We start from the raw sequence: 44,805 nt of genomic DNA on the forward strand, positions 1-44,805 counted from the left end.
AACGGGAACAGATTGCCCGACCAGACCGGTCCAGTGCCGTCAACAAACTTCGTCAGGGCAGGCATCTTCAACTCTGGCGCGACGACGAGAATTCCGATCGCGAGACCAAGGATCGTGCCGATCTTCAGGAACGTCGAGAGGTAATCACGCGGCGCCAAAAGCAGCCAAATCGGCAACACGGAAGCCACGAAGCCATAGCCGATCAAAATCCACGTGAGCTGCGTGCCGTTGAACGTGAACCATGCGGCAAGCGTCGGCGAATCGTGCACATGCTGACCGAAGACGATCGACGCCATCAGCAACACGAAGCCGATGATCGACACCTCGCCGATGCAGCCCGGCCGGATGTAGCGCGTATAGACACCCATGAACAGCGCGATAGGAATCGTCGCGGCAACCGTGAACGTGCCCCACGGCGAATTGGTCAGCGCCTTCACGACGATCAGAGCGAGCACCGCGAGAATGATCACCATGATGAGGAACGCGCCGAACAGCGCGATCACGCCGGGCACGGTGCCGAGCTCCATCTTGACGAGGTCGCCGAGCGAACGGCCGTCGCGGCGCGATGAGATGAAGAGCACGATGAAGTCCTGCACGGCGCCCGCGAACACGACGCCCGCGAGAATCCACAGCATGCCGGGCGTATAGCCCATCTGCGCGGCCAGCACGGGGCCGACGAGCGGTCCGGCCCCGGCAATCGCGGCGAAGTGATGGCCGAACAGCACGTACTTGTTCGTCGGTACGTAGTCGAGGCCGTCGTTGTGCTTGACGGCGGGCGTCATGCGCAGGCCGTCAAGTTGCAGAACCTTGCTCGCGATGAAGCGGCTGTAGAAGCGATACGCGATCAAATAGACGCACACCGCGGCGATCACGACCCACAGCGCGCTGACCCGCTCGCCGTGCGCCAGCGCGATGGTGCCGAACGCAAACGCGCCCAATAGCGCGACCGCGATCCAGATTAAAAATTGGGAAGCCCGATTCATGGCGTCTCCTAAATTATTATGAGAAACCGGCGTGAGCACCGGTATTGCGAAAAACACACGCTGGGCAAGCGCGATGCACGGCGCATAGGCCGCGTCATGGCCGTGTAGTATTCGCTTTCGATGTAGGCGTCACAAGCGGACAACTACGTAAGCACACTACGTATAACTACGTAGGCACCACGTTCGCGAGTTCACGAATCGAAGCCAGCCATGAATCTCAAGACGAAGATCTTCCTGCTCGCGATCGTGCCCTTCCTGGTCGCGATCGCCGGCATCGAGTTCGGCGTGCGCCAGCAGGCCACTGCGCTGGCGCAGACGCAGCACGCGACGATGCAGACCGCCTACATGTCGAGCAAGGAGGTCGAGCTCAAGCACTACGTCGATCTCGCGACGAGCGCGATCGCGCCGCTCTACAACGCGAGCGGCGAAAACGCGCGCGACGACGTGTTGCGCCGTCAGCAAGCCCTCGCCGTGCTCGAGAAAATGGACTTCGGCCAGGACGGCTACTTCTTCGTCTACGACATGCACGGCAACTCGCTGATGCATCCGCGCGAGCCGAACCTCGTCGGTCATAACTGGTGGTCGCTGCGCGATCCCGAAGGGTCGTTGACGATTCAGCAGTTGATCGCCGCGGCGTCGCGCGGTGGCGGCTATGTGCGCTACGTCTGGCACCGGCCGTCGACCAACCGTCTCGAAGCGAAGCTCGGCTACGTCGTGCCGCTGCCGCGCTGGGGCTGGATGATCGGCACGGGCATCTATCTCGACGACGTGAACACGACGCTCGCCCACATCGACGAGCGCGCCTCCGCGAACATCGAGCACACGATGATGTGGATCGGGGCAATCGCGCTCGCGGGCTTCGGTGTGATTGCGCTGTGCGCGCTCGTCGTCAATGTCAGCGAGTCGCGCAGCGCCGATGCGAAGCTGAAGCAGCTCGCGCAGCAGGTCGTCGAATCGCAGGAGAACGAACGAGCGCGGTTGTCACGCGAGCTGCACGACGGCATCAGCCAGATGATGGTGTCGATCAAGCTGCTGCTCGAATCGGCGCTCGCGCGATTCGAGCGCGCGTCGGCCCCCGGCGCGCGCGTACCCGCCGCCGAAGCCGCGCTGACGACGGGCCTCGCCCGCCTCTCCGACACGCTTCGCGAAGTGCGCCGCATCTCGCACGCGCTGCGCCCCGCCATGCTCGACGACCTCGGCCTCGCCGCGGCGCTTGAACAATTGACGCGCGAACTCGGCGAGGAAACCGGCATCGAGATCGGCTTCACGCAGGTCACGCACACGAACGCCAGCGCATTGCCCGACGCGGTCAATACCGCGCTCTTTCGCATCGCACAGGAGGCGCTCAACAACATCGTGCGCCATGCGCAGGCCACGCGCGCGGCGCTGTCGCTCGACGTGTCGGCGCGCGCGGTCACGCTGTCGATCTCGGACAACGGCGGCGGCTTCGACGTCGAGCGCGCCCAAGCCGACGCGCGCGGCGGCATCGGGCTGCGCAACATGCGCGAGCGGCTCGACACGCTGTCGGGCACGCTGTCGCTGGTATCGCAGATCGGGCATACGGTCGTCACGGCGCGCGTGCCGCTACCTTATAAGGCAAATGAGCGAGTGCATACGCGAGTCCACGAGCCAACGCCGGAGCGCGCATCGGCGAACGCGTCCGCAACATCGAACGAGGGTCCCCGCTCATGAACGAAGCGACATCGCGCGCCGCCGCGAAAATCATTCTGGTCGACGACCATCCGCTCGTGCGCGACGGTCTGCGCCTGCGCCTCGAAGGCGTACCGAACCTCGACGTCGCCGGCGAAGCGGGCAATGCCGACGAAGCGCTCGCGCTGGCCGAAACGGTCGCGCCGGACCTCGTGCTGATGGACGTCGGCATGAACGGAATGAACGGCATCACGCTGGCCGGCATCTTTCATGAGCGATTTCCGGCGATCCGGGTGCTGATGCTGTCGATGCACGACAACATCGAATACGTGATGCAGGCCGTGCGTGCCGGCGCGAGCGGCTACGTGCTGAAGGATTCGCCCGCCACCGAGATCGTCCATGCGATCGGCGCGGTGCTCAACGGCCAGACGTTCTTCAGCGCGGGGCTTGCCGCGCGGATGATTCAGGCAAGCGCGATGCAAACGCCGCTAGAAACGCTGACGCCGCGCGAACGCGACATTCTCGATCTGCTTGCCGAAGGGCTATCGAGCAAGCAGATCGCGCAATTGAACGGGCTGTCGGTGCGCACGGTCGAGACCCATCGGCTCAACCTGAAGCGCAAACTCGATATCGAGGGGCAGGCGGAATTGATCAAGTTCGCGGTCGAGCATCGGCGGCGGAAGCAATGAAGCGCTAAATCAGGTCGACAAACAAAAAAGGACGCCGGTCAGGCGTCCTTTCTCGCTCATGCTCGCAATCGCGCGTGCGTCAACCCGCACTACGCGCGTTGTGCTCCGTCAGGAACTTGATGAGGCCATCGACGCCGCCCTTCGAAATCTGGTCGGCGAACTGACGCTGATAGACCTGGATCAGCCAGGCGCCCATCATATTGATGTCGTAGATCTTCCAGCCGTCGGCCGTTTTTTCCATCCGGTAGTCGATCCCCTGATCGTCGCCGTTGGTGAGCACGTGCGTCTGCACCACCGTATCCTTGGCGCCCGCCGGCGTCGGCGACGGCACGAACTTGAACGTCACGTTCTGATCGCGCAGTTGCGACAGCGACGCGGCATAAGTCCGCACGAGCAGGAGCTGAAATTGCTCGAACAACTGCTTCTGCTGATCGGGCGTCGCCTTGCTCCAGGCATCCTGGCCGACTGCGATACGGGTCGTTTTCAAGAAGTCGGTGTACGGTACGAAGCGCGTCTGGACGAGGCCGGTAATTTTTGCCATGTCGCCGCTCTTCGCTTGCGGGTCGGCCTTCATCGCGGTGACGGTGCCTTCGACGGCCGTCTTCGCGACGGAATCGGGACTTGCCTGGGCGAAAGCCGTGCCGGACACGAATGCGGCTGCGAGAAAAGCAATCAGATAACGTTTCATACGCTCGTCGGATCAGTGAAGAAGTGAGCGGCCGCGGCTATGAAGCCTGCGGGCGTCGGGCCAGTATACCGGCTTTACCCAATTGCTTTCCCGCGACCTCGCGCGCCAGGGCACGCGCGGGCGTGCATCGGCAAGGGCGAGCGAACGGCGGCGCAAAGGGCCGCATCCTGCGCCCAACTGCGGCGCGCCGGTATACTTCTCCCCTTGCCCAATGCAATCCCCTTTGACAGGGCCATCTCGCCTACATGCTGAAGTCATCCGTCGTCCGCCTCGTCGCCTGGTCCGTACGCTATCCGGTCTGGGTCCTCGTCATCTCGCTGCTGCTCGCCGTAGTGAGTAGTCACTACGTCGTCAACCATTTCAAGATCAACACCGACGTCAGCCGGCTGATCGAAACCGACGAGACCTGGACCGCGCTCGGCGACGCCACCGATAAAGCCTTCCCGCAGCGCGGACAAACGATCCTAGTCGTCGTCGAGGCCGCCGCGCCGGAATTCGCCGACGCCGCCGCGAACGAGCTGACCGCCGCACTGCGCAAGCAGCCAAACGAATTCGCCGCGGTCTCGCAGCCGTCGGGTGGTCCGTTCTTCGAGCGTAACGGGCTCTTGTTCCTGTCGCCGAAGGAAATCACGGATACCACCTCGCAGCTCGTCAAAGCCAAGCCGCTCATCAACACGCTCGCGAAAGACCCGAGCCTCACCGGCCTCGCCGATACGTTGACCACCACCCTACTGCTGCCGCTGCAGCTCGGCCAGGTCAATCTCGGCGACATGGGAAATCTGCTGAACAAGAGCGCGACGACGCTCGATGGCGTGCTCGCCGGCAAGTTCTCGGTGCTGTCGTGGCGCGGCCTCGTCGACAAGGACCAGGCCAAGCAGCCGGCCTACGCGTTCATCACCGTGCAGCCCGTGGTGGATTACGGCGCGCTCGAGGCCGGCGCGCGCGGCTCGGAAGCGGTCCGCACGACCGCCACGGTGTTGAACCTGTCGGGCCGCTATGGCGCGCAGGTCCGCCTGACCGGCGAACAGCCGCTCGCCGACGAGGAGTTCGCCTCCGTCGAGCAAGGTGCGCTCGTCAACGGGATCGCGACGTTCGTCGTCGTGCTGATGATCCTCTGGCTCGCGCTGCGCTCGGGCAAGCTGATCGTCGCGGTGTTCATCACGCTGTTCGTCGGGCTCGCGATCACGGCCGCGCTCGGGCTCTTGATGGTCGACGCGCTCAATATGATCTCGGTCGCGTTCATGGTGCTGTTCGTGGGGCTTGGGGTCGACTTCGGCATCCAGTTCGGCGTCAAGTACCGCGAGGCGCGCTTTAACGACAACGACCTGAACCGCTCGCTCATCAAGACCGCCCACGAAGTCGGCATCCCGCTCACGCTTGCCGCCACGGCGGTCGCGGCGAGCTTCTTCTCGTTTCTGCCGACGGCCTATCGCGGCGTGTCGGAGCTGGGCCTGATCGCGGGTGTCGGCATGTTCGTGGCGTACTTCACGAACATGACGCTCCTGCCTGCGCTCATCAAGCTGCTCAAGCCGGCCGGCGAAAAAGGCTCGCCGGGCTTTCCGCGTCTCGCGCCCGTCGACGATTACCTCGACCGCAACCGCAAGCCCGTGCTGATCGGCACGCTGGTGGTCATCGTCGGCGCGTTGCCGCTGCTCTTGCATCTGCACTTCGACTTCAACCCGCTGCATTTGAAGGACCCGCATAGCGAATCGATGGCGACGCTGCTCGCGCTCAAGGATTCGCCGGAAGCGGGCGTCAACGACGTCACCGTGCTCGCGCCGTCGCTGGCCGCCGCCGACAAGACGGCCGCGCGGCTTTCGAAGCTGCCCGAAGTCGGCCGGATCACGACGCTTTCGACCTTCATCCCGAGCGACCAGCCGCAGAAGCTCGATCTCATCGACACCGCCGCCGAAGAGCTGACGCCCGCGCTCACGCAGCCCGGCGCGCCCGCGGCGAACGACACGCTGCGCGTCGCCGCCCTCAAGCGCGCGGCGAACCAGCTTTCGCTCGCCGCCGACGACCACCCCGGCCCCGGCGCCGCCGAGGCCAAGCACTTGTCGGAGACGCTGACGAAGCTCGCCGCCGCCGACTCGGCCACGCGCGACCGCGCTGAAACCGCGATTGCCGAGCCGCTGCGCTTCGCGCTGCGGCAGCTCCAGCTGCTGCTCGAGCCCGAGCAGATCACGCGCGCCAACCTGCCGCCCGATCTCGTGCGCGACTGGGTATCGCCGGACGGCCGCGCGCTCGTCAATATCTCGCCGAAGGTGCCCGCGGGCGTCGATCCGAACGACGACACGATGCTGCGTCACTTCGCCAATGCGGTGAAGAAAGCCGAGCCGTCGGCTATCGGCGGCCCGATCTCGATCCTGCATTCGGCCAATACGATCATCGAAGCGTTCGCGCAAGCGGCCCTGTGGGCGGTGCTGTCGATCACGCTCTTGCTGTGGCTCACGCTGCGACGCTTCGGCGACGTGCTGCGCACGCTGATTCCGCTGCTGGTTTCGGCGGTCGTCACGCTCGAACTGTGCGTTGTCTTTCACATGCCACTCAACTTCGCGAATATCATCGCGTTACCGCTCATGCTCGGCGTCGGCGTCGCGTTCAAGATCTACTTCGTGATGGCTTGGCGCGCCGGGCAAACCAGCCTGCTGCAATCGAGCCTCACGCATGCAGTGATGTTGAGCGCCGCGACCACCGCGACCGCGTTCGGCAGCCTGTGGCTCTCGCATCACCCTGGCACGGCGAGCATGGGCCGGCTGCTTGCGCTGTCGCTGTCTTGCACGCTGATCGGCGCAGTGGTATTCCAGCCCGTATTGATGGGCAAACCGCGTGTTAAGCGCGCACCGAAGAAAAAGACACTAGGCACTCGATGAACAAGCTGCGAAACACTTCGCTGGCGCTCGCCGCCGCGGGCGCGCTCTCCGGTTGCGCCACCGGCCCGAACGCCACGCCGGGCGACCCGCTGGAGCCGATGAACCGGGTCATCTTCAAGGCCAACGACGCGGTCGACCGGACGATCGCCCAGCCGGTCGCAAGGGGCTATCTGAAAGTCACGCCGCAGCCGCTCCGCACCGCCATCAGCAACTTCTTTTCGAACCTCGGCGATGTCGGCAACTTCGCGAACAACCTGCTGCAACTGAAGATCACCGACGCCACCGAAGATCTGATGCGCATAACGTTCAACACCGTGTTCGGGCTCGGCGGGCTAATCGACTGGGCGACGCCCGCGGGACTGCCGAAGCATCATCAGGACTTCGGCCTGACGCTTGGCCACTGGGGCGTGCCGTCCGGCCCGTATCTGGTGCTGCCGCTGTTCGGACCTAGCTCGTTCCGCGATGGCGTCGGGCGCGCCGCCGACGTCTACGTCAATCCGTTGAGTTTCAGCTCGCTTGATGCGGAGGAACGCGTTCCGCTCTACGTGCTGCAATTCGTGAGCGCGCGCGCCGATCTGCTCGGCGCGTCAAACCTGCTCGAAGCGGCAGCGCTCGACAAATACTCGTTCGTCCGCGACGCCTATGTTCAGCAGCGCAAAGCGCTGCTGAACCAGGGTGGGACTAAACCGCCCGCGCTGCCTGACTATGGCGACGAAGGTGCGGCTGAGGCGCCTGCGGCGGCATCCGCAACGGGGGCAAACGCACCGGCCGCTCCGGCCGGTGGTGGCAATGCCCCGGCGAGCGCGCCGAGCGGTCAATAAGTAGCAGCCAATCCAACCAGCGCGTCAGGCAAGCGGCCCCAGAAAAAGGGCCGCGTTGCGGCCCGGCTGGCGAGCGCCTCAGTGCGCCGCTTCGACATGAACTTCGTCACGTCGCACGAGTTGTCGAGCTAGCGGATCGCGTAAATGGCGGTTTCTTCGCGGGCACGCTCGCTGCTTGCTGGAGCAGGCGCGCCGTTGCATGACTTACGCGGGCCGCAGCGCCCCGGCCTCGCCGAGCGCATGCCGCGCCTGGACGAGCGTCGTGCGCGCGGCGCGCGCATCGGCGGCGAGCCGGATCAATGCGCCGAGCTGGGATGGCTGGCGGGCCAGTTCGCGCAGAATCGGCCCGATCGCCGTCGTGCCGTCGTCACGCAAACCGGCCGTTGCCGCGCGCGGCAACGTGCGCCATGCAGGATCGACGATCGCGCGGCACACGATGAACGGCAACCCGCGTGCGGCGGCGATGGCGCCCGCAATATGTGATTCCATGTCGACCGCGAGCGCGCCTGTCGAGCGATGGAGGCGTTCCTTGTCCTGCGCGCTCACGACCGGCGCGGTCACGCCGGCCATCGTGCCGCGCTGCACGCGATTGTGGAGCGGGGTACCCGCGAGCGCATCCGCGCAGCGCGCCGCCCACGCGGCATCCGTCGGGATGCGGCCCAAGGGGCCGTCGACGGCATCCGCGATGATGAGCGTTCCCGGCTCCAGACCCGGTGCCAAGCCGCCCGCCGTCCCGAAGCTGACGATGCCGGCGCAGCCGCGCGCGACCGCTTCGGACAACGCCCGCTCGAGCCAATCGGCGCGCGCCGCGTACACCGCTTCGACCCCGTCACCGCGCGCGATGCGCGCTTCGAACGCCATGCCGGTCACCGCGATGATGGGCAGCGCCGCCATCGGTTGGGCAATGCCGCCTTCGACCGCAGCCGCCGAATCGCGCCGCACCGTCACATCCCGACCGTGACGCGCGTGCTCGCGTCGCGCTTCAGATTCCGGTAGCGGGCCAGCGCCCACAGCGGGAAGAATTTGCGATAGCCGTGGTAGCGCAGATAGAAGACGCGCGGGAAGCCCGTCGCCGTGAAGCGGGTTTCGTCCCAGAGGCCATGCTCCAGCTGCGTGTTCGTCAGATACGCAATGCCGCGCTCGACAGCGGGATGATTGACCTCCCCCGCCGCCATCAGCCCGATGAGCGCCCAGGCCGTCTGCGACGACGTGCTCGACGCCTTCTCGTAGGCGCGATAGTTGAGCTTGTAGCTCGTGCCGTCCTCGCCCCAGCCGCCGTCCTCGTTCTGAATCGAGATCAGCCACTGTGCGGCGCGCTTGATGCGCGGGTCGTCATGCGGCATGCCTGCCGCATTCAACGCGCACAGCGTCGTCCAGGTGCCGTAGATGTAGTTCATCCCCCAGCGGCCGTACCAGCTGCCGTCAGCTTCCTGCTCCTTGAGCAGATAGTCGTACGCGCGGCGTGCGGGCTCGCTCGTGCCCGGCATTTCGCCCATCTGCGCCAGCATCGAGAGACAACGCGCCGACACGTCGGCGGTCGGCGGATCGAGCAGCGCGCCGTGATCGGAGAACGGGATGTTGTTCAGGTAGTACTGCGTGTTTTCCGGCTCGAACGCGCCCCAGCCGCCGTCGCTGCTCTGCATGCCGACCACCCACTCGCGCGCCCGCGAAATCGCTTCGCGGTCGACGTTCGATTGGGTGAGCGTCGCGGCGCGATCCATCGCCATCACGACCACGGCGGTATCGTCGACGTCCGGATAGTGCGGGTTCGCGTACTGGAACGCCCAGCCGCCGGGCCGCACGTTCGGACGGCGCGAGATCCAGTCGCCGCGCACGTTCAGGATCTGCAGCGGGCGCAGCCATTGCAGGCCCTGCAGCGCCGCTTGCTCGGCGCGCGGCTCCTCGGTTTCGAGCAGCGCATGCGCGGCGAGGGACGTATCCCACACCGGCGACAAACACGGCTGGCAATACGCCTCTTCCTCGCCGATCACGAGCAGTTTCTCGACCGACTGACGCGCAATCGCGCGATTCGGATGGTCGGGCGGATAGCCGAGCACGTCGTACATCATCACGGAATTGGCCATCGCCGGGAAAATCGCCCCGAGCCCATCCTCACCGTTCAGGCGCTCGTCGACGAACGCGACCGCCGCATCGATCGCCTTTTGGCGCGTGTGCCGCGGAAAGAGGCCATCGACCGTGCGCAGGATCGCGTCGACACCGCGGAAGAACACGAACCAGCCCTGGCTCTGGTGCTCCGCGCGCGGCAGGAGACCGGTGGAAACCGGCGCGCCCTTGAAGATCTCGTCGATACGGACGCCGCGCGGATTCTTCGCCTTCGGCCGCTTCGCATTCAGCACCAGCAGCGGCACGATCACAGTGCGCGCCCAGTACGACACCTTCGACAGATGGAATGGGAACCACATCGGCAGCAGCATGATCTCGACCGGCATCATGGGCACCGCATGCCACGGAATCACGCCGAACAGCGCGAGCAGGATGCGCGTGAACACGTTCACGGCCTCCGCGCCGCCGTTCGCGAGAATCGCCTGGCGCGCGCGCTGCATGTGCTCGGCGTCTTCGGAGTCGCCGGCCATCTTCAGTGCGAAATACGCTTTCACGGTGGCGCTGATGTCGAGCTTGCCGTCGGTGAAGAGCGGCCAGCCGCCGTCGGCGAGCTGGATGCGGCGCAGATAGCGCGCGATCTTCTGCTCGAGCTCGACGTTCGGCGTCTCGCCTAGGTAATGCACGAGCAGGATGTACTCCGCGGGAATTGTCGCGTCGGCTTCGAGTTCGTAGACCCAGTGGCCGTCGGGACGCTGCGCGGCGAGCAGCGCGTCGACGGCGCGCGTGACGGCGGCGTCGAGCACGGGGTTCGCTTGTGCGCGGGCAGCGGCGGCGCCGGCTTGCTGCGCGGGGGAAGGCGCGGCTTCAGTCACGGCGGCGTCAGTGGCGGCGTCGTTGGCGGGTAAGGTGGTCAAATCGTTCATCGGCGGTCCATCGGTTGATTGAGGAGCGTATCGGCAGCCTTCTGGCCCGAACGGATCGCCCCTTCGATCGTCGCGGGCAGGCCAGTGGCCGTCCAGTCGCCCGCGAGTACAAGATTATTCCAGCGCGTTCGCGTCGCCGGCCGCAGCATTTCCTGCGACGGCAGCGCGGCAAACGTCGCGCGTTTTTCGATCACGATCTGCCAGGCCGGCATCGGATCGGCGGGGAGGTTCGCGGCTTTCGCGACCTCGGCCCAAATCGTTTTCGCCAGCGCTTCGCGCGGCGTGTCGAGCAGGCGGTCGGCGCCGCTCACCGTGACGGACAAGCGTCCGTCGAACGCAAAAATCCACTCGGCCGTGCCGTTCACGAGGCCCGTGAGCGGCGGCATGCCGTGCGGCGGCTCGACCGCGAAATGCGCATTGACGACCGAGCTAAACGCCGTTGGTGCGCGCACGCCCGGCACGAGCGCTTGCGCGACATCCGAGGAGACCGCCAGCACAACCGACTCGCCCGCCTCCAGCGCGATGCTCGTACCGTCGGCGAAGTTCAGCGCGGCAACGCGGGCATGCGCGGAAAATCCGTTGACCGTCGCGCCTTCGCCGGTTGATTTGTCAGATGAGCCATTCGCGGCCCCTTCCTTCACACCATTGGCGAACACGATCTCGGCCAGACGCGAGCCGAGCTTGATGGCCGCGCCGCCATGCTGGAGCAAACGCAGCGCCGGATCGACAAACGCACTGCCGAGCCCGTTTCTCGCGACGAGCGGCCGGCATGCCTGGCCGCCTGCCGCGAGCGTCTCGCGCGCGAGCGTGGCCGCGAGTTCGGCCGAGCCCAGGCGCGGCTCGACGTTCAGCGCCGCCAGAAAGAGCGGCCGCAGCCAACGGTCCCACAGCATGCCGTCGCAGCGCATCGTCTGCGCCATCGTGCGGCCCGGCTTCGCGAAGAAGAGCGGCGCGAGCGACAGGTAGTCGGCCGGATGCGTATCGGGCACGCGTGCGGCGGCGTCGAAGATCCACAGCGGCAGACGTCCCGGGGTCAGGCGCACGGTCCAGCGGCGGCCGCTCGCGAGATCCATGAACGGGAATTCGGGCTGCGCCGGGCCGACGAGTTCGTCGGCGGCGCCGATCGCGCGCATATAGCCGAGTGTCGCGTGGTTACCCGACAGCACGAAGTGATTGCCGTTGTCGATCGTCGTGCCGAGCGTGCCGTCGTAATACGACCGGCAGCGCCCGCCGGCGTGCTCCGCCGCTTCGTGCAGCACGACTTGCGCGCCGCGCCGCTGCAATTGAACCGCGGCGGCGAGGCCAGCCAGCCCCGCGCCGATCACGTGCACCCGCCTCGCCATCAGAACAAGGCGTAGCGCGCGACGATCCAGAGCAGCCGGCCTTTCGGCTTTGCGATCGGCGTGCGCGGCAGGTCGAAGCCGCGTTCGAGCGTGCGCTCGAGCAGCACGCGATAGACGCCCGACATGATGCGCGGCGCGCGCACTTCGCGGCGCGGCGAGGCGTCCATGATCGCGTCGGCTTTCGCAAAATGGCCAAGCGCCCGCTCGGCGAGTGTCGCGCAAACGCGCGGCAGCGACGGATCGTCGGCGATCGCCAGCGGGTTCGTCGCGACGATGCCTTCGCGCGCGAGCAATTCGCGCGGCAGGTAGCAGCGGTTGATCCCCGCGTCTTCATCGATGTCGCGCAGGATGTTCGTCAGTTGCAGCGCGCGGCCGAGGTGATGCGACAGCTCGATGCCGGGTTGCTCAGACATCCCGAATATCCTCACCGATAGCCGCCCCGCCGCGCTCGCGACGCGGTCGCAGTAGAGATCGAGCGTCGCTTCGTCGGGCGCGCAGATGTCTTCGGCCGCGTCCATCGCCATGCCGTCGATCATCGCGTGAAAATCTTCGCGCTGCAGATTGAACGTGCGGATATGGCGCGTCAGCGTAGCGAGCGACGCGCGCGGCATGCCGGCGTAGCACGCGTCGATGTCCTCGCGCCAGCGCGCGAGACCGGCGCTGCGTTCGGCGCGCGGCGCGTTGCTGTCGGCGATATCGTCGACGGCGCGGCAGAATGCGTAGACCTGAAACATCGCGTCGCGCTGCGCGGCCGGCAGAATGCGCATCGCGAGATAGAACGAGCTGCTCGACGTGACGGCAGCGGCGTCGGTTTCTGGATCGTCCACGACGAGATTGGAAACGGCCAAGACGAACTCCGCTGTGGCGCCCGGTTGGGCGATGGATGACTGAATGCCAGGCGGTGTGCCCCTGAACGCCACGCTTGGGACGTGCGCGGCGAGCCGGCATGGGTGCCGGAATCGGCCAAAAGTATAACAATCTTTGACCCGGACCGCTGACGCGGCCGGGCCAGATGGGCTTGCGCGCCGTTCCCCTCAGGCAAAAACGACGTCGTGCTGGACTTCGAGCGCGATCAGATTAAGTTCCCGAACGAGCCGCCAAACGTGCCGAGCTTCGATCTGCGAGGCCATGAAGCTGAGCACTTGCCCGTCGGCTTCGGCCGTGAACTGGAATTCAGAGGGCCCGCTGCCGAACCACGCACCCGGCACATGACGTGACTCGGCCCACGAAATCTGCGGAAAAAACGTTCCGAGGCGGCGTTTGATGTCTTCGCACGAGCCGATCGGCTCAGGCGTGTCGCCGATGTCGTCGAGAGAATAGGGGCCAGGCTTCGGCGGCTTCAGATAAAACAAATAGTCGCGGTTCATGGGGGACCTCCGTAGCAAAGGTCCGACAAAATTATCGGCGCGTACGTCTTATGAATATCGGACAAGTACTAAAAATCGGACGATGGCCGGATAGTCCGCCACGATAGACGCGGCCTGGCGCATTGCGCCTTCATTGAGCCCTGACTTACGGGATGGCGATGCCCCGTCGGCAACGATGGGTCAGGTGAACGCCACCGACCGGTTGCGCCCCTGCCGTTTCGCGCTATAGAGCGCAGCGTCGGCATCGTTGATCAGAACCTCATACGCACTCACGCCGGCGCGCGCGGCCGCCCCGCCGACGCTCGCCGTCACCGGCACGCTCACGCCTTCCGCCTCGACCGGCGTATCGCCGATCGTCTTGCGGATCTTCTCGGCGACGACCATCGCCTCCTCGAGCGTCGTGCACGGCAGCAGCAACGCGAATTCCTCGCCGCCGAAGCGGCCGAACGTATCCTGCGCGCGGACCGCGTCGCCGACCCGCTGCGCCATCACGCGCAGGACCGTGTCGCCGACCACGTGACCGAATTCGTCATTGATCTTCTTGAAGTGATCGAGATCGAACAGCAGCACCGAAAAATCGCCGCCATAGCGCTGCCAGCGCAGATATTCGTCACGCAGGCGGGCCTCGAAGAAACGCCGGTTGGCGATGCCGGTGAGGCCGTCGCGATTGGCGTATTCCTGCAGCTTGACGACCGCCTCTTCGCGTTCGCGCTGCATCACGCTGACGTGGGTCACGTCTGAAATCGTCACGCAGACGGCCACCACGTCGCGCCCGCGCATGAGCGGCATGAACGTGCAATCTTGCTGCATGAAGTCGACGCCACCCGTGATCGGCCGGTCGTGCTCGAACTTGAACAGATACGGCCGCTGCTCCCACGAGCTGAACGCGAAACTGCCGAGCTGGAACACGCTTTCGAGCTTGCGCGTGAACCAGACCCGCGGCAGCTCCGGAAAATTGTCGAAGATCGATTTGCCGACCACATCGGCGGCCGGCCGCCCGCTGTGGTCCTGCATGAACCGGTTCCACATCAGCACGTTGAAATCGCGATCGACGACGAAGATGCCGAATCCGACTCGCTCGATCACGAGGTCGGAAAGAGAGAGCTCGGTAGGGACATTCATAAGCTTGAAAGCAGTGCGTCAAGCGCATCGTTGACGCGGCGAATCGAGTCTTCGGTCATCAGCATGACGAGATGCGCCCGGAAGCTCTGGTCCTCGAGCGCGAAGTTCACTTCGAGCAAGAGCGCCACCTTCCAGGCGAGCACGTCGGCCTGGAACACGTCGTCGAGCGAGATTTTTTCGCCGAGCAGGCCCGGCGCGGAGAAAATCGGCGTGCGGTCGAGCTGGTCGAGAATGCTCGATACGCACGCGCCCGTGAGCACGTTGGCGACGTCGAACATCAGCTCTTTCTGGCTGACCGTTTCATACGAAGATTCGATGTAGGGATCGTTGACGAACGAGCACAGCTGCCCGACGCCGCTGCTGCGGCAGATCACGAGCGCCTCGCCCTTGATATCGGAGCGAAAGCCTTGGCGCACGGCCGTCACGGTTTCGTCGATACCCGTCATTTCGCGCAGCGCCTGTGCCGCGTCGCTCACCTCGACCACGCGCATGCGCGGCACCGACAGCTCGATGAACGTATCGAGCAGGCGGGCAAGACGAGTCGCCGCCTGGCCCATCGCCAGGTTGGCGATCTCCTGCAACGCGTCGCGCTGTTCTTCGGTGAAGACGTTCTCAGGCATACAACCCGTACTCCTTGAGGATCGGCACGAGGGCCTCGGGGGTCACGGGCTTGGCGACGAACGCCGCGGCGCCGAGGGCGCGTACGCGTTCCTGAGCCAGCGGCTGGATGTCGGCCGAGACAACGATCACGAACGTGTTCAGGTCCTCGTGCTGGAGCGCTTCGAGCACCTGGTAGCCCGTCATGTCGGGCATCGTCAGGTCGAGAAACATCACCGAGGCCTTGCCGGCTCGATACAGCGCGAGTGCTTCTCGGCCGTTCGACGCATATTCGATGTCGACATCCCAGTCGGCCGGCAAGGATTTCGTAAGAACCTTGCGGGCAAGCAGGGAATCGTCGGCGATCACAATCGGCAAAGGCATGGCAGCGTGACAGGTAAACGGAGTTTTCTATGTCGCGTTAACGGCGGCTCGTGTCTTTTCTTTAGCGGAGCGAGGACGTCAACAGGCTGCGACGCAATAGGCGGCGCGCGTGCGGATTGGCCGGGCCCGGTCCTGGGGCGAGGAAACGCGTGCGCAGTGCGCGAAGTTCGCGCATCTGGTGGCGCCCGGACTTCGCGGGCGTCTGTGTCGTAGATGTGAAGCGCGATTTTGGGAGGAAACCGTTCGAAAAGCAACTCGCCAAATTTCCGGCGATCAAACAAAAATAATATCGCTTTCACGCTTTCGCGGAACACTTCATACATATTCATCAGAAAAATGCGTGAAGTATTCTTTTGTGTACGTTTGCGCTTCCGAATTCGTCGCTGATTGCGCGCACGGCCCGGCCACGCTGGAGGAAAGGCTCGATTGGCGGGCGCCGTGCGCTCTCGGGACTGGCCGTGGCGGCCGATCCAACTCGTTTATGATGACACGCACAGCCTTCCTATCGTTCATACGATTCCGACGATGACGTCCCACCGGCCCGACGAGCCGCGCACGAGCCAAGCCGTTCCGAATTGGCAAGAGGAGTCGCCGTATCCGGCCGTCCCCGAACCCGATTTCGCCGTGCGGCGCTTCACGCTGATCGCGCTTCTGATCGCCGCGATCGTGCTGCCGTGCGTGTATGTGGCCGCGTCGGCCTATGCCAATTTCCGCGCGCGCGTCGCCGAAGCGACCGACATCACGCTGCGCACCGCGCGCATCGGCGAGGAGCACGCGCTCAAGGTGTTCGACCTCAACGAGACGCTCGACGCGCGCATCGACGACCTCGTGCGCGGGCTCGACAACGAGCAAGTGCGCAATCAGGAAGCCACGATCCACGAGAAGCTCAAGACGATCGGCGGCGGCTATCCGCAGGTCGCTTCGGTGTCGATCTTCGGCCCCGACGGCATGCTGCTCGCCAACAGCCGCTATTACCCGGCGCCGCACGCGTCGATCGCCGATCGCGACGATTTCACCGGCATCCGCGACGGCAAGGTGATCGAGAACGTGTCGAAGGTGATGATCGGGCGCGTCGGCGCGGGCGAGACCGTGTTCAACACGGGCATCGCGCGGCGCAACGAGGACGGGTCGTTCGCCGGGCTGGTGTCGGTCGCGCTGCGCGAGTCGTATTTCGGCGCGTTCTATCGCGAGCTGTTGGGCAATGAAGGCGAAGCGGTGACGATGATGCTCACGCGTGAGGACGGCGCCGTGCTCGCGTCGTATCCACCGCTACCGGTCAAGCAGTGGTCGCTGGCTGCGCCCCGCTCGGCGCTCGCGGCGGCGCTCGCTTCGGGTAACCGCGACGGCGTCCTGCATACGCGCGCGAACGGCAAGAATGGCGGCGCCGAGATCATCGCTTATCGGCGCGTCGGCTCGTATCCCGTCTTTGTGTCGTGTGCGTATCGCGAATCCGCGATCTGGGCCGATTGGTATCGCCATCTGACGGTGCTCGTGGTGTCGGTGTTTACGCCTTCGATCGTGCTGTGGCTCGTAATCGGCCTGTCGCTCAGGCGCCTTGCCGCCGAAGAACAAGCGTGGGCGCGCTGGCAAGCCGAGGCGTCGATGCGCCGCTCGATCGAATCCGCCTACCGGCAATCGCGCAAGATGGAAGCGCTCGGTAACCTGGTCGGCAGCGTCGCCCACGATTTCAACAACCTGCTGATGATCGTCTCGGCGAATGTGCAGATTGCGCGCCGGCGCGGCGTCAAGGCGATCGACACGGAGCTGTCGGCGATCGAGCGCGCCCTGAAGGGCGGCCAGTCGCTCACGCGGCAACTGCTCGGCGTCGCGCGCAAACAGCCGTTGCGCTCCGAGACGATCGAATTCGTGCGCTGGATGGCGGCGAGCCGCGAGCTGTTGCGTGCGTCACTCGGCGCGAAGGTCGAGCTCGTGATCGACGTCAGCACCAACGTGTGGCCGATGCTCGTCGACGTCGCGGAGCTCGAGCTTGCGCTCATCAACATCGCTGTCAACGCGCGCGACGCGATGCCCAGCGGCGGACGCTTCACGGTGCGCGCGAACAACGTCAGCCTGCGTCACGGCGACGGCTTTCCGCTGACGGGCGACTTCGTCGAAATTTCGCTCGACGACACCGGCTCCGGCATGGCGCGCGACGTGCTCGCGCACGCGTTCGAGCCGCTCTTCACGACCAAGCCGAAGGGCATGGGCACCGGCCTCGGGCTGCCGCAAGTGTTCGCGTTCTGCGAGCGCTCCGGCGGGCTTGCCACGATCGATAGCGCGATCGGCGCGGGCACTTCAGTGCGGCTCTATCTGCCGCGCGGCAGCGCCGTGGCGACGGCAGCGCCCGCCGCCGAACCGCGCCGCGAAGAACCCGCCACCACGGGCGGCCTGCGCATTCTGCTCGTCGAGGACAACGACGAAGTCGCGGCCGGCACCGAAGCGCTTCTCGAGATGATGGGCCACACGGTCACCTACGTATTCAACGCGGACGCCGCCTTGCAGCTCGTCGAAGATCCCGCCGCGCCGGTCGATCTCGTCATTTCGGATATCCACATGCCGGGCGCGATGAACGGCATCGATCTCGCGGAAGCGATCGAGGCGCTTGCCTCGCCACTGCCCGTGATCCTCGTGACCGGCTACGCCGAGGAGCTCGAACGGGCACGGAATGTGAAGGCGCGCGTGCTGTCAAAACCTTTTGATATCGCGCTGCTCGAAAAAATACTGCAAACGATCCGGCACGAACGCGAGCAACGCGTGCAGCCCGCCGGCAAGCCGGGCTGAAAGCGGTCCGACGTTGGAGCGAGCGGCACGGCGCTTGCTGCCCGATCATTGGGGCCTGTTCATCCTGATTGCGGGCTCCGAAAAATCGAGCTGCACTGTGCATGGGACACAGGAGAACGTCATGCAACACACCGTCATCGCGTTGTTCGACACCTACCCCGAAGCCGAAGCCGCACGCGACGCGCTCGTCCGAGCGGGCTTTGACCGCAACGGCATTGCGTTGCAGGCCCGCTGCGAGCCGACCTATGCCAGCGACGCCACCTCGGCCGCCGAAACCACCCCGCCTGCCGACGCAGGCGTGATCGCGAACATCGAGCGCTTTTTCGAAGCGCTGTTCGTGAGCGATCCGCGCCCGCACGAAGTCGCGCAGTACGCCGAAGCCGTGCGCCGCGGCGCCGTGATGCTGAGCGCCGACGCAAGCACCGACGCCTACGCCGAACTCGCGCGCTCGATGCTCGAGCGAAGCGGCGCGATCGATATCGAAGAGCGTTCGGCGACCTGGCACGCGCCGGACGATACCGCCGCCCCCGCCTGGCGCGCCCCCGACGACGAGGCCGCCCGTGCCCACTCGCCGCTCGAGGAGCTCGGCATTCGCCGAGCCCCGGCGCGGCCGCGAGGCGTCGTGCGCAGCTACCAGCGCGGCACGGCCAGCGCGCCTGACACGGAAAGCGCTATCGCCGACCGTCCCGCGACCGAAGCCTCGGTGACGGCCACGGCGGCCGGCTCCGCGCCGGGCATGGGCGCGGTCTTTTCCTCCGGGCGCAGCGAATCGTCGAGCCCGGGCCCAACGCCGAGCGCGGCGTCAAGCGCGGGCGCGATGGCCGAAGGTGCGGCGCATATGCCGGCAGGCGCCGCCGCTCCCATTCCCGACGAATTCCTGCAGTACGAAGACGATTTCCGCAGCGACTACGAGACCAAGTACGCAAGCGACGGCTCGCGCTATGAGGATTACGAACGCGCGTACCGGCACGGCGCCACGCTCGGCCGCGACGCCCGTTATGCCGAACACCAGTCTTGGGAGGACGCCGAGACTCAAGTCCAACGCGATTGGGAAGAGGCGCACCCGCACAGCGCCTGGCGGCGCTTCAAGGCGGCGGTACGTCATGGATGGGAGCGCGTCACGCATCACGATCACCGTGCGTGACGCGCCAGCGGTTACTTCGTGACGTGCCGCTTCACCCAGCTCTCATAGCGGTGGACAAATTTGTGCAGGAAATTGCGGGTGTGGTCGTTGGCGACGTTGCCGTCGGCATCGATCACCCCGTCGGCGTGCTTGATGAACATTTCAGGCTGACCGAGCGTCGCTACGTCGAGATAGGCGAGCACGTTGCGCAGATGCTGCTGTGACAGCGCGGTCCCCGTGGCGCCCGGCGACGTTCCCAGCACCGCCCCCGGCTTGCCGCCCCACGAATTCGAGCCCCACGGACGCGAGCCCCAATCGAGCGCGTTCTTCAGCACGCCGGGAATCGAACGGTTGTACTCGGGCGTCACGAAAAGAAGCCCGTCCGCCGCTTCAATTCGCTGTTTGAAATGCAGCGCGGCCTCGGGAAAATCGGCGTCGTAGTCTTGCGAATAGAGAGGCAGCGAGCCGATGTCGAGGAATTCGAACGCGAAGTCCGCGCTCGCGAGCTTGACGATCGCATGCGAGAGCGCCTTGTTGAACGAGTCGCGACGCAGGCTGCCGACGGTAACCGCAATCTTGTAAGCCATTCCTGTTTCCTCACTGGTGGTGGTTGGACGAAACGCGCAAACGATACAAGCCTTTTCAATGATGCAGGCTAATTACTAGATACAGGCTTGTTTTTCATGCAATCCAGCTCACGGCCTGCCTGCGGTGGGTTTCCGCCACATTTTCCACAAAGTTCTCCACAGAAACTGTGGATAACTTGCCGGCGATTGAGGCCAGTTACTTGCGGTTACATCCATGACGCTTCCGTGGCCGATTCGTGACGGCACCGCCTTGGGGAATTGCGAACTTCGGCGGCGCGTCGCGCCATTGTGCGCCGCTCGAAGATAGGCCATCTCGTTTGCATCCGCGGTGCTCCTTCGGGACGTATTGAAGCGTGCAAGAGTCGAATGTCCTGGCGGTGGTTTGTTCGAGCACGCTGGAATCCGAAAAAAATTTTCGACGGCGTGTCATAACCGGTCGCAAGCGCCGACTCAAGCTTCGGAAGCCAATCTCACGGCTCCGTTACCAACCCAAGGAGAGTCACGATGAACAAGCAACTGATCGCCGCCGCCGCCTTCACCGCCGTGCTTGGCGCAACGCTCGCAAGCCCCGTCTTCGCAGCCGACAAGGAAAAGTGCTACGGCGTCGCCAAGGCCGGCCAGAACGATTGCAAGGGCAATAACCACTCCTGCGCCGGTCAAGGCACCAAGGACATGGACAAGGGCGAGTTCAAGGCGGTCCCCGCCGGCACGTGCGAGCAGATGGGCGGCTCGCTGAAGCCCGGCATGTAAGCGGCACGAGGCGCAATCAAGCTTGCCGAAACTGGCAAGATGGGCGGCCGCGCGGCGCACGCGGCCGTCGCCACCTTCACCAGCACGAGTCAGCACAAGGACAGGAAATCCACCATGAATCCGCAGCCCCAGCTTGGCGCAGGTCTCGGCCTGCGCGGACCGCACGTCGCCGGCGTGCTCGCGGCATGGCCGTCGGTCGGATGGTGGGAAGTCCATAGCGAAAATTACTTCGGCGGCGGCGAGCCGGTGGCCGCGCTCGAACGCGTGCGCGAGCGGTATGAAGTCAGCCTGCATGGCGTCGGCATGGGGCTCGGAAGTCATCGCGCACCCGATGCGCAACATTTGCAGCGTTTGAAGTCGCTGGTCGCGCGCATCGAGCCCGCGCTCGTCTCCGAACACCTCTGCTGGAATCGCGGCGCGGGACGGTTCTTCAACGACCTGCTGCCGGTGCCGCGGGTCGACGGCGCCGTGCCGCTGATCGCCGCGCACATCGATAGCGTGCAGGAGGCCCTGGGGCGGCGCATTTTGATCGAGAACGTGTCGGCGTATGTCGCGTTCGAGGGCGAGACGTGCAGCGAGGCCGAGATGCTCGCCGAACTCGTCGCGCGCACCGGCTGCGGCGTGCTGCTCGACGTCAACAATCTCTACGTGAATGCGCTCAACCTGAAAGCCGATCCGCTCGCGGAGATCGCGCGGCTGCCTATCGGCTGCGTCGGTGAAATTCATGTCGCCGGGTTCGAGTGGCTCGACGACGTCGCGATCGATACGCACGGGGCGAGCGTCTGCGATGACGTGTGGACGCTGCTCGACGCCGCGCTCGCGCGCTTTGGGCCGACTCCGGTGTTGCTCGAACGCGATACGCACTTGCCGTCGCTAGACGCGCTCGTCGGCGAGTACCGGCAGCTCGAAGCACGCGTCGCGAAGGCGTGCGGGCGGGCGATGGCTCAATCGCCGACGCTCGTGCAGGAGGCGCGCTGATGTCGAACTACAGCGACCTTCTCGACAGCTTCGCCGCCGCGCTCTCGGACGACGCGCGCGCACCCGCCGGCCTGACTGACGCGACGCGCGCGAACATCGGCGTCTATCGCAACAACGTGCGGCTCAACCGCATCGCCGCGCTCGCCGACGCGTTCACGCACGTCGTCACGCTCGTGGGCAGCGATTACTTCCACGCGCTCGCACGGGCTTATGTCATCGCGACGCCGGCCGCATCGGCCAATCTGCACGACGACGGCGCCGGCCTGCCCGCTTTCATCCGCGGCTTCGCACCCGCCGCGGACCTGCCCTATCTCGGCGACGTCGCCGATGTCGACTGGCTGATGCTGCGCGCCTACTACGCCGACGACAGCACGCCGCTCGATCGCGCCTCGCTCGCCGGGCTGGGACCAGAACGGTTTGCCGCCGCGTCGCTGCGGCTTGACGCGTCGGTCGGAGTCGCGCGCTCGGCGAAGTGGCCAATCGCCGACATTGTCGCGATGCATGAAGGCGGCCCGCCGGCCTCGCTCGATGCGGGCGGGCAAGCCGTCCTCGTCTGGCGCGAAAACTTCGCCGTGCACTGGCGCGCGATCGATGGCGATGAAGCCCAAGTCGTCGCCGAATTGTTGAACGGCAACAGCATCGAAAGCGCCCTGTCGCTCGCATCCGGCGATCCGAGTTCGTTGCTCGCGCATCTATTCAGTCATGGGCTCGTCCATGCCATCAAGGAACCCGAAAATGGAAACCACTAATCTCGCCGGCCGCTTGTACGCGCGCTTCGAAGCCGTTGCCATCGCTTTGCAGCCGCTCGCCGCGCTGGCCGTGCGGCTCTATTTGTTCCGTGTATTCTTCTGGTCCGGATCGCTCAAGCTGCGGGACTGGGGCAGCACCCTGTATCTCTTCACAAGCGAATATCATGTGCCGGTGTTGCCGCCGGCCGTCGCCGCCGTGATGGGCGCGGGCGGCGAGCTGATCTTTCCGATCCTGCTGTTGCTCGGATGGCGCGGACGATTCGCTGCGGCGGGCCTGTTCGTCGTCAACCTGGTGGCGGTGATCTCCTACCCTGGGCTCGAACCTGTGATGATCAAAGACCATGTGCTGTGGGCCGTGCTGATCGCTTATCTGTTCTTCCACGGCACTGGACGCTGGTCGCTCGACACGCTGCTCAATCGTCCCAAGCCCGTGAAGCTGCGAGAGGGACGCGCTTGACGCGCGAAGCGGCTAGCGCCGCGCACGACGATCCGCGCTATCTGGCGCAATTGCGCCGCGACTTGCTGCGCTTTGCGCGCTTGCAACTGCGCGATGCCGCCGCGGCGGAAGATGCGGTGCAGGAGGCGCTCGCCGCCGCGTGGACGCAAGCCGACCGGTTTGCGGGGCAATCGGAGCACAAGACATGGGTGTTCGGCATCCTGCGTCACAAGCTCATCGATACGCTGCGTGCGCGGCAGCGGACCGTCAATATTTCGGCGCTTGAATCGGAATTGGAGTGCGAGTCATTCCTCGACAAGGAGCTCTTCAAGGACAACGGCCATTGGACGCCGCATGCGAAACCGCGTCCGTGGGCGACGCCGGAAACGGAATTGCAGCGGCAGCAGTTCTGGCGCTTGTTCGAAGCGTGTCTCGAACTCCTGCCGGAGCAAATCGGCCGCGTGTTCATGATGCGCGAATTCCTCGAGCTCGAAACCGACGACATCTGTGCCGAACTCGAACTCACCGCGAATCATTGCAGCGTGTTGATCTATCGCGCGCGGCTCAGGCTGCGCACGTGTCTGTCCGAGAAGGGGTTGTGCCAGGAGGACGCCAATGGGCAAGTGTAAGGACGTGACGCGTCTGCTGTCGGATGCGCTCGACCGGCGTCTCACAGCGGGGGAATGGCTGGCCATCGGCGTCCATTTGCCGGCTTGCAGCGGATGCCGCAATTTTCGCAAGCAGATTGCGCTGTTGCGCAGCGCATCGCAGGAAGTCAGTGGCGGAGAGCGGGTGACGCCCGACGACGAGCCGCAGGATTGATGCTTCGTCGGGCGACGGAGTTTTCGCGCTCTCGATCGTTGCGATCGTCTCGACCAGCGTGAGCCCCTAAGTCAACACGCTCCACAAAACAAGCGTCAACGCTAGACCCACCACCGAAACGATCGTCTGCAATATCGACCAGACCATTACCGTTTGCTTCAGCTTCAAGCCGAAGTACTCGCGGACCATCCAGAAACCCGCGTCGTTCACGTGGCAGAAGAATACCGACCCCGCGCCGATCGAAAGCGCCAGCAGCGAGTTGTGCATCGCGCTCAAGCCGGTGACGACCGGCGCGACGATGCCGGCGGTCGTCGTCGTGGCGACGGTGGCGGAACCGGTAGCCTGACGCAGCGCGACAGCGATGAGCCACGCGAGCAGGATCAGCGGCATGTGGGCGCTCACCGCGATCTTGCCGATCGTCGTGCTGATCCCGGCGACGACGAGCGCTTGCTTGAGACCGCCGCCCGCACCGATGGTCAACAACAGCACAGCGATCGGCGGCAGGCTCTTGCGCAAAATGCTGCCGACGCGCGTGCGCGGCATCCCGCGCGCCCAGCCGAGCGCCACGACGGCAAACATCACGGTGAGCCCGAGCGCGACGAGCGGCTCACCGAGAAAATTGAGCGCCTCGTAGGCGATCGACTTCGGCGCGAGCATCAGTTTGGCGATCGTGCGGCCGAGCATCAGGACGACCGGCATCAGGATGGTAACGAGCGAAATCGCGAAGCCGGGCGGCTCGCCTTGCGGAATATCCGGCGTAAAGAGCTTGCCCATTTCCTCGGGCTCGGCGACGTCCATGCGCTTCGAAAGCCACATCCCGTAGATGGGGCCCGCGAGCACGGCGGCAGGCAACGCGACGATCAGGCCGAGTCCCATGGTGATGCCGAGATCCGCGTGCAACGCGCTGACGGCGATCAGTGGACCCGGGTGCGGCGGCAGCAGCGCATGTAGCGTCGTCATGCCGGCAAGCGCCGGGATCGCGATGCGCAAGATCGGCTGATTCGAGCGGCGCGCCATCACGAAGATGATCGGCACCATCATGACAAGACCGACTTCGAAGAAGAGCGGCAAGCCGATGATGATCGCGACGAGCGTCATCATCCATGGCAGCGAGCGTGGCGTCGAATGCTTGAGGATCGTCGACACGAGCCGGTCGGCCGCGCCGGATTCGGCCATCAGCGCGCCTAGCATCGCACCCAGCGCGATGATGATGCCCACGTCGCCGAGGATCGCGCCCGCTCCTTTGCTGAATGCGCTTGTGATTGAGTCGAGCGGCAACCCAGCGGTCAAACCGGCCGCAAACGTGCCTACGAGAATCGACAAGAAGGGCGCCAGCTTCAGCGCGCTGATGAAAACAATGATGATGGCCAGGCCCAGCGCGCAGGCAAGTATCAGCACGGTGTCGTGGGAGGCCCACGGCGCTAACGAAGTTGTCGGTGGCATGCGTTCTTAGTTATGGGTTTGACGCTTCGCGCGCGTTGCGCTGGCGTAGGGTGGGTGAACTACCCGGCGGGAGCGCAGTGCCGGGCTCGGACTTGCTAACTAACTGACCGGCTGGCTGGTTTGCGACGGTCTTGGGCGTGATCGGTCGCGGTTCTGGAGCGCGCGGACATCGCGCATCCTGCCTCAATCGAACAGCGTCTGGACGGCCTCCGGCGGACGCCCGATCACCGCCTTTCCGTTGCGTACGACGATCGGACGCTGCAACAGGATCGGATGGGCGGCAATTGCTTCGTATAACTGATCATCCGTCAAGTTCTGATTCGCCAGACCAAGTTCTTTGAATGGGGCTTCGGTGTCGCGAAGCATGTCGCGCACCGAACCGCCCAGCATCCGGTGCAATTCCTTGAGTTGCGCGACGGTTAGCGGATGTTTCAAATACTCGACGATATCGACAGATTCGCCGGATACGTTAAAGGTGTTGGCAACGAGATCGCATGCGCCTCTCGACTTGGAACAGCGGGGATTGTGATAGATCGTGATCATGAAGTGGGGGCGTCGAAGCGTGGTTTTGACAAGCGGTTAATTGTAGCGGGTCAGAACTTGGAGTGAGGTTGAGGACGGGATAGAGGAGCGGCGCTGGACGGGGGACGCGGTGTTACGGAAACGCCGCTGATAGGAGATGTGACGAGTGCAGTGAGGAGGGTTGGCTTCAGGACAGCTCGAGCAGTGTTTGCGGTTGAGCGTTAGTCGGCCAGGACACGGGTGGATTGCTAAAGACAATTGACGCGATATCTGTTCCGCTGAATAGAGGCGATTTACGTCTGGACTGGCTTTATGGATACGACGAAGAATAGCGCGGGAATATGGCGGGCGAAACTGGCGACTCAGTCCGTCAAATTATCGCGAATAGAGACATACAACGGATTTAGCCCAGAACCAAAGGGGCGAACCGACCGAAACACGATGGGGCCATTCGAAGACTGGGCTTTCACGCATGCAAGCGATTGGTCTTCACGAGTTGCCGGCAATGCCCTGACTCGACGATCAGCAAAGTGTCGATGAGATGCATTTGGGGCATTCACCCAACTGGTCCGTCTTGAGGTGAGGACATCATCGAGCGCCCGTCAAGAAGATGATCGATTGTCGGCAGCACCTCCGCAAAGCGGGCGCTCAATCCTTTGACGAAGCACGCCCATTCCGCTTCATGTTGTTCGAAACGCCAAGACGCCGCGTCTTGGCGACCCCTGCAAGGGGTTTATGCGCATAAATTGACGCGGCACATCGTACGAGGCGCGAGAGAGCGTGGCCACAACCGCTGGCATCCCTAGGCCTCACTGACGATTTGAATCGCCGCCCGCAAGGGAGACGCGATTAGAGCCTAGTAGCGCCAGTAGCAGATAGCAGATGCCCCACGCGCGCACTCCGTAACTAACGAACCCGCTTTCAACGCAGCGCGATTCCTGCTGCTGACGGACAACGCCATCGAATCGATCGACCGAGGACGCCGTTCTCCACACATGCAAGCCAGTAACCCGCCGTCGCTCCCGCTCGCTTTATGCGCATAAACATCCCCCAAATGGCCTATTCGTCGTGTCGACACGACGAATAGATTGAAATGAAAATATTTCCCGGTAAAATTCACCAACCACGATAAGGGAGCAAAAAAATTGGCAGCGGAAATCGTCGCGGTAACTCAACAAAAGGGTGGGGTCGGTAAAAGCACTATTGCAATGCATCTCGGAGCGGCTTTCCACGAAAAGGGCAAGCGCGTACTCGTCGTAGATGCCGACGGTCAAAACACATTGATCCATTGGGCGAGCGCTTCTTCGGAAGGCGATTCGGGCATCCCGTTCCCGGTCGTGAATCTCTCAGAAGCCGGTGGCCAGATCCACCGCGAGATCAAGAAGTTCATCAATGACTACGACATCATCGTCGTGGACTGCCCGCCGTCCATCACAGAGAAGGTCTCCGGAGTCGTACTGCTTGCGGCGTCGATCGCTGTCATTCCCACTTCGTCATCGCCGGCCGACTATTGGTCGAGCGTCGGACTCGTCAAACTGATCCAGCAAGCCCAGGTGATGAACGAGGACTTGCGCGCCGTATTCCTGCTAAACAAGACCGAAGAGAAGCGGATGTTGACGCGCGAACTCAAGCGCGCGCTCGAGGAACTCGGTTTCCCCCTGCTCAAAACGCAAATCCCGACGCGCGAAGCCTATAAGCAGGCAATGGCGCTCGGGCAGACGGTTCTCCAAATGAGCGACCGTGGCGCGAAGCTCGCCGCCGTCGAAATCCGTGCATGTGCGGATGAAATCGCCGCCTTGCTCCCCTGAATTTATGCGCATAAAGGACCCTGAATGAAACCCTCCCAATTCGCCAAAGGCTTCCAAGCGCGCCCCGATACGACCAGCAGCGAAAAGAGAACCGCCCTTGATCGCCTGAATGCGATCGACGGCATCGTCAAAAGCGATGGCACCTCGCCTGCTGGAAAGGTGCCAGGCCGTTCGAGCCAGCCACTTGTCGCTGTACCGCAAGCCGACGATCAAGCACCTGACCATGAGTCGCCGCTATATCGCGCGTGGCGCATCGAGCACGGCTATGGCCCCGGCCAGGTCATCGATCTCGCGCTCAGAGCGATTAAGCCGAGCCCGTTTAACCCACGGCACTTCTATCTAAAGTCGTCGATCGCCGAGTTGGCAGTCAACCTTGCAAAGCAAGGGCAGCAGCAGGCCATTCACGTCATCCCCGACTACGACAATCCCGGCACCTACTTCGTCAGCGATGGCGGACGACGCGTTCGAGCGCTCAAGGAAGCCAACAAGGAAACAGTCAAGGCCATCGTCATCGATCTGCCGATCGGTATCCAGAGCTACAAGCTCGGCTATGACTTGAACGTTCAGCGTGATTCGCAAACCGTTTTCGATAACGCCGTCGTTTGGAAGCGCTTCCTCGATGACAAGCATTTTCAAAGTCAGAAAGAACTCGCCGAGCACCTTGGCCTGGATGAATCGACTGTCGCCGTCGCGCTTTCCATTGCGAAGTTGCCAGAAGTCGTGATGCAGGAAATGGTCGCAAGGCCGGACCGTTTCGGATCGAACATGGCCTACCAGGTGGGGCGATATCATTCGGCCCGTGGGGTCGAGTCCACACTGCGCCTAATCAACAAGATCCTGTCGGATGATCTAAGCACGCGGCAAGTCGCGGATATCGTAAAGGGCAGGGCGAGCACGCAGGAAAGCGCGAAGCCCGCGGGGCGTCAGCGCTACGCGCAGCGGATGGAGATCAAGCTCGACGGCGTGTCGGTCGGCGACCTGAAGTCTTATGGCGACGACCGGCTCGAATTGCGGCTGCGCGGACTGTCAAAGGAGAAGCGCGACGACATCCTGCGGCAGATTGAAAATATGCTCCTGCCGAACTAACGGCAGCCGAAGCGATAAAGAGCAATAAAAAACGCCGCGTATTTGCGGCGTTTTTTTATGCGGCGCGTGGTTGGCTTAGTGTGAACGAAAGCAGGTCGCCGTCGGTCGGCTCACCCCAAGTCTTGCGTGCCAGCCAATCAAAGAAAGCCGTTTCGGCGAGCTTCGAATCCAACCCGCGCCGGCGCCAATCATCGCGCAAATGGGAGCCGAGCTCCGGAAGCATGTCTTCCTCGAACGACTGCCGCGCGAGTTCCTGTTCGGATTCGCCTTGCTCATCGTACAGTGCACGTGCTTCCTTGCGCCGGTAGGCCGCATATTCGCCGAGCAGGCGCGCCTTCAGATCGTCAGGCGGCACCGCCGCAGCCTTGCCTCCGCCGCTGGCCGCCGGTAAAGCATCCACCGGGGGCGCATATCCCTTCTTCAACGCGTCTTTGAAGAGCGCCGGCGCGCTACGCACCGGCGGGAGCGTCGTACTACGCATACGCTGTTCGGTCATCTGCAGAGCAGCGCGAATCCGGTTCTCTTCACTATCGGCATACAGCGTCTGCGCTTCTTTGAGCGGAATACCGATCTTGACCATGCGATCGACCAACGTGCTGTCGAAGACATTGGGATGCTCATCGAGCGCGAGCATCGGCTGCTTACGCTCAGTCACACGGAACTGAATTTCGGCAACGCGTCGTCCTTCGCGATGTTCGATCAATTCGACGAAGATATTCGTCACTGCGTTGACTTCAGCAATGGCCGGCCGCAGGTAGTCGCGTTTGAAGTACTTATACTCACGCTTGGCTTCGTCGCCGGCTTCGGTGTCGGGTGTGCCGGATAGGATCGGCCGCCACCATTCCCACGACTCGCGCATCGTCAAATGGCTGGGATTGGTCAAGTAACGAACGCAGATTTCGTAAAGTGCGAGACCGGCGCTGCTGCGCAACTGGCTCTGGAATTGAAGACTCAAGCGCGCGTATTGGACCGGGTCCAACAGCTTCTTCTTGATCTTCGGCGCAAACGAGAATTCGACCCACACCCGGCGCGTCTGGGGATCTTCGAGAATTTCGGCGTCAGCGATCAGCGTCGAGATGCCCCATTTGCGGCCTGGCTTCTGGCTCGACGTGCCCTGGCTCCATTCGACCTGGACCGACACCATGCGCCGCAGGTGTTCCTTGACTAGCGCCGTATCGTTCGAATCGAACGCGGAGTTCGCGACAATATCGGAAAGCAGCGCGCGGTAAGTGTCGCCCGACTCATCGGCTTGCTGGGCAACCGCCAGCAGCACGTTGAAGAGCTTGCGCGTAAGGAGCGTGATTTTGCCGCTCTTCGGCTGAATCGCAATCGCTTCGACAGCTTTGCGCAATTCAGCGGAGCTTGGGCTCACCACATCGACATCGGTTTTCTTCGCGCGCTTCGTTACCATGCGTCGGGTCGAAATGAGATTTTCCGAGAGGATACCGACTGCGGTGAAGCACGTCTATAGGCACCTTCTCACCGTTTTCGGGTGAACCGCGCTTACGAAGCCCGACTCACTTCGGTGATCTCCTGGAAAAGCTCACCTCACCAAACAACGGTCGCAGTCGAGCATCGTTACCAGCCACTGGATGGCGAGGTATACGTCATGACGACCATCCCAAAAGCGGTCGCGATCGGCTCCCGAATTGACTCACCTAAAAAATTGTCGCAATTACACGACGAGATTTCGCCGCTGGTGTAGCTAGTGACGCTGTCGCACCGCAACGACGAACAGCTCATCTGGTGTAGTGCCTTCGAACTGTCGTCATCAACCTTCAGGGGCTTGGTGCTTCAAAGACGATACCAGCATGGGCGCGCGACATAGCCGCGACGATTCAAAGCTCCCGTCACCGGCCGACGGAACATCCCAACGCGTCCCTGGACGGCTCAAATCGACTTCTATCGGCATCGGCGCGGTCAGAAAAGGCAAGTCGCGCACCGCATAGTTGGCCTCGTGTGACCTTCAGCCCTTCAGCCCTTCGGTCCTTCACACGTTACAGTGCCGTAAGTGGTGGCCAAGCCGAGTCGACATCTCGACGCCCCGGCCTTTCGAACAGCCGACAACCTGCAACGATCACGTCTCGCAGCACAGGCCACGGCTTAAAACCACAATGACATTGCTGCCCTTTATCCCAGGTATTGCCCCCCGGATCCACCATCCACGCGCGCGATGTCCTCGCACGAGGCATGAGCCCGGTTTCATCGAGCGGTGCCGAGCACTCGGCTTGAGTACTCACTCTATGGCGATCCGCGACGCATCGCGCAATTTGCTCCTGTAAATCCTCACCATTGCTCCCGCCCAAAACAGCTACCAGTCCGGTTTTCCGGCCACATACTCCATCCAATCATCTCGAAATGGTCCCGAAAAGACTCACCTTTGGGTCCCAACACCGCTAAACGGGCACGGCCACCAAGGGCAATCCGTGCTCCCGCAAAGGCTCACCTTTTGAAGTGCCCAGCGAAAATACTCAATTGCTTCCGTGACTTATGTTCCGCGGCTCATGCAATTTCGTGCCGAAGAACTCCCGTATCGGCTCACCTTTGACGATGCGTCGAGAAACGGCTGCGCTTGCGTCAGAGAATCGTTCGCTCCCGAAAAGACTCACCTTAACCGCGCCGTACGATTTTCGACCCTGCTCACCAATCAAGTAGCACGGGCTTTTCAGCGAGAGTAACCGCCAACTGCTCCCGAAAACGCTCACCTATCGCAGTCTTTGGGCAATATCCGGGTCCTGCAAACACTCACCATTGCCGTTTGCGCGGCGCAATTCGATCCGCGCCGGCCGTCCAAAAAGGCATTCCCGAATAAGCTCACCTTTTGGCGCCGACGGGCATATCAATTGGCAAAATCGGCCGTCGACAATGAGAAAAGCACGGTTCGTCTCCCGGAAACCCTCACCTTAAGCATCGGGTTGCACATTTTTTGTGCAATTTCGAACCTCAGCTCCCGAAAAATCTCACGTCCACATGGCGTTTACTCCTGCCACGTCTCACCTCATGAGAATTCAGCTGGTAAACGGATGCCGAAAACAGGGTTCGGGAGGTTCCCGAAGGCCCTCACCGACGGGATTTCGCTCCTAAAGACTGCCGCTTTGTCCTGACGGTGCTTGCCCGGCAGCCAGCTCCCGAAAAACTTCACCTTAGCAAAGGGTGTACCAAATGCGGTCATCCCGAACCCGCTCACTTCCTTTCCCGCACCCGCTCACCGCCGGCCCCGAACCCCATCACTGCTCCGTCCTGCAAGACCTCACCAAATGTCCCGTAAAGCTTCACCTTATCGGGCTGTCTCCCTTATTCCATAAGGGTTTGGCGTGGCGTTAACGTTTTTAACAAGGTTCAAAGGTGTTTACTTTTATTACTCTCAAGAGCCCCCCGCGAGTTTGATCCGAAAAAGCATCTTGGCACTCAAGATCCCACGTCGTGAAACACACGCCGAAACAAGAAATTAAGACAGAATCTTTTCAAAACAATGTGTTACCGCAAGCTCTTCGCTTTGTTTCACGAAAATTCATCGACTTGACACCCGTAGTAACCCGTTCAGGCGGAGAAAAGGCATCCTTTCAGCAAAAGTGCAACAGACCCCATCAAGACCGTAGCAAATACTACGTATATTGTTATTATTTCGTTACTCAGACGATATCAACACAAATGACTATGACGCTCGACGAAGAACGGCAAGCCATCCGCGGCGAGCTTGAAGCGCTACGCGCAAATGGAGCCCGCCGTCAGGAGTTGTCCCTCCATGCGTGTAAGCGCTTGTTTTTCGACCTCGGTATACGTCCGTCGATGGCTGCGGTCCGCGACCTGACCCAAACAGGAAGCGCCAGCGATATCCCGAAGGACATTGACCATTTCTGGGAGCGCATCCGGGACGCGTCGAAAGTTCGGGTCGGCGCCGGCGCCATTCCGAAAGCGCTCGAGGAAAAAGCGGGTGAGTTGCTCGGCGAGCTATTTCAGATCGCTCGACTTCAAGCGCGCGAAGCGCTTGATCATGAGCGCAGCGAAACGCAGACGTCCATTCAAGCAATCGAAGAGCGAGCCCGAAAGGCCGAAATTCTTCGTGAGGCGGCTGAAGAAGCGCTGCACCGAGCGGAAGCTCGCGTCGACGCCGCCTCTGCGCGCGTTCGCGAACTCGAAGTCGAATTGGGCGCCTCGGTCGCCCAACGCTCGAGCAGTCACGAAAATGCGCAAAGTGCCGTGCATAGACTGGAAGCCGAAAAAGAGAGCTTGGCCAAGCGACTCGAAACCGAGCAGGCCAATAACGCCGCGCTACGCGACCGAATTGACGCGCTGCATATCGAGATGCGTGAAAGCACCGAGCACTACGCGCAGCAGATCAAGGACGCGATCGCCGAGGCCGAACGACGGGTCAAGCCGATGCTGGTCGAGCTCGATTCCTTGCGCAATATGGCGGCCACGTACCAATCTGGCATTCGCGATGCGAGCCGCAAAGAATTCGATTTTATTCAACAACTTAGCGTTGCCAAGGCGCGCGGCGACAGGCTGGACGGTCAATTGCGCGCCCAGTCCGAAGAGATCGACGCGTTGACTAACGAAGTTGATGCCTTACGTGCTCAGCAAGGCGTCGACCCCGCGCTCGCGGCGTTGCTTTGCTCGCTCGCGGCATCGGGACGTCTTGGATCGGAAGAACTGAATTCGGTCGGAGCCGTGCTTGACGGGTACGTGCCGATTCCGCCGCGCTGCCCCAAATGTGAAGAGGGCGAACCCGAGCTGTCACAGGCTGGCGACGGTTATGAATTGCTGTGTCCTGAATGCGAGCATTCGTCGGGAACTGGCCGATCCCGATTCGAAGTGGTTGCGCACTTTTTGAACGATCAGGCGGCGCCGTCGGCCGCATAAAGCTGCCTGAATCCGCTGCAAAAGCGGCCCCGGCTTCGAGAGGTGAGGAAATTCGGGAGTCAAAAGGTGAGCTTTTCCGGGGCTTCGTGATGCACCATGCCTCGTCCTGCCTGGCTTGGCGGAATGCTCAGGTAACCGTTGGCTCGCGCGTCATTGCGCGGATTCGAGTCCCTGCATCGACTCAGCTTCTTCGTGCCAGCTTTTCCATGCTCGATGCAATCGATTGACGGACACCATTTGCACGAACCCGAGCCACGCGCCGACCAGCTCGACGGAAGCGCCGCTTTCGAACAAATCGGCCGCGAACGTATTGCGCAAGGTCTGCGGGCTGGCCCGCGCCGTCCTCGTTTGTGAAATGCCGGCCTCGTCGATCAGCGCGTCGACTGCACGCAGCATGGTCGCCTTATGCATGGGGCGACCGGACGGCGACGCCGGAAAGACCAGATCGCCGGCCAGGGCCGATGAACGGCGCTCAGCCAACCACCCGTCAAGCACCGCGACGGCGAACGGCGAAAGCCGCGTGCGCCGGGTGAACGCCGGATTCGCTGCCTCGATCGTGACCCATGGTTTCCCGGCTTCCACGCAACTAATCGTTAGATCGCGAGCCTCGCCCGTTTTCAAGCCGCCACCGAGGAAGACCGCGATCAGCGCGCGGTCGCGCTTTTCTCGCCACCGTTGAGCGGACGAGATGTCGCCAAGCGGCGAGAACAGATGGCCGACCAATGCGGCGCGCTCGGCCGAGGTGAGAAACCCCGTCGGTTCGTTATCGCGAGCGTTGCGCCACGCGGCTTCGCCATCTTGCGCAATGAACCGGGCCGGATTGGTCGACGCGATTTCGATTTCCCGGACATGATCGAGCACCCGCTCGATGAGCCGCAGATACCGGACACGCTGGGGTTTCCGAATCGGCAGTTCGGCGACGAAGTTGGCGATCGTCGCGGTGTCGACGGTTTGCAGGTCCTGGTGCCGAATTTTGAGCCAATCGAGGAAAGCGCCCCATTGCGCCCGATAGACATCGGCGGACGAACTCCGGAAATGTTGCTTGGCAAGCCACGCATCGAACGCAATGCTCGGGTTGCGGCGCCAGTCTTCCCGTTGCTGGTCGAAGAGATCGGTATCCGTTGCATGCGGGTTGGGCGAACTAGACGAGTGCGAAGCGACCATCGCTGTATTTCCGTTAGTTGCATACGATAACAGTATTGCACGGCAAAACAAGGCAGCCGTGCGGCGATGAAAAGCGGCGCCTTATCCGCCCCATGCGGTTTCCCGGCGCGCACCGCCGGCCTTCGCCTCGCGTTTGGACGACCGCTTTTCCTGAGCATCGCGCTGCGCTGCCTCTTCATAGACCGCGACAGCGAACCCAAACGCTGCAGGAAGCGCATTTGACTGGCCGAAATCCACGACGTCGTCGGTCTCGGGATAGGCCATGCCGGCCGGGCGCTGAAACAGCGAAAGCATGATGGGATCGTGCCGGCTCGCGAAGCCCAGGTCGGCCAGCGCCTCCGCCTCGATCGCATGCAGCAGGCGCCAAGTCAGCGGAACGCCATGCACGATGTAGCGTGCGGCGATATTGCGGACGATGTGCTCGAGATCGCGCGCCGCAGCCTGAAAGCGCAGCGCAGCCAGTTTTTGCTCTTCCATGATGCGGCTCCTGTCGATCCCTATACTGTACAAATATACAGTAGTTGGCGCAACCTGGCGGAATTGCCAGTTGCCGGGGGCTACCCGTGGAGCACGACCAGCAGCGCTTTGGCTTCGCCCTTCCCGATATTGCGGATGGCATGCGGCACGTCGGCGACGTAGCGCGCGGTATCGGCGGACTTCAAGCGTTTCGTCGCGCCGTCAGCCTCGATTTCTACCGAGCCTTGCAGCACCGTCAGATGTTCGCGCGTGCCCGGCTCGTGAGCGTTCGACACCAGCGCACCGCCCGCCTGCAGCGTCAGTTCATACCACTCGAAGCGGCCGGCCAGCTCGATCGGACCCCACACGCGCAATTGATATTTGGCGTCGTGTCCGTCGAGCGTGGGGATGTCGTGCGGTCCGGCGACGCTGATCGTCTCCGGCGCCTTGGACGCCGTGAAGAGGTAATCGAGGCTCACGCCGAGCGCGTTGGTCAGGCGCCAGGCGACCGCGATCGTCGGATTCGCCTTGTCGCGCTCGATTTCGGAGAGCATCGACTTGGACACACCCGCCGCGCGCGACAAGTCGTCGAGCGTCATCTTGCGTTCGTTGCGCAGCCGCTGGATCTGCTCGCCCACCCGAGGAGGCGTGGCGGGCGCGGTTGACGTCGTAGCGGCAGGGGCAGGCGCCGCTGCGCGCCGGTTTCCGGAGCTTGCCATTTGATTTTCAATCGCTTAGAGTTGTTCGCCATACCGAACTTTAGTTCGAAAAAACGAATTTGTCCGGTAAATTCGACGAGCACTATAACAGCCTATAACAGCAACAGGCCGCCAGAAACGCCGGAGATCCCGGCTCGCGCGGACCATCGACCCTATCAGGAGCCATTCGATGCGTGAACCCTTTCTCGCCCACCTGCGCAGCACGATCGACCAGATCCGCGCCGACGGGTTCTACAAAACGGAGCGCGTGATTGCGAGCCCGCAATCGGCCGACGTGCGGCTCGCGAGCGGCGACGGCGTGCTGAATTTCTGCGCGAACAACTACCTCGGCCTCGCGAACGACGCGCGCCTGGTGGCCGCGGCGAAGGACGGGCTCGAGCGCGACGGCTTCGGCATGGCATCGGTGCGCTTCATCTGCGGCACGCAGACCGTGCACAAGGATTTGGAGCAGGCGCTGTCGCACTTCCTGCGCACCGACGACTGCATTCTCTATTCCAGCTGCTTCGACGCGAACGGCGGCCTGTTCGAAACGCTGCTCGACGACAACGACGCGATCATCAGCGACGAGCTGAACCACGCGAGCATCATCGACGGCGTGCGCTTGTCGAAGGCGAAGCGCTATCGCTACAAGAACAACGATCTCGCCGATCTCGAAGCGAAGTTGAAAGAGGCCGACGCGGCCGGCGCGCGCTTCAAGCTGATCGCAACCGATGGCGTGTTCTCGATGGACGGCATCATCGCCGACTTGAAGGGCATCTGCGATCTGGCCGACCGTTACGGCGCACTGGTGATGGTCGACGACTCGCACGCGGTCGGCTTCATCGGCGAGCATGGACGCGGCACGCCGGAGTATTGCGGCGTGGAGGGCCGCGTCGACATCATCACGGGCACGCTCGGCAAGGCGCTCGGCGGCGCATCGGGCGGGTATGTCGCGGCGCGCAAGGAGATCGTCGAGCTGTTGCGCCAGCGCTCGCGTCCGTATCTGTTCTCGAACACGCTCACGCCGAGCATCGCGGCGGCCTCGCTCAAGGTGCTCGAATTGCTCGCGAGCGATGAAGGCGCCGAGCTGCGCCGCCGCGTGCGCGCGAACGGCGAGCATTTCCGCAGCAAGATGAGCGCGGCGGGTTTCACGCTGGTGCCGGGCGAGCATCCGATCATTCCGGTGATGCTCGGCGATGCGCAAGTGGCGTCGCGCATGGCGGATGCGCTGCTGAAGGAAGGCGTCTACGTGATCGGCTTCTCGTTCCCGGTCGTGCCGAAGGGCCGTGCGCGCATCCGCACGCAGATGAGCGCCGCGCATACGAGCGAGCAGATCGATCGCGCCGTCGATGCGTTCACGCGCGTCGGTCGCGAGCTCGGCATCATTCCGGCACAAGCCTAAATAAGGAGCGCACATGAAAGCACTAGCGAAACTCGAACGCGCTCCGGGCCTCACGCTCACCCGCGTGAAGAAACCCGAAGTCGGCCACAACGACGTGATGATTCGCATCAAGCGCACGGCGATCTGCGGCACCGACATCCACATCTGGAAGTGGGACGACTGGGCGCAAAAGACGATTCCTGTGCCGATGCACGTCGGCCATGAATATGTCGGCGAGATCGTCGAAATGGGCCAGGAAGTGCGCGGCTTCGAGCTGGGCGACCGCGTCTCGGGCGAAGGCCACATCACCTGCGGCTTTTGCCGGAACTGTCGCGCGGGGCGCCGGCATCTGTGCCGCAATACGGTCGGCGTCGGCGTGAATCGCGAAGGCGCGTTCGCCGAGTATCTCGTGATTCCCGCGTTCAACGCGTTCAAGATTCCGCCCGAGATCTCCGACGATCTCGCCTCGATCTTCGATCCGTTCGGCAATGCGACGCATACGGCGCTGTCGTTCAATCTCGTCGGCGAGGACGTGTTGATCACGGGCGCCGGGCCGATCGGCATCATGGCGGTGGCGATCGCGAAGCACGTGGGCGCGCGCAACGTCGTCATCACCGATGTCAACGACTACCGGCTCGAACTCGCGCGCAAGATGGGCGCGACGCGCGCGGTCAACATTTCGCGCGAGTCGCTGCGCGACGTGATGTCGGACCTCCATATGACGGAGGGCTTCGACGTCGGCCTCGAAATGTCCGGCGTGCCGAGCGCGTTCACGGGCATGCTCGAAGCGATGAATCACGGCGGCAAGGTCGCGCTGCTCGGCATCCCGCCCGCGCAGACTGCGATCGATTGGAATCAGGTGATCTTCAAGGGCCTCGAAATCAAAGGCATCTACGGACGCGAAATGTTCGAGACCTGGTACAAGATGGTCGCGATGCTGCAAAGCGGGCTCGACCTATCGCCGATCCTGACGCATCGTTTCGCGGTCGACGATTACGAACAGGCGTTTGCGACGATGCTCTCGGGCGAAAGCGGAAAGGTTATTCTGGATTGGACCGTTTAAGCACTTCTTCACCGACGAACAGAAACTTCGAAGCCCCGTCGCCGGACATCGGCGGCGGGGCTTGTGTTTTTGGTCGGCGGAAAGCTTCGCAAAAATTTTCTCCGAGGATGTCGATCTTGCCTTCGCTCGTTCGTCGTACCGATGTGACCGTGCTGATTCAGCCCAGGTCGCCGATTCTCGAACCCCAAGGAGCCATTGCCATGTCCGCTTCATCCGCCGTCAAGCCGATTCCCGAAGGCATGCATTCCCTGACCCCGCACCTCATCTGCGCCGGCGCCGCCGAGGCCATCGCGTTCTACGTCAAAGCCTTCAACGCCATCGAAGGCGTGCGCCTGCCCGCGCCGAACGGCAAGATCATGCACGCATCGCTGAAGATCGGCGATTCGACGCTTTTTCTCGTCGACGAAATGCCCGAGCACGGCGCGCTTGCGCCGAAGAGCCTGAAGGGCTCGCCCGTCACCATTCATCTGTATGTCGAGAACGTGGATGCGACGGTCGAGCGCGCCGTGGCCGCCGGCGCCAAGGTCACGATGCCAGTCGCCGACATGTTCTGGGGCGATCGCTATGGTCAGATCGAAGATCCGTTCGGGCACCGCTGGTCGGTCGCGACGCACGTGCGTGACGTCAGCCCCGAGGACATGCAAAAGGCAATGGTCAACGCCTCTTGCGGGCAGGGTTGATGTGATGTGATGTCGATGCGGTGAGGGAGACGAGCGCGGACGGCGTCACCGTGAAGTCCGCGCTTCGCTTTGCCTCACCGTGAGCTGTCGCCGCACCGGCTCCCGTTAAAGCTCACCTTTCCTGCTGCGCAACGCCGCTCGATCTTTCAACTTCCCGCCTTCGGCTTCCCGAACTCGGCCTGGATGCGGACGTGAACGTCGTCGCCCACGGCCGGATACCACGTCCCCAGACCGAATTGCGAGCGGCTGAAATGCCCCTCGGCCGAGAAGCCGAGCTTGTCCTCCTTGGTCAGCGGATCGGGTGCGAAGCCGTTGAACGTTACGTCGAGCGTCACGGGACGTGTCGTGCCGCGAATCGTCAGGTCTCCTGTGAGTGTCCCGGTGGTGTCTCCGGTGCGCTGAAAGTGCGTGCTGACGAAGCGGATCTGCGGATAGCGCTCGACATCGAACATGTCGGGGCCCTTCACGAGCTTGTCGAGAAGCGGCACGTTGGTATCGACGCTCGCCGCGTCGATCGACGCCGTCACCGTGCTCGCATCGAGACCGCCTGCGTTCCAATCGAGCGCGGCGTTGACGCGATCGAAGCGCATCACGAAGCGCGAATACTTCAGGTGATCGACGTCGAAGACGACGCTCCAATGATGCGCGTCGAGTTCGTAGTGCCCTTGCGGCACACGCGCTTCATTCGCGCTGACCGAATGCGTGACCACCTGCAGCGGCGTGCACCCCGAGAACAGCGCGACGGTGGCCGCGGTTCCCAGCAACATGGCCCAGCGCGTGGCGGTCTTGCGAATGGCGAGTGGCGTCATCGTTTTCCGATTCGAGGGTTCGGGGTGGATTCGAGTTGGGGACAAGTCGGGGCCGAAAGCGGCCATGCCGCGCCACGATAGCGCAGATGCGGGCAACGCGGTAGCCAGCGGAAAAACCTCACGATGAAAGCGGCTAATACCGCAGGTCATTGACATGGGAGAACGATCATTCTACCTTTGAGCCCATGACGACATCGACCGAAACCTCCTCAACGCCCAGCGCCCGGGAGCGCTTGCTCGACGCAGCCGAAGCGTTGATCTACGCGGGCGGCATCCACGCGACCGGCGTGGACGCGATCGTTCGCGAATCGGGCACGGCGCGCAAGAGCTTCTACACGCACTTCGAATCGAAGGATGCGCTGGTGGCCGCCGCCCTCGAAAGACGCGACGTGCGCTGGATGAACTGGTTCATCGAGGGCACGCGAAAAAGCGGAAGCACGCCGCGCGCCCAGCTGCTCGGCATGTTTGAGGTGCTGCGCGCATGGTTTGCCTCGGAGGATTTCCACGGTTGCGCGTTTCTCAATGCGTCCGGCGAGATTGCTGAGGCCGACGATCCGATTCGCGTCGTCGCGCGCGAGCACAAGGCGCGCCTCTTGAGTTTCATTCGCGAACTGTTCGACGACTACGCGGCCGCGAGCGGTCACGACAGCCGTCACGCGGCGAAGCTGTCACGCCAATGGCTGATCCTGATCGACGGCGCGATCGGCGTGGCGCTGGTGAGCGGCGAGCCCGACGCCGCCCGCGATGCGCGCGCCGCGGCCGAGCAGTTGATCGGCGATGAACCCGAATCCCCGCGCTCGCCATCGCGCCGCGCGCCGTCACGTTGACACACCGATAGGAGAAACCCATGTCCGCTGCTCCCGAATCTCGTCCGCCGCTTCCGCCGTTCACGCGCGAAACCGCGATCCAGAAAGTGCGCGCCGCCGAAGACGGCTGGAATACGCGCGACCCTGAGCGCGTGTCGCTCGCTTATACGCCGCAAAGCGTCTGGCGCAACCGCGCGGAGTTCGCCACCGGACGCGCCGAGATCGTCCAGTTCCTGAGCCGCAAGTGGGCGAAGGAATTGGACTACCGGCTGATCAAGGAGCTGTGGGCGTATACCGAGAACCGCATCGCCGTGCGATTCGCTTACGAATGGCATGACGATTCGGGCAATTGGTTTCGTTCGTATGGCAACGAGAATTGGGAATTCGACGAGCACGGGCTGATGGCGCGGCGTTTCGCGTGCATCAACGACCTGCCGATCCGCGAGGCCGATCGCCTCTACCACTGGCCGCTCGGACGCCGTCCCGACGACCATCCGAGCTTGTCCGATCTCGGGCTCTGACCCGCGCGTCCACCACCCCGCACGACAGACCGCGCGCGAACCCAGCGTGAGTCTGTCCATCCGAGCAAGCCCTCCATACGTCGCGTCATTTCGTTGAGGTAGAGTGCGCGACGGGCAGCACGAATCAAGATAAAACCTGCGTCGGCCGACGGCCGATATCGGAGCGGACATGCGGTTTGGGGTGGGGGCAAAAAGAGCGGCGTGCGCGTGCGCGCTGCTGATGGCATTGACCGGATTGACGGCGTCGAGCGCGGAGGCTGCGGACTGGTGCGGCGGCGGCCTTTGGGTCGATGCGATGATCGGCTCTCAGCACATCAATCCGAAGCAACACTTTGAAGATTTCAATCCCGGGCTTGGCGTCGAGTGCTGGCTCAACGGCCAGTGGGCGCTGACCGCAGGCGGCTATCGCAATTCGCTGTCGCGGCCGTCGTATTACGGCGGAGGCGTGTGGGCGCCCGAGTTCCTGCATTTCGGTTTCGTGCGGCTCGCCGCGATGGCCGGCATCATCTCGGGCTACAACTATGGCGACTGGGGCCTCGGCCGCAATCACACGATCGGCCCGGTGGCCGCGCCGATCTTGATGGTCGACTACAAGCGCGTGGGCGTGAACTTCATCCTCATTCCGCCGATTCCATCGGACAACTTGCCGTTTACGGTTGGGTTTCAGTTGAAGGTCAAGTTTTGAGGTGATGCCGGTTCGCAAATCGATAGGTTGCGGTTTTGGTTCGGCGTTGTGCTTGCCAGATGCGGTATCCGTCGAAAGGTGAGAACTTTCGGGAGCCGTGAAACCGGCCGGCTCCTGGTCGCTATGTCAGCGTGTCAATCGCCATAATAGAAATACTAATTAAGGAATAACACCTATAAGAACGTCAAAACAAGGTGTGATCGACTAATATAGTCAGTCTATATTCGACTCCCTCGAGCGAGCCAGCGCGCCGCCACTCGATCGCCATGGACTACCGGCACCTCCAAAATCGCAAGAGCATGCACGGACGCATCGTGCAGGAGCTCGGCATCCAGATCGTCAGCGGCAAGCTCGCCCCCGGCGAGCGCCTGCCGCCCGAGCCGAGCCTGTGCGAAATGTATGGCGTGAGCCGCCCCGTGCTGCGCGAAGCGACTCGCGTGCTGGTCGCCAAGGGCCTCGTGGTGTCGAAGCCGCGCGTGGGCAGCGTCGCGCGTCCGCGCGAAGACTGGCACATGCTCGATCCCGATGTCCTCTACTGGACGCTCAACAGCATTCCCGAAGGCGAGTTCTTCCGTTCGCTGTTGACCGTGCGGCGCATCATCGAGCCGGCCGCGGCCGCGCTTGCCGCCACCGAATCCACTCAGGAAGATCTCGCGCGCATCACCGTTGCCTACGAGCGCATGGAGCGCGCGGATACCGCTGCGGCATTGCTCGATCCCGATCTCGAGTTTCACCGCGCGATCATGGCCGCGACGCACAACGACATGCTGGCGTTCATCGGCAACATGATGTCGCTGGCGCTGTCGGAATCGATCAAGCTGACGAGCCGTCACCCGGACACGCATGCGTTGTCGCTGCCACGTCACAAGGCGATCCTGACGGCGATCCAGAATCGCGACCCGCTCGGCGCGAGGCAAGCGAGCCTCGTGCAGCTCGAGAACGCCTTGGTGGACGCCGACTCGATCCTCGAAGTGGGCAGCCGCAACGTGCGCTGAGCCTGAGCCACCCCGGGCCGGGAAGCCCCGACTATCTCGTCACGCAGGACGTGTAAGCAACAGCGGGAGCGTTTCGGGCAAGGCGTGACCCGAATCCAGCTTGAACACCGCGACCGCGTGGCTCAGCGTCACCGCCTGTTCTTCGAGCGACTTCGCCGCCGCCGTCGCCTCTTCGACGAGCGCCGCGTTTTGCTGCGTGGTCGTGTCCATCTGCATGACAGCGAGATTGACCTCTTCGATGCCCTGACTTTGCTCGCGCACTGCAGCGAAGATTTCCGTCATCAGCTCGCTGACGCTTCTCACGGAGACCACGATGTCGGTCATCGTGTGGCCGGCGCGATCGGCGAGCGCCGAGCCTTCGGCGATTTTGTCGACCGTGTCGTCGATCAGCTGCTTGATCTCCTTCGCGGCGTGCGCGCTGCGCTGAGCGAGGCTGCGCACTTCGCTCGCCACGACCGCGAACCCGCGCCCCAGCTCGCCGGCTCGCGCCGCTTCCACGGCGGCGTTCAGCGCCAAGATGTTGGTCTGAAACGCGATGCTGTCGATCAGGCTCACGATCTCGGCAATTTTGCTCGAATGAGTGGAAATGCCTTGCATGGTCCGCACGACATCGCTCACGACCTGCCCCCCGGCGGCGGCCGTGTCCGACGCGTGCAATGCCTGCTTGCTCGCCTTGTCGGCGTTATCCGCGTTGCGCTTCACGGTCGACGTCAATTGCTCCATGCTCGCCGCCGTGCGTTCGAGCGAGGCCGCCTGCTGCTCGGTGCGGCGCGAGAGGTCCGCGCTGCCCGATGCGATCTCCTGGGCGCCGCCGCTGATCGACTCCGTGCTGGTCCGCACGCTGCGCACGGTGTCGACGAGCGCGTCCTGCATCGTCTTCACGTCGGCGAGCAGCGCGCCGAGTTCGTTGCGATGCTCGATCCGGACCTCGCCGCACAAGTCGCCCGAAGCGATGCGCCGCAAATGGCTCATGACCTCCGCCACCGGGCGCACGACGACGCCGATCAGCATCGCCCGCGCAACAATGCCGATCGCGAGCGCCACGAGGGACGTGGCCGCGAGCGCGGCGATCATGGCTTTGAAGCGCGTCTGCGCATCGGCGTAGCGGGCGCGCTGGCCGTCCATGACGGCGTTCTCGCGCGCCGTCATCGAGGCTTGATAGGCTTGGGCGAGGACCTGGGTGTCCTTGCCTTGCAGCGCTTTGAAGTCGCTGAAGCTCATGTGCTCGAGCGCCGCCAAGCCGGGCAGCACCGCTTTGTCGAGGACGGCGCGGCGCTCGTCTTTCAGCTGATGGGTCGCGGTTTGCGAGTCGGGGTAGCGCGACTGCAGAGCGACGAAATGCTCGAAGGCGCGGTCGGATTCCGCGATGTTCTGGCGGGCCGCCGTCAGCAAATCCGGCTCCGGGTCGCCGAGGCCGTAGAGGGCTTGGTAGCTGTCGAGCGACACCCGGGCGCGCTGCAGCAGCGCGTCGCTCGTCTTGAGCGCCACCAGGGCGCTCGTATCGCTTTCGTACATCTCGCGCAGGGCGTCGTTGCTGAGCTGCAGCGCGCCGACGCCCGCCGCGCTCACGACGATCAGGATGACGAAAAAAACGGCGATGACGAGCGTCATGCTCGCGCGGATGGTGAGACCTTTGAGCATGCTGTTCCCCGTCGTATGGCGGCTCGCCGGTTCGCGCGGGCGTCCCTGCCCGGCGAGGTTCGGAGAGCCTTGTTTGTCTTTTCGCTCGTCTTGGTGCGAGCGTTCCGATTAGTGGTTCGCGTGGATGAGGCGACGCGGCGTCAATGCGAATGCGCCGGCACGTCTGACCCGCGGCAGCCGACCAGGAAATCGAAGTCGCAACCTTCGTCGGCTTGCAGCACGTGCTCGACGTAAAGCTGGCGGTAGCCGCTGGCGTCGGCCGGCTGACGAATCTGCGCATCCTTCCATGCTTTCAGCCGCTCGGCAATCTCCGCCTCGCCGATCTCGACATGTAGGAGACCCGCTTCGCAATCGAGCTCGATCCAGTCGCCATTGCGCACAATTGCAAGCGGGCCGCCTGCGCGTGCTTCGGGCGCCACGTGCAGCACCACCGTGCCGTATGCCGTGCCGCTCA

Annotated in this window: 40 protein-coding genes and 2 pseudogenes (1 of these 42 cut by a window edge); 22 read left to right on the plus strand and 20 right to left on the minus strand. The window is 63.3% G+C overall.

Annotated features, from left to right (window positions below):
* Positions 1-983, minus strand: partial view of a carbon starvation CstA family protein gene (locus tag AAHK20_RS06085; RefSeq protein WP_449180540.1) — the start only. Its footprint begins 1,099 nt before the window's first position; 983 of the gene's 2,082 nt are visible here — the first part of the coding sequence; its start codon is at positions 981-983; the stop codon falls past the left edge of the window.
* 210 nt (positions 984-1,193) lie between these two features.
* On the opposite strand from AAHK20_RS06085, the gene AAHK20_RS06090 reads away from it, so the two are divergent.
* Together AAHK20_RS06090 and AAHK20_RS06095 are read left to right on the plus strand one after the other, a co-directional pair.
* Positions 1,194-2,675 carry a cache domain-containing protein gene (locus tag AAHK20_RS06090; protein ID WP_449180541.1) on the plus strand — a complete coding sequence of 494 codons (1,482 nt, stop codon included), beginning with the start codon at positions 1,194-1,196 and terminating at the stop codon, positions 2,673-2,675.
* The gene (locus AAHK20_RS06095) at positions 2,672-3,322 is read left to right on the plus strand and encodes a response regulator (RefSeq protein ID WP_449180542.1); all 651 of its coding nucleotides are present in this window, start codon (positions 2,672-2,674) and stop codon (positions 3,320-3,322) included. The genes AAHK20_RS06090 and AAHK20_RS06095 overlap by 4 nt, the downstream gene beginning before the upstream one ends.
* Before the next feature lie 79 nt (positions 3,323-3,401).
* On the opposite strand, the gene AAHK20_RS06100 is transcribed toward AAHK20_RS06095, so the two are convergent.
* On the minus strand, positions 3,402-4,010 hold the full coding sequence (locus AAHK20_RS06100; protein WP_449180543.1) for an MlaC/ttg2D family ABC transporter substrate-binding protein: 609 nt from the start codon (positions 4,008-4,010) through the stop codon (positions 3,402-3,404).
* A gap of 245 nt (positions 4,011-4,255) precedes the next feature.
* Here AAHK20_RS06100 and hpnN point away from each other — a divergent pair, with 245 nt between their 5' ends.
* Complete coding sequence (hpnN, locus tag AAHK20_RS06105; RefSeq protein ID WP_449180544.1) at positions 4,256-6,883, plus strand: hopanoid transporter HpnN; 2,628 nt, start codon at positions 4,256-4,258, stop codon at positions 6,881-6,883.
* Positions 6,880-7,698, plus strand: a pseudogene (locus AAHK20_RS06110) (MlaA family lipoprotein); the annotation flags it as partial. The gene hpnN and the pseudogene AAHK20_RS06110, both read left to right, overlap by 4 nt.
* A 210-nt stretch (positions 7,699-7,908) precedes the next feature.
* Here AAHK20_RS06110 and AAHK20_RS06115 read toward each other — a convergent pair.
* The 8 genes from AAHK20_RS06115 to AAHK20_RS06150 form a co-directional block, all read right to left on the minus strand.
* A complete protein-coding gene (locus AAHK20_RS06115; protein WP_449180598.1) occupies positions 7,909-8,598 on the minus strand; it encodes a phosphorylase in 690 nt (229 codons plus the stop codon).
* A 50-nt stretch (positions 8,599-8,648) separates the two neighbouring features.
* Positions 8,649-10,691 (minus strand): squalene--hopene cyclase, encoded by a 2,043-nt coding sequence (gene shc / locus AAHK20_RS06120; protein WP_449180545.1) that lies wholly within the window; start codon positions 10,689-10,691, stop codon positions 8,649-8,651.
* A complete protein-coding gene (gene hpnE, locus AAHK20_RS06125) occupies positions 10,688-12,034 on the minus strand; it encodes a hydroxysqualene dehydroxylase HpnE (protein WP_449180546.1) in 1,347 nt (448 codons plus the stop codon). Before hpnE ends, shc begins: the two co-directional genes overlap by 4 nt.
* On the minus strand, positions 12,034-12,882 hold the full coding sequence (hpnD, locus tag AAHK20_RS06130) for a presqualene diphosphate synthase HpnD (RefSeq protein WP_449180547.1): 849 nt from the start codon (positions 12,880-12,882) through the stop codon (positions 12,034-12,036). Before hpnD ends, hpnE begins: the two co-directional genes overlap by 1 nt.
* A 186-nt stretch (positions 12,883-13,068) precedes the next feature.
* Positions 13,069-13,401 (minus strand): hypothetical protein, encoded by a 333-nt coding sequence (locus AAHK20_RS06135; RefSeq protein ID WP_449180548.1) that lies wholly within the window; start codon positions 13,399-13,401, stop codon positions 13,069-13,071.
* Between the two features lie 180 nt (positions 13,402-13,581).
* Complete coding sequence (locus tag AAHK20_RS06140) at positions 13,582-14,523, minus strand: sensor domain-containing diguanylate cyclase (RefSeq protein ID WP_449180549.1); 942 nt, start codon at positions 14,521-14,523, stop codon at positions 13,582-13,584.
* A complete protein-coding gene (locus AAHK20_RS06145) occupies positions 14,520-15,143 on the minus strand; it encodes a chemotaxis protein CheC (RefSeq protein WP_449180550.1) in 624 nt (207 codons plus the stop codon). The genes AAHK20_RS06140 and AAHK20_RS06145 overlap by 4 nt, the downstream gene beginning before the upstream one ends.
* Positions 15,136-15,504: a response regulator gene (locus tag AAHK20_RS06150; protein WP_449180551.1), complete on the minus strand. Its 369-nt coding sequence runs from the start codon at positions 15,502-15,504 to the stop codon at positions 15,136-15,138. Before AAHK20_RS06150 ends, AAHK20_RS06145 begins: the two co-directional genes overlap by 8 nt.
* A gap of 525 nt (positions 15,505-16,029) precedes the next feature.
* Here AAHK20_RS06150 and AAHK20_RS06155 point away from each other — a divergent pair.
* Positions 16,030-18,285, plus strand: coding sequence for a hybrid sensor histidine kinase/response regulator family protein (locus tag AAHK20_RS06155; protein ID WP_449180552.1), 2,256 nt, complete (start codon positions 16,030-16,032; stop codon positions 18,283-18,285).
* A gap of 121 nt (positions 18,286-18,406) precedes the next feature.
* A complete protein-coding gene (locus tag AAHK20_RS06160) occupies positions 18,407-19,429 on the plus strand; it encodes a hypothetical protein (RefSeq protein WP_449180553.1) in 1,023 nt (340 codons plus the stop codon).
* 11 nt (positions 19,430-19,440) lie between these two features.
* On the opposite strand, the gene AAHK20_RS06165 is transcribed toward AAHK20_RS06160, so the two are convergent.
* The gene (locus tag AAHK20_RS06165; protein WP_449180554.1) at positions 19,441-19,995 is read right to left on the minus strand and encodes an NADPH-dependent FMN reductase; all 555 of its coding nucleotides are present in this window, start codon (positions 19,993-19,995) and stop codon (positions 19,441-19,443) included.
* 504 nt (positions 19,996-20,499) lie between these two features.
* Here AAHK20_RS06165 and AAHK20_RS06170 point away from each other — a divergent pair.
* From AAHK20_RS06170 to AAHK20_RS06195, 6 genes are all read left to right on the plus strand, one after another.
* The gene (locus AAHK20_RS06170; protein WP_449180555.1) at positions 20,500-20,745 is read left to right on the plus strand and encodes a BufA1 family periplasmic bufferin-type metallophore; all 246 of its coding nucleotides are present in this window, start codon (positions 20,500-20,502) and stop codon (positions 20,743-20,745) included.
* 114 nt (positions 20,746-20,859) lie between these two features.
* The gene (bufB, locus tag AAHK20_RS06175) at positions 20,860-21,723 is read left to right on the plus strand and encodes an MNIO family bufferin maturase (protein ID WP_449180556.1); all 864 of its coding nucleotides are present in this window, start codon (positions 20,860-20,862) and stop codon (positions 21,721-21,723) included.
* Entirely contained in the window at positions 21,723-22,472 is a 750-nt protein-coding gene (locus AAHK20_RS06180) for an HvfC/BufC family peptide modification chaperone (protein ID WP_449180557.1), read from the plus strand. The genes bufB and AAHK20_RS06180 overlap by 1 nt, the downstream gene beginning before the upstream one ends.
* Positions 22,459-22,929, plus strand: a complete 471-nt coding sequence (locus tag AAHK20_RS06185) for a DoxX family protein (RefSeq protein WP_449180558.1) — start codon at positions 22,459-22,461, stop codon at positions 22,927-22,929. Before AAHK20_RS06180 ends, AAHK20_RS06185 begins: the two co-directional genes overlap by 14 nt.
* The gene (locus tag AAHK20_RS06190) at positions 22,926-23,537 is read left to right on the plus strand and encodes an RNA polymerase factor sigma-70 (protein WP_449180559.1); all 612 of its coding nucleotides are present in this window, start codon (positions 22,926-22,928) and stop codon (positions 23,535-23,537) included. Before AAHK20_RS06185 ends, AAHK20_RS06190 begins: the two co-directional genes overlap by 4 nt.
* Complete coding sequence (locus AAHK20_RS06195; RefSeq protein WP_449180560.1) at positions 23,524-23,730, plus strand: zf-HC2 domain-containing protein; 207 nt, start codon at positions 23,524-23,526, stop codon at positions 23,728-23,730. Before AAHK20_RS06190 ends, AAHK20_RS06195 begins: the two co-directional genes overlap by 14 nt.
* Before the next feature lie 66 nt (positions 23,731-23,796).
* Here the strand turns inward: AAHK20_RS06195 and AAHK20_RS06200 are convergent, their stop codons facing one another.
* Positions 23,797-25,173 carry a GntT/GntP/DsdX family permease gene (locus tag AAHK20_RS06200; RefSeq protein ID WP_449180561.1) on the minus strand — a complete coding sequence of 459 codons (1,377 nt, stop codon included), beginning with the start codon at positions 25,171-25,173 and terminating at the stop codon, positions 23,797-23,799.
* Positions 25,174-25,356: 183 nt separating this feature from the next.
* Positions 25,357-25,716, minus strand: a complete 360-nt coding sequence (arsC, locus tag AAHK20_RS06205) for an arsenate reductase (glutaredoxin) (protein WP_449180562.1) — start codon at positions 25,714-25,716, stop codon at positions 25,357-25,359.
* Positions 25,717-26,840: 1,124 nt separating this feature from the next.
* On the opposite strand from arsC, the gene parA reads away from it, so the two are divergent.
* Together parA and AAHK20_RS06215 are read left to right on the plus strand one after the other, a co-directional pair.
* Positions 26,841-27,503 (plus strand): ParA family partition ATPase, encoded by a 663-nt coding sequence (gene parA, locus AAHK20_RS06210; RefSeq protein WP_137335024.1) that lies wholly within the window; start codon positions 26,841-26,843, stop codon positions 27,501-27,503.
* A 24-nt stretch (positions 27,504-27,527) separates the two neighbouring features.
* Positions 27,528-28,589: a ParB/RepB/Spo0J family partition protein gene (locus AAHK20_RS06215; RefSeq protein ID WP_449180563.1), complete on the plus strand. Its 1,062-nt coding sequence runs from the start codon at positions 27,528-27,530 to the stop codon at positions 28,587-28,589.
* Positions 28,590-28,644: 55 nt separating this feature from the next.
* Here AAHK20_RS06215 and AAHK20_RS06220 read toward each other — a convergent pair whose 3' ends face one another.
* Entirely contained in the window at positions 28,645-30,000 is a 1,356-nt protein-coding gene (locus AAHK20_RS06220; RefSeq protein ID WP_449180564.1) for a replication initiation protein, read from the minus strand.
* Between the two features lie 2,246 nt (positions 30,001-32,246).
* Here AAHK20_RS06220 and AAHK20_RS06225 point away from each other — a divergent pair.
* On the plus strand, positions 32,247-33,452 hold the full coding sequence (locus AAHK20_RS06225; RefSeq protein WP_449180599.1) for a DNA-binding protein: 1,206 nt from the start codon (positions 32,247-32,249) through the stop codon (positions 33,450-33,452).
* 150 nt (positions 33,453-33,602) lie between these two features.
* Here AAHK20_RS06225 and AAHK20_RS06230 read toward each other — a convergent pair whose 3' ends face one another.
* The 3 genes from AAHK20_RS06230 to AAHK20_RS06240 all read right to left on the minus strand — a co-directional run bounded on the left by AAHK20_RS06230 (position 33,603) and on the right by AAHK20_RS06240 (position 35,791).
* Entirely contained in the window at positions 33,603-34,616 is a 1,014-nt protein-coding gene (locus AAHK20_RS06230) for a tyrosine-type recombinase/integrase (RefSeq protein WP_449180565.1), read from the minus strand.
* An 81-nt stretch (positions 34,617-34,697) separates the two neighbouring features.
* Complete coding sequence (locus AAHK20_RS06235; protein ID WP_449180566.1) at positions 34,698-35,093, minus strand: DUF2471 family protein; 396 nt, start codon at positions 35,091-35,093, stop codon at positions 34,698-34,700.
* A gap of 80 nt (positions 35,094-35,173) precedes the next feature.
* Positions 35,174-35,791: a helix-turn-helix domain-containing protein gene (locus AAHK20_RS06240; protein WP_449180567.1), complete on the minus strand. Its 618-nt coding sequence runs from the start codon at positions 35,789-35,791 to the stop codon at positions 35,174-35,176.
* 169 nt (positions 35,792-35,960) lie between these two features.
* Between AAHK20_RS06240 and AAHK20_RS06245 the strand changes: the two genes are divergently transcribed.
* The 3 genes from AAHK20_RS06245 (at position 35,961) to AAHK20_RS06255 (ending at position 38,894) form a co-directional block, all read left to right on the plus strand.
* Complete coding sequence (locus AAHK20_RS06245; RefSeq protein WP_449180568.1) at positions 35,961-37,172, plus strand: glycine C-acetyltransferase; 1,212 nt, start codon at positions 35,961-35,963, stop codon at positions 37,170-37,172.
* Between the two features lie 13 nt (positions 37,173-37,185).
* Complete coding sequence (gene tdh / locus AAHK20_RS06250) at positions 37,186-38,214, plus strand: L-threonine 3-dehydrogenase (protein ID WP_449180569.1); 1,029 nt, start codon at positions 37,186-37,188, stop codon at positions 38,212-38,214.
* 200 nt (positions 38,215-38,414) lie between these two features.
* Positions 38,415-38,894 (plus strand): VOC family protein, encoded by a 480-nt coding sequence (locus AAHK20_RS06255; RefSeq protein WP_449180570.1) that lies wholly within the window; start codon positions 38,415-38,417, stop codon positions 38,892-38,894.
* 146 nt (positions 38,895-39,040) lie between these two features.
* Here the strand turns inward: AAHK20_RS06255 and AAHK20_RS06260 are convergent, their stop codons facing one another.
* Positions 39,041-39,703, minus strand: coding sequence for a YceI family protein (locus AAHK20_RS06260; RefSeq protein ID WP_449180571.1), 663 nt, complete (start codon positions 39,701-39,703; stop codon positions 39,041-39,043).
* Between the two features lie 185 nt (positions 39,704-39,888).
* On the opposite strand from AAHK20_RS06260, the gene AAHK20_RS06265 reads away from it, so the two are divergent.
* The 4 genes from AAHK20_RS06265 (at position 39,889) to AAHK20_RS06280 (ending at position 42,710) form a co-directional block, all read left to right on the plus strand.
* Positions 39,889-40,530: a TetR/AcrR family transcriptional regulator gene (locus tag AAHK20_RS06265; RefSeq protein ID WP_449180572.1), complete on the plus strand. Its 642-nt coding sequence runs from the start codon at positions 39,889-39,891 to the stop codon at positions 40,528-40,530.
* A 20-nt stretch (positions 40,531-40,550) separates the two neighbouring features.
* Complete coding sequence (locus tag AAHK20_RS06270) at positions 40,551-41,030, plus strand: nuclear transport factor 2 family protein (protein WP_449180573.1); 480 nt, start codon at positions 40,551-40,553, stop codon at positions 41,028-41,030.
* Positions 41,031-41,250: 220 nt separating this feature from the next.
* Positions 41,251-41,715, plus strand: coding sequence for a hypothetical protein (locus tag AAHK20_RS06275; protein ID WP_449180574.1), 465 nt, complete (start codon positions 41,251-41,253; stop codon positions 41,713-41,715).
* 266 nt (positions 41,716-41,981) lie between these two features.
* Positions 41,982-42,710, plus strand: a complete 729-nt coding sequence (locus AAHK20_RS06280; RefSeq protein ID WP_449180575.1) for a FadR/GntR family transcriptional regulator — start codon at positions 41,982-41,984, stop codon at positions 42,708-42,710.
* A 39-nt stretch (positions 42,711-42,749) separates the two neighbouring features.
* On the opposite strand, the gene AAHK20_RS06285 is transcribed toward AAHK20_RS06280, so the two are convergent.
* Both AAHK20_RS06285 and AAHK20_RS06290 read right to left on the minus strand, forming a co-directional pair.
* Positions 42,750-44,351: a methyl-accepting chemotaxis protein gene (locus tag AAHK20_RS06285; RefSeq protein ID WP_449180576.1), complete on the minus strand. Its 1,602-nt coding sequence runs from the start codon at positions 44,349-44,351 to the stop codon at positions 42,750-42,752.
* A 140-nt stretch (positions 44,352-44,491) separates the two neighbouring features.
* Positions 44,492-44,805, minus strand: a pseudogene (locus AAHK20_RS06290) (dihydroxy-acid dehydratase); the annotation flags it as partial.

It is taken from the genome of Trinickia camelliae, from assembly GCF_053525655.1.

Bases quoted from the DNA above. Each gene is read 5' to 3' on its own strand.
- AAHK20_RS06090 (WP_449180541.1), top strand. From the start codon at position 1,194: ATGAATCTCAAGACGAAGATCTTCCTGCTCGCGATCGTGCCCTTCCTG.
- AAHK20_RS06095 (WP_449180542.1), top strand. From the start codon at position 2,672: ATGAACGAAGCGACATCGCGCGCCGCCGCGAAAATCATTCTGGTCGAC.
- AAHK20_RS06100 (WP_449180543.1), bottom strand. From the start codon at position 4,010: ATGAAACGTTATCTGATTGCTTTTCTCGCAGCCGCATTCGTGTCCGGC.
- hpnN (WP_449180544.1), top strand. From the start codon at position 4,256: ATGCTGAAGTCATCCGTCGTCCGCCTCGTCGCCTGGTCCGTACGCTAT.
- AAHK20_RS06115 (WP_449180598.1), bottom strand. From the start codon at position 8,598: ATGGCGGCGCTGCCCATCATCGCGGTGACCGGCATGGCGTTCGAAGCG.
- shc (WP_449180545.1), bottom strand. From the start codon at position 10,691: ATGAACGATTTGACCACCTTACCCGCCAACGACGCCGCCACTGACGCC.
- hpnE (WP_449180546.1), bottom strand. From the start codon at position 12,034: ATGGCGAGGCGGGTGCACGTGATCGGCGCGGGGCTGGCTGGCCTCGCC.
- AAHK20_RS06135 (WP_449180548.1), bottom strand. From the start codon at position 13,401: ATGAACCGCGACTATTTGTTTTATCTGAAGCCGCCGAAGCCTGGCCCC.
- AAHK20_RS06140 (WP_449180549.1), bottom strand. From the start codon at position 14,523: ATGAATGTCCCTACCGAGCTCTCTCTTTCCGACCTCGTGATCGAGCGA.
- AAHK20_RS06145 (WP_449180550.1), bottom strand. From the start codon at position 15,143: ATGCCTGAGAACGTCTTCACCGAAGAACAGCGCGACGCGTTGCAGGAG.
- AAHK20_RS06150 (WP_449180551.1), bottom strand. From the start codon at position 15,504: ATGCCTTTGCCGATTGTGATCGCCGACGATTCCCTGCTTGCCCGCAAG.
- AAHK20_RS06155 (WP_449180552.1), top strand. From the start codon at position 16,030: ATGACGTCCCACCGGCCCGACGAGCCGCGCACGAGCCAAGCCGTTCCG.
- AAHK20_RS06160 (WP_449180553.1), top strand. From the start codon at position 18,407: ATGCAACACACCGTCATCGCGTTGTTCGACACCTACCCCGAAGCCGAA.
- AAHK20_RS06165 (WP_449180554.1), bottom strand. From the start codon at position 19,995: ATGGCTTACAAGATTGCGGTTACCGTCGGCAGCCTGCGTCGCGACTCG.
- AAHK20_RS06170 (WP_449180555.1), top strand. From the start codon at position 20,500: ATGAACAAGCAACTGATCGCCGCCGCCGCCTTCACCGCCGTGCTTGGC.
- bufB (WP_449180556.1), top strand. From the start codon at position 20,860: ATGAATCCGCAGCCCCAGCTTGGCGCAGGTCTCGGCCTGCGCGGACCG.
- AAHK20_RS06180 (WP_449180557.1), top strand. From the start codon at position 21,723: ATGTCGAACTACAGCGACCTTCTCGACAGCTTCGCCGCCGCGCTCTCG.
- AAHK20_RS06185 (WP_449180558.1), top strand. From the start codon at position 22,459: ATGGAAACCACTAATCTCGCCGGCCGCTTGTACGCGCGCTTCGAAGCC.
- AAHK20_RS06195 (WP_449180560.1), top strand. From the start codon at position 23,524: ATGGGCAAGTGTAAGGACGTGACGCGTCTGCTGTCGGATGCGCTCGAC.
- AAHK20_RS06200 (WP_449180561.1), bottom strand. From the start codon at position 25,173: ATGCCACCGACAACTTCGTTAGCGCCGTGGGCCTCCCACGACACCGTG.
- arsC (WP_449180562.1), bottom strand. From the start codon at position 25,716: ATGATCACGATCTATCACAATCCCCGCTGTTCCAAGTCGAGAGGCGCA.
- AAHK20_RS06215 (WP_449180563.1), top strand. From the start codon at position 27,528: ATGAAACCCTCCCAATTCGCCAAAGGCTTCCAAGCGCGCCCCGATACG.
- AAHK20_RS06220 (WP_449180564.1), bottom strand. From the start codon at position 30,000: ATGGTAACGAAGCGCGCGAAGAAAACCGATGTCGATGTGGTGAGCCCA.
- AAHK20_RS06225 (WP_449180599.1), top strand. From the start codon at position 32,247: ATGACGCTCGACGAAGAACGGCAAGCCATCCGCGGCGAGCTTGAAGCG.
- AAHK20_RS06230 (WP_449180565.1), bottom strand. From the start codon at position 34,616: ATGGTCGCTTCGCACTCGTCTAGTTCGCCCAACCCGCATGCAACGGAT.
- AAHK20_RS06235 (WP_449180566.1), bottom strand. From the start codon at position 35,093: ATGGAAGAGCAAAAACTGGCTGCGCTGCGCTTTCAGGCTGCGGCGCGC.
- AAHK20_RS06240 (WP_449180567.1), bottom strand. From the start codon at position 35,791: ATGGCAAGCTCCGGAAACCGGCGCGCAGCGGCGCCTGCCCCTGCCGCT.
- AAHK20_RS06245 (WP_449180568.1), top strand. From the start codon at position 35,961: ATGCGTGAACCCTTTCTCGCCCACCTGCGCAGCACGATCGACCAGATC.
- tdh (WP_449180569.1), top strand. From the start codon at position 37,186: ATGAAAGCACTAGCGAAACTCGAACGCGCTCCGGGCCTCACGCTCACC.
- AAHK20_RS06255 (WP_449180570.1), top strand. From the start codon at position 38,415: ATGTCCGCTTCATCCGCCGTCAAGCCGATTCCCGAAGGCATGCATTCC.
- AAHK20_RS06260 (WP_449180571.1), bottom strand. From the start codon at position 39,703: ATGACGCCACTCGCCATTCGCAAGACCGCCACGCGCTGGGCCATGTTG.
- AAHK20_RS06265 (WP_449180572.1), top strand. From the start codon at position 39,889: ATGACGACATCGACCGAAACCTCCTCAACGCCCAGCGCCCGGGAGCGC.
- AAHK20_RS06270 (WP_449180573.1), top strand. From the start codon at position 40,551: ATGTCCGCTGCTCCCGAATCTCGTCCGCCGCTTCCGCCGTTCACGCGC.
- AAHK20_RS06275 (WP_449180574.1), top strand. From the start codon at position 41,251: ATGGCATTGACCGGATTGACGGCGTCGAGCGCGGAGGCTGCGGACTGG.
- AAHK20_RS06280 (WP_449180575.1), top strand. From the start codon at position 41,982: ATGGACTACCGGCACCTCCAAAATCGCAAGAGCATGCACGGACGCATC.
- AAHK20_RS06285 (WP_449180576.1), bottom strand. From the start codon at position 44,351: ATGCTCAAAGGTCTCACCATCCGCGCGAGCATGACGCTCGTCATCGCC.